The following is a 55,670-nucleotide window of genomic DNA, read 5'->3' on the forward strand; positions in this document are numbered from 1 at the left end:
ATGCAAACTGTATTCGAGGCCCTGGGAGGGGCGACGAGAGGGCGACGACCGGGCCGTCAGACCGGCCAGCGGGTCCATCGCTACAGCCGCACCGAGGAGGGCCGGGAAGGGCGGTTCTGGCAGCCGTTCAATCCCAAGAATGTCGCCCGGTTCATGCAGGCGGCCGAGAAGTATGATCGGGTGAAACGGCTTGCCCACCGGCGCGAGCGCAACAACCGCGAGAACGGGGCGATCGGCCATGTCGGGCTTGAGGTATTGCGCGAGCTGCTACGCCTGATCGACTACAAGACAGGCCGGCTCGATCCGGCGATAGCGACGCTGGCGCTTCGCATCGGCCGCTCGATCGCGGCCGTGGTGGACGCGCTAAAGCGGCTCAAGGCGCATGGCTTCCTCGACTGGTTGCGCCGCTATGTGCCGACCGGCAACGCGGGGCTGCGCGGCCCCCAGGTCAAGCAGACCTCGAATGCCTATCGTTTGATGCTCCCGCCGCAGGTTGAGCGCGGCATGACCGCACCACCGCCAGAGGATGACAGCGATCGGCGACGGGTGGCGGCCGAGGAGGGCAGGGCGATGATCGCCGTGCTCCCCCTTGATGAGCAGCCAGCCCAGCTCATTGACGATCCCGGCCTTGCCGCGATTCTTGCCCGGCTCGGGCGAGGGATTATGGACCAAGAACGTGATTCAGAGAGGCAGAATGAATCCCAGCAGAGTTAGAAATATACAAGCGGAATTGGCCTAACGGCCAATACGTAGTTCGCTTCGTGCCGCCTACGGCGTCACAAGAGCGGCGCAAGCGCCGCTGGCTAGGCGGAAAAGAAGTGGGGCAGGTGGCGACGGAATCACCCGCTACGGCCGCTCAGGAAAGCCGTGAGGGCAGGAGAGGGGCTTTCGACGTGTTATGGGTGGCGATGACGGCAAACTCCACCAGCGAGGCTTAAATCGACCCGGTGGTTTGCGGCCGAACTAGCCGCCCCAATCGCTTACGCCGGATCGAACCGCCCGGCGAACTCGCGATTGTCGTAGTAACGCAGCTTGCCGGCGATGATCGGGCGCTGCCCGGCGAGGAACAGGAGCTGACGGTCGGGGCGGAGTGTGCGGACTTCATCTGGGGTGAGCAGCGCGCGGCTGACGTGCTGCTGCCCGTAGGACAGGCCGCTTTCCTCCGCGTCGAGCGCGCGGCTCATGGTCTCGAACACGACGGTTTCCTGCCCGGCCAGATCGGAGACGAGCTTGGCGCTGTCCTGATCGTTGACCCCGAACACCTGGAGGACGCCGGCGTTCGACAGGAAGGTGCCGGCGCGCTGCCCGTAGAGCGCGCGGAGCTGGTGGACGTCCTGGAGGATCGGCCAGAGCTGGACGCCATAGCCCGCCATCAGCCCCATCGCGCGTTCGACCGGTTCAAGGCGGCCGAGCGCCGCGAACTCGTCGAGCAGGAACAGCACCGGCCAGGGCGGGCGACCGGGCGCGCGCGCCAGCTCGGTCAGGGCTTGCGCCACCATCAGCCGCAGCCAGCGGGCATAGCTGGCGAGCCGATCGGGCGGCAGCACGAGGAACACCGTCGCGGGCGCAGCCTTCAACCCGGCGAACGTGAAATCCGAGTGCCCCAGCACCGTCGCCATGCGGGGTGAATCGAGAAAATGCGTGTGGCGTTGCGCGGCCGACAGCACCCCGGCGGCTTCGCGATCGGATTTACCGAGCTGGCGGTTGGCAGCGCGCGCGACCAGGCCACCTTGCGCTTGCATGGCAGCGAGCTGCGCCGTCAATGCTGCCGGGGCGAGTGTGAGCCGGTCGCGCAGCGTTTCCAAGGTGCGGGTCGCGGGTGGTTCGGTGGTGACGATGTGGAGCAGGATGCCGGCGATCAGCGCCTTGGCTTCCTCGTTCCAATGCGCGTCGCCGGCTTCGCCGGGTGCGTCGTGGACCAGCGCGTCGGCGAGCGTCATGCAATCGTCGGCGAGATCGAGGCCGTGCGGGTCGATGCGATCGAGCGGATTGAAAGCGGCCGAGGACAGGCCGGTGACGCTGAACGGATCAAGGATATGGACCGCGCCGAACTTGCCGCGCTGGCGCGCAGCGATGCGGGCGTTCTCGCCTTTGGGGTCGATGCAGACGACCGCGAACGGATATTCCAGCAGGTTGGGGATGATCGTGCCGACACCCTTGCCGGTGCGGGTGGGTGCGATCGTCAGCAGATGGGCGGGACCTGCGTAGCGCATCGGCTTGCCGGTCTTCACGTCACGACCGATCAGCAGGCCGTGATCGTCGTTAAGCGCCTGGGCTTCCCCGGCTGTGGCAAAGCGGGCCGAACCATGCGTGTCGGCGCTATCACCATAATCGAACCGGCGAAGCAGGGGCAGGACGAACATCCAGACCATGACCAGCACTACGGCACCGCTGATCCCGAACACGCCAAGCTGAGCGACAGCGCCGTTCTTATCGAGGCCGAAGTACCAGATCGCCAGCATCAGCAGCAGGAATAGCGCGACGAACAGCACCATCGTGAACAGGACCACGCCGATGATGTGCCGGGCGAACCGGAAAGGGGCGAGCAGGATGCCGAACAAGGCCCACATGGGGTTGGCACGGGCGGTGCGGGCGAGATTACGGGTGGCGCGCGCAAGGCCCATGCTACTTCCCCAGCGGGAGCGTAATGACCGGGGCGTCGTGACGCTCGGAATATCCCAACATCAGAGTATGATAGCGTTCTGCTGTTGATTGCTGCTGAGAAGTGACCCGGGGTTTTCATCGAGAAGTGACCCACCTTGCGATTATGTTTCGGATGTCAGGGGTGGGTCAAGATGGGGTTTTCTCCTTCCGGGTTTTGGGCTGCTGAGCGGAGCTGTTCTTGAACCTGAAGCTGTCGTTGCCGGTCTCGAGGATGTGGCAGTGATGGGTGAGCCGATCGAGGAGCGCGGTGGTCATCTTGGCATCTCCGAACACGGTGGCCCATTCGCTGAAGCTGAGGTTGGTGGTGATGATGACGCTGGTGCGCTCGTAAAGCTTGCTCAGCAGATGGAACAGCAGGGCGCCGCCTGAGGCGCTGAACGGCAGATAACCAAGCTCGTCGAGGATCACGAGATCGGAGTGGGCAAGCCTTCCGGCGATCTGCCCTGCCTTGCCCTGCGCCTTCTCCTGTTCCAGCGCGTTGACCAGCTCGACCGTGGAGAAGAACCGCACGCGCTTGCGATGATGCTCGATGGCCTGGACGCCTAGGGCGGTGGCGATGTGGGTCTTGCCGGTTCCGGGTCCGCCGACCAGCACGATATTGTCGGCCACGTCCATAAACTCGCAGCGGTGAAGCTGGCGGACCAGCGCCTCGTTGACCTCGCTGCTGGCAAAGTCGAAGCTCGCCAGATCGCGATAGGCCGGGAACCGTGCGATCTTGAGCTGATAGGATACCGACCGCACTTCCCGTTCGGCAGTCTCCGCCTTCAAGGCCCAGTCGGCCCGAAGCTGCGATTTTGGTCATCTTGGAGAACACGTCGGGAACGGGCTGGTTGTTGTTGACGATCGCCCATGCGAGGAACGACGTTCCGCTCCGATAAGGGAGCGGCGTTATGAGCCTTGGCGTTTCGAGTGGGGATCTGATCGGCTCCTGGAGCCTGAGTTTTTCGGACATCGCGTTCGTGACCGGCAAAGCGGAGACGGCACGACTGGGATTGGCGGTTCAGCTTAGATTTTTCGCCGGGCATGGCTTCTTTGTGCCGGATCATGCGTCGATACCCTCCGACGGTGTCTTGTATCTGGCGGAGCAACTTGGTCTCGATGCCAAATCCGTGAACCACTATGATTTTTCCGGGCGCACCGCCCGCCGGCATTGCGCGGAGATTTTGCGGCATCTCGGGTTCCGCCGTATGACGCAGACGGATCGCAGGGCGTTGTCGAGGTGGATTTCCGACGATCTTTGTGCGGGCGGGCAGCCGATCAATGCCATGCTCGAGCATGTTTTCCTGTGGTGCCGCGACCGCCGTATCTATGGGCCGTCGCGCAAGGAGCTGGAACGCCTCGTCCGTTCGCAACGACACCTCTATCTGGAGGCCCTGTTGGCCCGAGTCCGCGATCGGCTTGCGCCGGATGCGGTCGCCTTGCTGGAAGCCTCGCTCGCCGATCCCGATGGCCCGACCGGCTTCAACACGATGAAGGGGGATGCAGGTCAGGCGACGCTCGAAAACATTCTTGGCGTGACCGCCAAACTCGCCTTTATCCAACGGCTTGCTCTTCCCCGAGATTTCCTATCGGTCACGGGCAAGGCATGGGTCGATCAGATCGTTCGCCGGGTTGCCGGCGAGAAAGCCTCGGAGATGCGCCGGCATGTACCGGCGCGCCAGCTCGGGCTCTATGCCGTTTATCTGATGGCGCGGGAAGCTCAGCTTACGGATGCGATGGTCGACCTGCTGATCGAGACGGTCCATAAGATCGGATCGCGCTCGAAACGCAAGGTGGTGGGCGATATCGCGAAAGACATCGAGCGGGTCTATGGCAAGGAGCGACTCCTGGTCGAGATTGCCAGCGCTTCGATCGACGATCCATCCGGGCGCATCTGCGATGTCATTTTCCCAATCGCCGGCAAGGACAAACTGGCGGCGATCATCAAGGAAAGCCAGGCAAAGGGCGCCTTGGATCGGCGGATCTACAAGGTGATGCGGAGGTCATGGGCCAATCATTATCGCCGTATGCTGCCAAGCCTGCTTTCGGCACTGGAGTTCCGGTCGAACAACGCCGTGTGGCGTCCGGTGCTGGCGGCCCTGGACTGGATCAGAAGCAAAGTGGATGATGGATGCCGCTACGTGCCGCCGCACGCAGTGCCGGTCGACGAGGTCATTCCGGCGAGATGGCGCAGTTCCGTCATTGATGAAGAGGGGCGCGTAAACCGGATCAGTTATGAGCTTTGTGTCCTCGCGCAACTGCGCGATCGCATCCGTTCTAAGGAAATCTGGGTTGTCGGGGCGGACCGATACCGCAATCCCGATGACGATCTTCCCAAGGACTTCGATGCGCGGCGAGAAGCATATTACACAGGATTGAACCTGACGGCGGATGCGCGTGCATTTTCAAGCGCCATCCGGGAAGAGCTTGCTCAGGAACTGTTGCTCCTCAATGCCAATATTCCCCGGAACGACAAGGTTCGGCTGCTGTGGCGCGGCGAGAACCGTATATCTCTCACCCCGTTCAAACCCTTGCCCGAACCCAGGGGTCTCGCCTCGATCAAGACCGAGATCGGCCAACGCTGGCCGATGACCGGGCTGCTCGACGTACTGAAGGAGGCTGCCCTTGATACGGGACTTCTCGAAGCGTTCGAAACATCGGCCTCGCGTGTTGCACTGCCGAAAACCGCGCTGGATCAACGTCTCCTGCTATGCCTCTACGGCCTGGGAACGAATGCCGGGCTCAAGCGGATCGCCGGCGCCACCCCCGATGTCAGCTATGAAGAGCTGCTGCATGTCCATCGCCGCTTCGTTCATGCCGCGGCGCTCAAGGAGGCGTGTGCCAGGGTTGCGAATGCGACCCTGGCAATCCGCAATGCTGCAGTCTGGGGGGACGCCGGCACGGCCTGTGCGTCAGATTCCACAAAGTTCGGAGCCTGGGATCGCAACCTGATGACGGAATGGCATGCGCGTTATGGTGGACGGGGCGTCATGATCTACTGGCATGTCGAACGACGCGCGACATGCGTCTATTCCCAGCTCAAGCGCTGCTCTTCCTCCGAGGTCGCCTCCATGATCGAGGGCGTGCTGCGCCATTGCACCGACATGGAAATCCAGCGACAATATGTTGATAGTCATGGCCAAAGCGCGGTTGGCTTTGCATTTTGCCGGCTTCTCGGATTTGAGCTTGCACCCCGCCTGAAAGCGATCGCTCGCCAGAAGCTGGCTCTTCCCGATGTCGGCATGCGAACGCGGCTTCCCCACTTGCAGCCGATCCTCTCCAGTCCGATCAACTGGGATGAGATCGAGCAGCAATATGACGAGATGGTCAAATATGCAGCCGCGATGCAGACAAAAACCGCCGACCCGGAGGCGATCCTGCGCCGGTTTAGCCGCTCCGAGGTGATGCACCCGACCTACAAGGCGTTGAGTGAGCTGGGCCGCGCGGTCAAGACGATCTTCCTGTGCCGGTATCTGCGCGAGGAGTCCTTCCGCCGCGAAATTCATGAAGGCCTGAATGTCGTTGAAAACTGGAACAGTGCCAATGGGTTCGTTTTCTTCGGCAAGGGCGGCGAGATCGCCACTAACCGCATCGATGAGCAGCAGCTCTCGGTCCTGGCGCTACATTTGCTGCAAGCGTCGCTTGTCTATGTGAACACCCGAATGCTTCAGAGCGTGCTGGTGGAACCGAAATGGACGGGCCGGATGACGCCGGATGATTATCGCGGCCTCACACCGCTGATTTACAGCCACGTCAATCCTTATGGCCGCTTCGACCTCGATCTGAATAGCCGGATCGATTTTGGGCGGCTTGCTGCCTGACCGGGGCCTTTCCGCTCGCACCATTTGGGTGCACCCGAACGTGACGATCGGAAGTGACATATACGACATGTCACAAAAGGGTGGTTCCGTCACCAATGTTACTGTACGAGGGCAAAGCCACCCTAATGTGACGGATTTGCCCATGACCCGCGTCGGCTACGCCCGCGTCAGCACCATCGACCAGGATCTCGACATCCAGGTTGCCCGGTTGAAGGCAGCGGGCTGTGAAATCCTCCGCTCCGAAACAGGCTCGGGCGCATCGCGCACTGGACGCACGGAGCTTGAGACGATCATGCAGTTCCTGCGCGCCGATGACGAACTCGTCGTCCTGCGTCTCGATCGGCTCGGTCGCTCCACACGCGATGTTCTCAATCTGGTTCATGAACTCGACCAGAAGGGAGCCTCATTGCGGGTGCTTGAGCCGGAGGTGACGACGGCCGGAAGCATGGGGCGGATGGTGATCACCATTCTGGGCATGGTCGCGGACATGGAACTGACGTTCATCAAGGACCGGCAGCGCGCCGGGATCGAGGCGGCGCGCGCCGAAGGCGTCTACAAAGGCCGGAAGAAAAACATCGATGACGATGAAATCCGACGCCGGATCACCGCCGGCGCGAGCAAGGCCAGCGTCGCGCGCGACCTCAAGATCTCAAGAATGACCGTCTATCGGGCGCTTGACGTCATTCCTTCAAGGATCGGGCTGCCGGAAAAGCCGCCTTCTGTCACCATCGCCCTGCATCTGACCATCGAGAACTTCAACAAGCATGGTCGTGGCAGAAAGCCCGCTCGCGAGCGCATTGAGGCGATGCTGGAGCGGGATTACCAGATGCAAAAGACCGGGAACTGCGATTACACGCTGACCGTCGCCTATGATCAGGGTGCCGATGGCGTCAGCCTCGATGATGAGATCGCATCTCTCCAGACAGAGATGTTCAACATCGCAGAGAGCTACAGGTGCTCGATCGAGACCGATGTTTACGAGATTGGAGGACAAGAGCGAGCCTGGTAGATCGCCATGTTCAATCTTTGTTCTTCAACATGGCCAAAATCGCAGCTTCGGGCCGACTGGGCCTTCAAAAGCTGGGACAGGATCGGGACGGCCGCGTCGAACGCGGGCGCGCCTTGCTCCATGAGATCGGTGACGGCCTGCGCCATGCCATGCATCTTGAGGCTGCGCAGCATGACGATGATGGCGCCGCTGGCGGGATCATGACGCATGGCGGTTCTCCCCGCGCAGCGCATCATAGCGTTCCACATTGGCAAGGGGCTCGCTGACCAGCCTCAGCGCCTGGGGCGCCGTGATCGGCGGTGTCGTCAGCGGCTTGCCGTCGATCAGCCGGTGCAGCAAGTTGAGGATATGGGTTTTGGTCGGAACACCGGACTCCAGCGCCATGGTAACCGCGCGCAGTACGACCTGCTCGTCATGATGCAGCACCAGGGCAAGGATCTCGACCATCTCTCTGTCGCCGCCGGGAGCGCGCAACAGATGGCGCTGTAACCGCTGGAAGGCATCGGGCATCTCTAGGAACGGCGCGCCATTGCGCAGGGCGCCAGGCTTGCGCTGGACCACTGCCAGATAATGGCGCCAGTCATAAACAGTGCGTCCTGGCCCATCATGGGATCGTTCGATGATGCGCTGGTGTTCGCACAGCAACTGCCCCTCGGCCACCACGAGGAAGCGGTCGGGATAGAGCCGCACGCTGACAGGGCGGTTGGCAAAGGATGCCGGCACGCTGTAGCGGTTGCGCTCCAGATGGACGAGGCAGGTCGGTGAGACCCGCTTGCCATATTCGACAAAGCCGTCGAACGGCCTGCCCATCGGCATCAGGCTTGCCACCTCCTCGGCCCAGGCATCAGCGACAGAGCCCGGTTCGATCCCGTGCGGGATATCCTGCCACAGCGCCTTGCAGCGATCCTCCAGCCAGCTGTTCAGGGCGTCGAGCGTCTCGGTCTGGGGAACGGGCTGCCACAGGCGATGCCGCGCATCCTGGACGTTCTTCTCGACCTGCCCCTTCTCCCAACCCGCTGCCGGATTACAGAACTCTGCCTCGAACAGATAATGGCTCACCATCGTGAGGAAGCGGGCGTTGACGGTCCGATCCTTGCCGCGCCCGACCTTGTCGACGGCAGTGCGCATGTTGTCATAGATGCCGCGGCGCGGCACCCCGCCCAGCACGCGGAACGCGTGATTATGGGCGTCGAACAGCATCTCGTGGGTCTGGAGCAGATAGGCTCGAACGAAGAAGGCCCGGCTGTAGCTGAGCTTGAAGTGTGCAACCTGCAGCTTGGTGCGGACACCATCGATGATCGCCCAGTCCTCGCTCCAGTCAAACTGGAATGCTTCACCCGGTGCGAACGACAACGGCACGAAGGTGCCCTTGCCGCTCATCTGCTGCTGGCGGCGATAATCATCGCGCCAGGCACGAGCAAAGGCCGCGACACGGCCATAGGACCCGTCAAAGCCCAGGCTCACCAGATCGGCATGCAACTGCTTGATCGTGCGCTTCTGCTTGCGCGATCGGCCCATCTCTCGCCTGAGCCAGACCGTCAGCCGATCGACGAACGGATCCAGCTTGCTCGGCCGCTCGGGCACTTTGAACTGCGGCTCGACTGTGTCTGACCGCAGATATTTACGGACCGTGTTGCGGGATAGACCGGTACGCTTGGCTATCTCCCGGATCGACAGATGATCGCGGTAATGCCAGCGCCGGATGACGCTCAATAATGCCATGTCCAACACTCCATGGTCCCCCGCTCAAAGCCAGGGACGTGTTCAAACATGGGTCACTTCTCAGTGAAAATTACTGGCTTCCCCGGGTCACTTCTCAGCGGCAATCAACAGATGGCATCATCGACGCCTGCTGCCCCGGAGTGAAGAAGCCGCCGCTGGTATCGGCTACGCTTTTTGTGATAGCATCGGCCGACGGGGGGCGCGATCCACGAATATCGGCAATTCTGAATGACTTCCCGGCATTCAGGTCGTGCGACGCTTTCATTCCGAGTCATAGATAAAAACTTAGGATTGGGGAGACAAAGGTGAGTGCTAGCCAAGAAATCAAGTCGTGGGACACCGACTATGAGTGGAAGGTGGTGCTCCTGCTCGCCTTGGGGTTCGGTCTGGTTGGGCTGGATAGATGGATCCTGGCACCCTTATATCCCTTCATCGCAGCCGATTTGGGTCTCGCAGAGGGCGATATTGGCTACCTCGCCGGCGTCCTCGGCATCGTGTGGGGGCTTTTCGCGATATTCGCCGGGCGTTTGTCAGACCGCATAGGACATCGAAAAGTTCTCATTCCATCGATCATCCTGTTCTCGCTGATGTCGGGATTTTCCGGGCTAGCCCACAGTCTGACTTTCCTGGTGGTTATCCGGTCGCTGATGGGAGCGACGGAAGGTGCCTTTTGTCCAACAAGTTTCGCAGCGACGGCTGCCGCCTCGAAACCGGAGCGGCGCGGCTTCAACCTGGGCCTGCAACAAAGCGGCTTTGCCTTGTTCGGCTTTGCCTTGGCGCCGATGGTCGCGACACAGTTGCTCACCGTTGTTCCGTCATGGCGAGAGGTTTTCTGGGTCGTCGCGATACCGGGCTTCCTGGTCGCACTTCTTTTGTATTTCGTCCTGCGCGATCCTGGAAATGCACCTGCTGCCGGTCTGGTGGGGATTGAGGAAGCAGCACCCGTCAAATGGATGGAAGCTCTGAAAAGCCGTAACATCATTGTCTGTATGATGGCGCTGATATGCGCAATGGCATGCGTCTTCGTTCTTGGCGCAATGGTACCGATCTACCTGATGAACGTCATCCGACTGTCTCCGCAGGAAATGGGCATCGTGACGTCGGCCATGGGTTTCGGCGGGTTTATCGGGCAGTTTAGCTGGCCGGGACTCTCGGACAAGTTCGGCCGCAAACCGCTCGCCATCATCGGTTTTCTGGCTGCAGCGGTCTCGGTATATTGGTTTTCGCAGATCGGTGCCGACACAACCTTGCTGTTCGTCGCCCTGTTCATAACTTCCTTCTTCTGCCTCGGAAACGTCGCCTTGATAACCGGTCCCATTGCCACTGAATCGGCTCCAGCAGGGTTGGTAGCCGCATCGATCGGCATTGTGGTTGGCGCAGGTGAGATATTCGGCGGCGGTGTTGCGCCTGCTATTGCCGGGTTTGTGGCCAATAATTTCGGGCTACCGAGCGTCCTCACCGTCGCTCTGACAGGCGTTTCCATTGGGGTGTTCGTCTGCTTGCTCCTCAAGGAAACGGCGCCTCTGAGGGTCGGCAACCGCCCCGCGACGACTTGACCTACTAAAGCCGAACGTGGTGCTTGGTGCTGGGTGAGCGCATCGGCTCGGTCGGAATGGTTCAGCAGGTTCCGGCGGCTGCAGATCTCGCGAAATCGTCTTGAGGTGCGAGGCCGGCGCCGTCGGCGAATGAATAATCCAGGCGACGGGCGAGTGTCCGTCGCCTGGATATTGCGCCTTATAGCGGCATCAGGTGCCCCGCCCGGAGAAGCCGAGGCTGCGACGCTTGCGCCCATGGAATGCATTTGCGTCTTCGCTGAGCGCCCACGCCGGACCGAGCCTTTACCCCACTCCGATCAGGGTCTTTCCACAAGGTGTTGACCTTGTTCGACCCGCTCCGAAACGATCGAGCCAGAGAAGGGGAGCTAAGCTATTCGGCCAGTCCCAAGCGTTTGGCTATATTGTTCTTCTGCATGTTTGATGATCCGCCAATGATCGGCATTCCGATCAAATCGATCACGATCTGTGGCATATCGAATTCGTCGGACAAGCCGTAAGCGCCAAGGACCCTCTGGCACGCGAGACCGATTTGAACTGAGACGTCGGCAACGAACAATTTGGCCATGCTCGTCTCAACGGAAGCCGGGCGGCCCTGGCTGACAAGCCATGCCGCATGGTAGAGCATATGACGACAGGCCTGCAATCGCGTACGCGCGTCCACCAGTTCATGGCGCACTGCCTGGTGCCCGCTGATCGGCCTGCCGAACTGTTGCCGTTCCTGGGCATACTGCCAAGCTTCTTCCACCGCGGCCTGCGCCAGGCCGTAAGTGATTGCGGCGACTTCAACCTTCTCGACATCGAGCGACTGTCCCGCCAGCACGCGCCAGCCTTCGTTCCAGGCCTGAGGACCGCCCAAGATGTTCTCCGCGGAAACCCGCACATCGTCAAAATGCACATCAAAGCTGTGGGTGTAGACCATGTTGCGATGGCTCAAGGCCGCCCGGGTGATGCCGACCGCATCTGTCGGAACGAGCACGGCGTCACCTCAAGGTTTGTGCGCCAAACAACGATTTGGCGGACATAAGCGGAACATTCGGCGTAGTCGGCCTTGTTTGCTTATCAGATCAGCGCGAGCTCGACCCTACGCCCCACGACGGCGGCAGCGCGCTGCAGGGTTTCGATGGTGACATTGCCATCGGCGGGATCAAGCATGCGGTCTACTTGTGTCCTGCTGGTATGCATCAATAGCGCCAGTCGCTTCTTGCTGAGCTTGCGTTCGCGCATCGCCTCGGAAAGCTGCCAAGCGATGACTTCCTTGATGGCCTTGGCCTGGAATTCCGCGAGCACACCTTCTTCCTCGAGGAAGCTGTCCAGCGTCGGGCCGCGATGTTTGTTCTCAGCCATTTTCAACCTCTTTCTGGCGCTTGCGTGCCAATTCCAAATCTGCGGCTGGCGTCGTCTGTGACTTCTTGATAAATCCATGCAGCGCGTAGAGTTCGCCTTGGTGGAAACAGAACAGCACACGCGCGATCGTTCCGTCAGGCAGGGATGTACGCACTTCGAACAGCCCCTTTCCCATAGGGCGAACCAGCGGCATGCCAACCGGCCAGCGGAACTGGACCCGCTGTAAGTCCTGGCCAATCTCGCGGCGATTGGCTTCAGGGAGACCGAGTAGCCAGTCGCGAACGGGGACATTGCCTGCATCGGTCTGGTAGAACACCAGCTCGATGCGTTGTGCGGTCCCCGATCCCATGGCTACCATATGCACTATATAAGGTGCATAGTCAAGCTGGTTCCGCCGTCACGGCAGTGACCGTGGGCTGCCGGCCAAGGGTGCGATAAACTGTCGGACGCGAAATCGAGAACAGTTCGGCCAGGTCGCTGATCGAATAATCGCCGGTGTCATACATCCGGCGCAACTCCTTCTGCTGCCGATCAGATAGCTTTGGCTTCTTGCCGCGCAGCTTTCCCCGGGCGCGGGCGACGGCCATACCTTCCCGGGTCCGCATCCTGATCAGATCGGCTTCGAATTCCGCGAAGGTGGCAAGGATGTTGAAGAACAGCTTGCCCATGGGGTCGCCGGGATCGTGGACGCTGGCACTGAGTTGCAATCTCACGCCGCGTGCCGTCAGCTGGTCGCCGATCGCCCGTGCGTCGGGAACGGAGCGCGCAAGTCGGTCGAGCTTGGGCACCACCAGCGTGTCGCCATTGCGAACTGCGGCCAAGGCCTGATCCAAACCTGGTCGCGCACGATTGGTCCCGGTGAAACCGTGGTCGGTATAAATTCGATCCGGTGCCACCCCAAGCTGGACCAGAGCGTCGCGCTGTGCGGCAAGATCCTGCTTGTCCGTTGAGCAGCGGGCATAGCCGATCAGGGTGTTGGTCATCCGGGACTTGTATCGCAGAAGGGGCCTTCAACGCAAAACAAATCGGACCAGTCAAACGAGACAGGCGGAACACAGGTTTTCGGTGCGATGGCGGCGCTGCCGACACATGTTCGCTAAGGGATCGTCTATCGGACAGTGCACCTCTTCGCATTGGCAGACCCTCGCGTTAATCTGACGCGACGAATCGGTGGGAGGGCAAATTGGCGAGACGACGGCTCCTGACTGATCACGAGCGCCGATGCCTATTCGAGCCGCCGACCGACGACATCGCGATCATCGCCAACTACACGTTGTCCGCCGAAGACATCGAAGTGATCGGCAGGCGCTACGGCGCGCCGAACAGGCTTGGCCTCGCAAGCCATATTGCCTTGATGCGTCATCTTGGATTCGGCTTGCCGGGAAACAATGCCGTCCCGACCCCCGTTTTGCATTACCTCGCCGCCCAACTGCACGTCGATCCGGCAGCGCTCACCAGCTATGGTCAGCGCTCACAGACCCGAAACGACCATGCCGAGATCGTCGCCCGATACCTGGGGCTTCATCCCTTCCGGCGCATGGACATTCCTTTCGCGCTGGAACTGGCGGAAGCCGCCGCGCGACACACAGATCGCGGCGAACCCATCGTTCGCGCACTGATCGAGGGGCTGAAGGACAAGCGCTTCATCTTGCCCGCCTCGGATACCTTGGAGCGGGCCGGACTTGCCGGACGGGCTCGCGCGCGCAAAGCGGCCGCAGCCGCACTCATCGAGACGCTAGATTCCTCCGAGATGGCGCATCTCGACGACCTGCTCGTCAACAATTCCGATTTCGGGATGACGCCCTTGGCCTGGCTCCGCGCCTACGATGAAGCGCCGAATACAGCGAACATCAATGGCCTCTTGGAGCGGTTGCGGTTTGTGCGCAATATTGGCATCGATCCCGCAGTCAGCTCCGAGATCCCCGAATTCCGCTTCGCCCAATTTGTTCGCGAAGGCGGCGTGGCCCCGGCCTTTCTCCTCTCTGACTACAGCCTTAATCGCCGCCGCGCGACGCTTGTGGCAGCCGTCATCGATCTTGAAGCCCGGCTTGCCGATGGTGCGATCCAGATGTTCGATCGTCTGATCGGCGGCATGTTCACCCGCGCACGGCGCGGCCGGGAGAGGCGCTATCAGGACAGCATCCAGTCCGTCGGCCAGCTGATGCGACTGTTCGGCGCGACGATTTCGGCCCTTGATGAAGCGATCCAGCACGGCGGCGATCCGCTCGAGCTGATCGATGAAATGGTGGGTTGGCACAAGCTGGTGGCCGCAAAGGCGCAGGTCGACGCGCTGGCCAACCTCGCCGGCGAGGATGCCTTGGTCATGGCGACCGAACGCTATGCGACGCTGCGCCGGTTCGGCCCCGCCTTCTTCGAGGCATTCTCGTTCAAGGCGTCCGGCAGCCGATTGCAGTTGATCAAGGCCATCGATGTCATCAGGGATGCCAACCAGCGCAAAGCACGCCATCTCCCCGACAGTGTTCCACTGCCGTTCCCGAACCGCAAATGGAAGCAGATCATCACCAGCGGCGGGCGCATCAACCGTCGGCTCTACGAAATTGCGGTTGCTGCGACTTTGCGCGACGGGTTGCGTGCTGGCGATGTGTGGGTCGAGGGCAGCCGTAGCTATCAGCGCTTCGACGCCTATCTGCTCAGCCGTCGCGACACAGCGAAAGCCCTGGAGCAGCTTGCCTTCGAGACCGATGCTCAAGCCTACCTTGCCGGGCGCGGTAGAACGCTCGATTGGCGGTTGCGCCGCTTTGCCAAGCAGCTGAAAGGCGGAAACCTTGAAGGCGTGTCTTTGGACCGCGACCGATTGAAAATCCAGCAAATGCCGCCAATCAGCCCGCCCGAAGCCGAAGCGCTCGACCGGCGGCTCGATGGTCTGCTCCCGCGCGTCAGGATAACCGAGCTTTTGCTCGAAGTGGCCGAACGCACGGGTTTTCTATCAGCCTTTCGCGAGCTGCGATCCGGCAAGGAACACGACAACCCCAATGCCGTGCTCGCGGCGATCCTGGCGGACGGCACCAATCTGGGCTTGGAGCGCATGGCCAATGCCAGCGAAGGCGTGACCTATGCTCAGATCGCGTGGACGCACAATTGGTACCTGTCGCCCGAAAATTACAGCCACGCACTCCAGACGATAGTCGCGGCCCATCATCAGCTTCCGTTCGCGCGCCACTGGGGCGCGGGAACCAGCTCGTCGTCCGACGGCCAGTTTTTCCGCTCCGGAAGAAGCCGGTCGGGCGCCGCCGAGGTCAATGCCAAGTACGGTGCAGAGCCAGGGGTGAAGATATATTCGCATGTCTCCGACCATTTTGCATCCTTCGGCTCGCGGATCATGTCCGCAACAGCCGGGGAAGCGCCCTATGTGCTCGATGGTCTGGTTCTGGGCGCCGGGCAACTCCCGTTGCACGAACATTATACCGACACCGGCGGTGCCAGTGACCATGTGTTCGGGTTGTGCCACCTACTGGGCTTCCGATTCGTCCCGCGATTGCGCGACATTGCGGATCGCAAGCTTGGCTCCATTCTGGCACCATCATCCTATCGGGGCATCGAATGTCTGATGGGCCGCACGATCAAGACAGCCGCGATCGAAGCCGATTGGGATGACATCGTCCGGGTCGTGGCGTCGATCAAGGATGGCACTGTCGCGCCCTCGGTCATCATGCGCAAGCTTGCTGCCTACAAGCGGCAAAACAAACTGGATTTTGCGCTTGCCGAACTCGGCCGCATCGAGCGCACGCTGTTCGCGCTCGACTGGCTGGAACAGCCCACGCTTCGGCGGGCATGCCAAGCGGGCCTGAACAAGGGGGAGGCGCGGCATACTTTGGCAGCGGCCATCTACACCAATCGCCAGGGCCGATTTACGGATCGAAGCCTCGAAAACCAGGAATACCGCGCTTCGGGCCTCAATCTGCTGATCGCGGCGATTTCCTATTGGAACACGCTCTATCTTGACCGGGCTGTGCAGCATCTCGGTGCTACCGACATCGAATTTGATCTAGCGCTGCTTGCCCATCTGTCGCCAATGGGCTGGGCGCACATCAGCCTGACCGGCGATTATCTTTGGGACCAGGCCAAGCGAATTTCTGCGGGCGAATTTCGGCCGCTGAACGATCCGCTGGCGCGGCTCAAGCTCGTGGCATGACCGATGTTCCCGAAATGTCCGTCAAATCGTTGTCTGGCGCACAAACCTTGAAGTGACGCCAGCACCAGGGTCAGATTACGATATTTACTCCCCTCAGGATCGGAGTTCACGAGGCAGATGATATAATCTGCCCAATCCGCGCCCGTGCACCAGCGTTTGGAGCCGTTGATGACCACCGTGTCGCCACCATCCTCCAGATGGGCGCGAGTCTGCACCGATGCGAGATCGCCGCCGACGTCGGGTTCGGAGAATCCGTAAGCGAACTGCACCTTGCCTTCCGCTATTTTCGGTAGCAACACCGCTTTCTGTTCCGGCGAACCGCTCTCGGCGACGTTGCCTCCACCATAGAAGGCGCAATGAATATAAGGCCCTGCGAGAAAGGAACCGCACCGGCTTAATTCCTCGATCACGGCCGTTGCCGCGTACCAGTCCGGCCCCTGGCCGCCAAACTCCGCCGGAACCGTCAGAGCGCAGACTCCCAGTTCTGACAGCTTTGCGAAAACGTCGCGCGGCCACGCTTGCGCTCGCCGCCATTCCTCCCTTTTCGGCCGCGGCGCTTCCTTTTCGATGAAGCGGCGCAGGGTTGCGCGCAACATCTGAATGTGATCGGGTTCATCAGAAAAATACATAGTCATTCGCCCCGTCGTCTGTTTGCAGGCTCGCTCGGGCTCTCACCAATAAGCCAACGGCGCACTGGAGCTGCTACCGACCTCGTCACGCCGGCGATAAAAAGGATCTTCTGGTGGCCGAGTTTGCGACCGTTTCAGGCAATCATCTTTGCCGTATACCAGTATATGCCGAAGATCATCACGGAGCAGGTGATCACCCAGCAGTTGAAGAACCATCGAAACCCGGGCGGCACCGTGCCAAGGTCCATGAAGTGGTACAGCACCAAGCGCACCTTGAAGCCGGCGATAGCCATCACGACGGCGACGGCCAACATTCTGGCATGGTGATATTCTGCCATCAGAAAGCTGGCCAGCGAAACCGCGATGAGCAGCGCCCAAATGCCTGTCAGGCGTATAGAGTGTGTCATGTGAGTGAGCCTCTACCAAAGCAGGTAAAGCATTGAGAACAGGAAGATCCATAACAGATCAACGAAGTGCCAGAACAAGCCCCCGGACTCCAGCCAGATGGCAAAACGAGGGTCTGTTGCTTCCCGCGACGAGGTGCCCCAGGCCAGATAGGCCAGAACGACCATGCCAAAGAGATAATGAACGAAGTGAAGGCCGGTGAGCGCGAAATACAGCGTGAAGAAATCATTCGTAACGAGCGTGATGCCCGACCCGAATTTCTCAGCATATTCGGTGATTTTTATCAGGCCGAAGCAGCTGGATACGGCGATCGCCGCTACCAGCAGCCGTCGGGTTACACGTTCGCCCTGGCCCCTACGATGTGCGTTCACAGCAAGCGCTACCAGCAGGCTGCCACTGATCAATATCAACGTATTGACGAAGCCGAGCCACGGATCCAGGTGCTTGGCGGAAGCCGAAAAAAGGCCCGGCTGCGCCAGCCGCTCGACCATGAATACAAGAAAGAAAACCCCGAAAATGACGCTGTCAAGGACGATAAACGCCCAGATCGAGGGGTAGGTCTGGAGGGCAGACTTGCCCTCCGAACCTTGTAAAGTTGTCTCAGACAACGAACGTTCCCTTCTTCGAACCAAATGTCCCTAGGCGCGCCGCGGCTCAAGTCCGGATGCTGCTGGACTCGCGATGCTCCCGAACCAGGCGCCCGCTTGCTCGTACGATCGCAATCGACACGACAAGCCAGTAGAAGAAAAACACCGAGAACTGAGCATAATAGTTCAGCGAACCGCTGCGTGACAGAGGCCCTTCGTAGACGAAAGGCATCAGCGAGAGGAGCAGGAACGCGACTCCATCGGCGATGGAAACCCAGCACACCCAGCGCGGAACCAGCGGCTTTTCGCGCCGGTCGGACATCAAGCACACGCCCATGGCGACCATGCCAAGGGTTGTGAGAGAATAGGACGTGTCGAACAATATCCATGACCAGTCATACAAGAGCATGAGGGTTTGAGGTTCCATGACCTCCGGTCGATACGAAATGGTCAGCCACATGCTGCAGGGCATGATGAAGATCATGACGGTGAGCGCCCAGCTGAAATACGCCATGGTGGATAGGACGTTGTTGTCCTTGTTTTCCCGCTCCACGACCTCCATGACCTTCGCGACCGCCACGCCCCAGACGAAATATAGGATTGCCAGCAGCATCATGATTGCCATGCCGATGCGAACTTCGGTCGCGTTGGCGATTATCTTTTGTGCCACTTCGTCGGCGCTCAGACCTGCCGAATAGGGCGGTATATTGTGGCCCAGCACACCCCAGAACAGGACGGTCGCCGCGAGCATGAAGGGGCCGCCGGCCCAAGCGCTCGCACGCACATATCGATAAGGATTGTTCATTTCGCCTCCCCGTTTGTTTTTTGAACGATCACGAAGCCAGTCGGGCGATCATGCAGATTGTCGAACGTTCGCCGTCTCCACGATGATAGACGCCGCCGCCAAAAAAGTATCCGTCATCCCAGACCCACGTGGCGTAGATGGCCATGAGCTTTGAGTGTCCCGCGTGCATATCGCGTAATTTGATTCGGCGGGGTGACTGTGGAGCAAGAGATCGACGGCAGTGGCGGCGTGGAGAACGGGCGCCGACGGCGCTGGACGCTGGAAGAGAAGCGCGCGGTGGTGGAGCTGTCGCTCGATCCGGCGTGCAGCATGGCGGAGGTGGCCGCGTGTTTCGATGTCCTTCCGGCCCAGATATATGCCTGGCGCCGCGAGTTGCGCGAGATGGCGGAGGACGCGGCGCGCGAGGACAGGGCGATGTTCCTGCCGGCGGTCATCGAGCCGACATCGGTGCCGGCGGTGCTGCTCGAACCGGAGGCCGCGAACGCGCGGCTGCTGCCGGACGCGGTGGTGCAGGTCGCAATGGAAGTGCGCGGCGTGCCAGTGATGGTCGCCCACGGCGCAAGTTCGACGCTGGTCGCCTCGGTAATCGCAGCGCTGCTGAGGGCGCGATGATCGGGCCGGGCAGCGACGCCAAGGTGCTGATCTACACCAAGCCGATCGATTTCCGCTGCGGCATCGACACGCTGGTGGCCAAGGTCCAGCACGAGTTGAGCCAGGATCCGTGGCGCGGAGTCGCCTATATTTTTCGTTCCAAGAGGAAGGACAGGCTGAAGATTCTGTGGTTCGACGGCACCGGCATCTGGCTGATGACCAAGCGCGCCGAGGCCGCCGAAGGATTCGCCTGGCCGCCGGCGGTCGATGGCAGTTTTTCGATCACGGCGGCGCAGATGGCAGCACTCACCTCGGGCATGGACTGGCGTCGGCACCGCGCGCCAAGGCGCGTAAATCCGCCTAAAATCGAGGGTTTCGCTGATGCGTGAGATAGTCGCGACAGGCCGAGTCAACTGCGCTGGACGCGTCGTTACGCATGTGATTCGATGCCTGCCATGGACCCGCTGACGGCCTCCTGCAAAGACCCAGTTGCGCTGCTCGCGACCATCGCGAAGCTGACCGCCGAGGCGGCCGAACGCGACCAGCAGATCGTTCGCATCAACGCCGAGAACGAGGCGCTCGCCCGCGCTGCGGCCCAAGCTGAGGCGCGCGAGATCATCGCGCTCGCCACCGCGAAAGCGGCCGAACACGCCGCCGTCATCGCCGAGGCGAAGGCCGCCGAGATGGAGGACGCGCTCGCGGCCGCCCGCGATGAGGTCAAGCGCCTCAACGACATTCTCGACCAGTTCAAGCGCCACCGTTTCGGCCAGAGCGCCGAGCGGCTCGATCCCGACCAGTACCAGCTCGTGCTCGAAGAGCTCGAAGCTGCCTTGTCGCGCGCCGAGGCCGGGCTCGAAGCGCTGATCGACCAGGCTGACGCGACCGGCGAGACAAAGCGCCGCCGCCGCAACAACCGTGGAGCGCTGCCCGCCCATCTCGAGCGTATCGAGCAGGTCGTCGACATCGAAGACAAGCAGTGTGCCTGCTGCGGCAACGATCTTCATGTCATCGGCGAGGACGTCACCGAGCGCCTCGACGTCGTGCCCACCATCTTCCGCGTGCTGGTCACCCGCCGTCCGCGCTATGGCTGCCGCGGCTGCGACGAGGGCGGCGTCACCCAGGCGCCGGCGCCAAGCTTCATCGTCGATCAGGGCCTGCCCACCGACGCGCTCGTCGCCCAGGTCATCGTCGCGCGCTACGCCGATCACCTTCCGCTTTACCGGCAAGCCCAGATCTACGCCCGCCAGGGGATCGATCTCGACCGGGCAACGCTCGCCGACTGGGTCGGGCGCGTCGGATGGTGGCTGACTCCGCTCAGGCAGCATCTGCTCGCCGAGCTGCGAAGTTCGGTGAAGCTGTTCGCCGACGAGACGCGCATGCCCGTGCTGGCGCCCGGGACCGGCAAGACCAAGAGCGGCCAGCTGTGGGCCTATGCCCGCGACGATCGGCCATGGGGCGGACTCGCGCCGCCCGCCGTCGTCTACATGTACGCCGCCGGCCGCGGCGGCATGCATCCGATCGACCATCTCGGCGACTTCGCCGGGGTGCTCCAGGTGGACGGCTATGCCGGCTACAATGAGATCAAGCGCCGCAATGGCGTCACCCTCGCATTCTGCCTGCTTCACGCGCGGCGCAAGTTCTACGATTTCCGCGAAAAGGAGCCCGTTGCCGACGAGGTGCTCCGTCGCTTCTCGGCGATCTACAAGATCGAGGCGACGCTCAGGGACACCTCGCCCGAGGCGCGGTTCGAAGGGCGGCAGCTGATACTGAAGCCGCTGTTCGATAACCTGCGCGACTATCTCTCGAAGAACCTCGGCCGGTTCAGCGCCAAGGGCAAGATGGCCGAAGCGATCAACTATATGCTCAACCACTGGCAGCAGCTCACCTATTGCCTGCTCGACGGCCGCGTCGAGCTCGATACCAACACGGTCGAAAGAAGCATCCGCCCGATTGCCCTGTCGCGCCGCAACTCGTTGTTCGCCGGCAGCGATGCCGGGGCAGACAATTGGGCGGTGCTCGCCAGCCTTCTCGAAACGTGCAAACTCTCGGACGTCGATCCGCTCGCCTGGCTCACCGCCACCCTCACCAAGCTTGCCAACGGTCATAGCAACAAGGACCTCGATTCCCTCATGCCCTGGCACTTCCCCAAGATCGCCGGGCGCAACGCCCCCTCTTAAGACGCTTGACCGGCACGTTTCCGCCACGTGGGTCTGGGATGACGGATACGCCGACCTTAAGCGAGGTAGCAGACAAGCTTCACATCGCGCAGCGAACCCTCATAAGGCGCCTGGGACGGCTCGGCACGACCTATCAGGAGATTACCGATCGTTTTCTGTTTTGTCGCGCCCGCGAAATGCTCGAGAACGATCAGCTGGCGATCAAGGAGATTGCTGCGGCGATCGGCTTCGACGATCCGGCAAACTTCGGCAAAGCCTTCAAGCGCTGGTGCGGGATGTCGCCGGGCAGCTACCGCAAGCAACGGCAGGATATGGGCGGCACTGGCCCAGCACTCTCCGCCGAGACGCATTAGCTGCCCACCACGTGGTGACAGCTCCACAAGCCCGCGGGCTTGTGGAGCCGGAGTACGTCTCAGAATCGATAGGTGAATTGCAAGGTCAGCTGTCTTCCGAGCGAGGTTGCGACGGTCTGGTCCAGAGCGACCTGTTTGGGGGCCGGATTGCAGGGCAACATCCCGCCGGGATCGGGGGCGCAAGCAAAGGGGCGCGCTTGGGCTCTGTTGCAAACTGTGATGACGGGCGCAGTTCGTCTCATGGCTGTTCGAGCGGTGCCCATTAGGCTGCTTCAAGTTCCATCCGTTTGCCGATGAGTTGAATGGCTTCGGTGAGGGCGCAAGCGCCGAGGCCGAAGGCACGCTCGACCAGCCGCGCCTCGCCGCAAATGTCGCGGGTGAGATTGAAGGCAGCTGCCTGTCCCTTGCGCAGGGCCCGCATCACCTCGAAGCCTTTGATCGTCGCATACGCCGTCTTCAGTGTCTTGAAACCCCGCACCGGCCGGATCAGCTGCTTCAGCTTGCCATGGTCAGCCTCAACGACGTTGTTCAGATACTTCACCTGGCGATGCTGGGTATCCTTGGGACATTTGCCTTCCGCTTTCAGTTCAGCAATGGCGGCGGTGTAGGTCGGCGCCTTATCGGTATTGATGATCTCGGGTTTCTCCCAGTCCTTCAACCCGCCCAGCGCCTTGCCCAGGAAACGCTTCGCAGCCTTCGTATTCCGCGTTGGCGAGAGATAAAAATCGATCGTGTTCCCGTCCTTGTCGACCGCGCGATACAGATACGTCCAGGCACCACGAACCTTGATATAGGTCTCATCGACCCGCCAACTCGTCGAGGCAGGGCGGCGCCATTGCCAGCGCAGCCGCTTCTCGATCTCCGGGGCGTATCTCTGAACCCAGCGGTAGATCGTGGAATGGTCAACATTCACGCCACGTTCGCCCATCATCTGCTCAAGATCCCGGTAGCTGATGCCATACCGGCAGTACCATCGCACCGCCCAAAGCACGATCTCACCCTCAAAATGCCGCCCTTTGAACCCTGACATCGCGCCACCCTCACTCTCGGCAAGACAGATCACCGAAAATCGGATCAGTTTGCAACAGAGCCGCTGCGATGTTTCTTGGCAGCCTCTCCGATCGGATCGGCCGTCGCAAGGTCCTGATCCCATCATTGATCTTCTTTTCTTTGGCATCGGGTGTGTCTGGTCTTGCTGGCGGCTTCATGAGCCTGCTGCTGATCCGCGGGGTCATGGGCGTGGCCGAAGGCGCCTTCTGCCCCACCAGCTTTGCTGCGGTCGCCGAAGCTTCCAAACCCTCGCGCATCGGCTTCAACCAAGGTCTGCAACAGAGCATGTTCGCCCTGTTCGGGCTCGGGTTCGGGCCTTTCATTGCCGCATGGCTACTGAGCTTCACGACGTGGCGCGGGGTGTTCCTGCTCGTCACCGTGCCTGGCCTTATTCTGAGCGCGTTGATCTGGATGTGCATTCGTGATCGCACGCCAGCTGCGACGCAGTCGGACAGCGTGTCCCATCGGCCCAGCGAGCCCAGCGCCTCGATCGGTCAGGTACTCAAAGTGCGTAACGTCCGCATCGGTATGCTGGGTCTGCTGTGCGCCATGTGCGGGATCTTCACCCTGGCTGCGTTCGCACCGCTCTACCTGACCGAACACCTGCATCTCGACGCATGGGCCGCTGCTTCGGCCGCTTCTGCTATCGGCTTCGGCGGCTTTGCCGGTCAGTGGATTCTTCCCACGCTCTCGGACATCTACGGCCGTCGCCCGATGGCGATCCTCGGCTTCCTCGGCGGCGCGATCTTCGTCTTCGCGTTCATCAACACCGGGGCGTCAATTCTGCCCCTGTTCGGCACCCTGTTCGGCGCTACCGTCTGCAGTTTCGGCCTTCTCTCGCTGATTTCTGGCCCAATCGCTGCGGAATCTGCGCCTCCAGGCATGGTCTCGACCGCTGCCGGCCTCATCATCGGCGTCGGCGAAGTCTTCGGTGGTGGCCTTGCTCTCGTCGTAGCCGGTTACCTGATCGCGACGTACGGCATCCAGTCGATGCTCTACCTGGCCCTTGGCGGACTGGCGATCGGCGTGCTGCTGATGTTCTTCCTGAAGGAGACCGCCCCGAGGAAGCTGGCGATCACGGATTAATCCATCAACTTTCCAGATACCCGTTTCAGGTATAGCGCGACGATCTGGGTGAGAGGTCAGCGACTATCAGGATGAGAACAGATTGTCGCGGCGGGTTCATGGTGCCGGGTTAGATTGTCGCTGGCAAGGGCGATTCTTCGCTCTGATTGTCGCTGATCGACATTTTCTCGATGGATTTGATTGTCGCGTATTTTGGGGTCCTTCCAGCCCCTGTCTGTCGCTGGAGGGCGGCCCTGCGACGATAGCTCTCGACATTCATCTCGAAGATGGTGGCGTGATGAACGAGACGGTCGACGGCCGCGAGCGTCATGGCGGGATCCGGGAAGACCCGGTTCCATTCGCCGAAGGGCTGGTTGGCCGTGATGAGCATGGATCGGCGCTCATAGCGTGCGCTGATCAACTCGAAGAGCACGGAGGTTTCAGCCTGATCCTTGGCGACATAGGCGAGGTCGTCCAGGATGAGCAGGTGGTATTTGTCGAGCTTGGCGATGGCGGATTCGAGCGCCAGTTCGCGGCGCGCGAGCTGAAGCTTCTGGACCAGCTCGGACGTGCGGGTGAACAGCACGCGCCAACCATTCTGGACAAGTTGCAGGCCGATGGCTGCCGCCAAGTGGCTCTTTCCTCCGCCCGGCGGGCCGAACAGGATGAGATTGGCGCCCTTTTCCAGCCATCCGTCGCCCGAGGTCATGGCCGTGACCTGCGCCCGCGAGACCATCGGCACGGCGTCGAAGGCGAAGCTGTCGAGCGTTTTGCCCGGTGGTAATCGTGCGTCGCTCAGATGACGTTCGATCCTACGCCGGTCACGTTCGGCCATTTCATGCTCGGTAAGTGCAGCGAGCAGTCGGGTGGCGGGCCAGCCCTCCTTGTCGGCACGTTCGGTAAACTCGGGCCAGATCACCTTGATGGCAGGAAGCCTCAACTCGTTGAGGATGAAGCTCAGGCGCTGGGCATCGACGTTATGGGCCTTGGTCATGCGGCCTCTCCCAGCAGCAGGGCATCGTAGTCGGTCAGGGGGCCAAGCTCGACCACCACCTCGGGCAGCGCGGCCGGATCGGGCGAGAAGCGCGTTCGCAACGCGGCGATGTCAGGCAGCCGGCCTTCGTCAAGGTCCTGGGCGAGAAGATCGGCAAGCTCGGCCTCGCAGGCCCGTTCATGGGCCATGGACAGCAACTCGACCATCTTACGGCAAGCGTCACGCTCGGACATGGCTTCGAGCAGCCGTTCGAACATGAGCCTGTACGCCTCGCGCGGGAACAACTGGTCGCGATAGGTCAGCTGCAGCAGGGCCATCGGCTTACGCCTGAGGCTATGGATCACGTGACGGTAATCCACCACATAGCCATGTTCGGTAGCGCTTTTCGGGCGACCGCGTGGCCGGGTCATGAGATAACTGCCGCCCAGGAACAGATCGAGCCGATCATCGTAGAGGCGCACACGCAGTCGATGCCCGATCAACCGTGACGGCACCGTGTAGAACACCTTGCGCAGAACGAAGGTGCTGGACGAGGTGACGGGAAGGATATGTTCCTCGTAGTCGCTGGTGCGACGATCAGGTAGCGGTTTGAGCGTTGCCCTTTCGGTGTCGATGCGGGCGGCACTGCGCCGGTTCTTTCGGGCAACGATCTCGTCGATGAACCTGCGATAGGCCGCGAGGTCCTCGAAGTCGGTCGATCCACGCATCGCCAGCGCATCCTCCACCGCCGCCTTGAGATGGCCGTGGGAGCTTTCGACGCTGCCATTCTCATGTGCGATGCCGCGGTTGTTGCGGGTCGGCGTCATGCCATAATGTTCGCACAAGGCGTCGTAGCGTGTGGTCAAGTCCGCACGGGCATCGGCATCAAGGTTGCGAAACGCGGCCGACAGACTGTCGCTGCGGTGTTCGCCCGGCGCGCCGCCCAGCATCCAAAGCGCGTTCTGCAGCCCCTCAGCCAATGCGACATAGCTCTCGCCGCCCAGGATGACATGGGCATGTTCGAAGCCTGACCACACCAGGCGGAAGTGGTAAAGCAGGTGATCGAGGGGCGCACCCGCGATCGTGACTTTGAGGCTCCTCATGTCGGTGAAGTCCGAAAGGCCCATTCGCCCCGGCTCATGAGTCTGGCGGAAGATCACTTCCTGTTCCGGGCCATGAACGGCCCGCCAGGCACGGATACGACGCTCCATCGTGCGGCGAACCCCAAAATCGAGATCGGGATGGCGACGGCGCATCTCCTCGAAGATCGCCACCGCCCGCAAGCCAGGTGCCGCCTTCAGCATTGGTACGATCTCGCTCTCGAAGATCGATTCCAACGGATCAGGTCGCCGTCGGCCGCGGGGCGCTTTACGGTGTGAAGGAAGCACCGGATCGCTCGCGATCCGGTAGCCCGTCGCGGTGCTGAACCCGGCCTTCGCCGCAGCCACCGGGACCGGGTTGGTCTGTCGCAATTTCATGAAAAGCCTCATTTGATGATCGTTGACTTGGCAACCCGGCACTCACGGCATCTCCCTCCAATCTGGATATGCCAATGAATATTGGGTCGGCCCCGACGATCTGCGGCTCCTCCATTAAAGGGCCATCGGTTGTTGGGGTCTCGGCTACGGGCTTCGGGCTACGCCCTCCGCCCTTCACCGACACCCCAACAACCGATTCTCATCTTGATTGTCGCTACGCTCGCATCCTGTCAGTCGCCGCGCATTTCAGGGGAGTGGATGTCTCCGCTCCCCTTTCTCGTGAACGATTGGCGGGCCGTCGATTGGGTTTTTCAGGCGATAGTTTGGCTTACTGGTTTCCGGTCCCCACCCTGACTGCCCCAGCGACCGTCAGGACCGTCAGGCCATACCGTTAGTCGAGATCGAGCACGAGGACACCGATCCTATGGGCTACGCGAACAACGCCACCTCATCTGATCCGGGCTCACGCCCTGGGCAGCGAAGTCCTGGCAATTGCACGTCTTGAGACGATCGCAGGTTCACGGGTATGGTACGTCACGATCATTCGTCGAGGCGGAGGCGTGATTGCGACTGTATGGGCGAGTGCGCTGCCTCTGCGCTATAGCGCAAAGATCCGCATGATTGGCACGTGAGGTAGCCCAGACGTTCTTCGGCCTGCCCGTTACCCCGAAAGGTGAGCCTGGCGGCCCAGTGACGATGCTGCTCTGGTCAGTGCAGGCAGTATGGTCTTTTCCAGGTCCTGGAGGCTGCGCTCCAGCGCATTGGTACCGACGTTCAGGGCGCCAATCGTGCAGCCCGCTTCGTTGCATACCGGCACTGCGATTGAACGCAGGCCGATTTCCAGCTCCTGGTCGACGATGGCATAACCGTTGCCGACGACGCCTTCCAAGACCTTCTCCAGTGCAGCTCGGTCCACGAGCGTTAGGGGGGTCAGACGTGGAAGAGGTTCTTGCGGCAGCAGGGTATCGCGTTCAGCCGGCGCGAGCGATGCCAGAAGCACGCGGCCCATCGATGTAACCCACGCTGGAAGCCTTGAGCCCACATGCAGGCCGATAGACATGATCCGGCTTCGTGACGCACGCGCGACGTAAAGGATCTCCGCGCCGTCGAGGACGGCGAGAGAACAGGATTCATCAAGCTCGTCGCGCAACCCCTCCAGCACCGGTTGCGCCAATGCCGAGAGGGATCGATCTGAAAGAAATGCATCGGCGAGACGCAAGACGCCGGGAAGAACGTGATAGAGCCGTTCTCTCCTTCCGACGTAGCCAAGCTCTGATAGCGTATATAGGCATCGCGCAATCACGCCGCGCGGTAGGTCGGTATGCGTCGACAAACTAGCGATCGATTGCCCCGCGCCCAACTCCCGGAACGCTTCGAGTACCTGCAGTCCCCGGGCAAGGGACTGCATGAAGTCGGGATGTGGTTCGCTCATTCGTGCTCCTGTCCCCGCTTTTGGGACATCGGCGGACATGGAGCGCGAATCAGTCGATGTCCAGATCATCAGGCACGTTCGAGCGCCAGCGCCAGCCCCTGACCGACGCCGATGCACATTGTCACCAGGGCGCGTTTCCCGCCCGATTGCTGCAGCGAATGCGCAGCCGTCAGGGCAAGGCGCGCGCCGGACATACCTAATGGATGGCCTAGTGCGATCGCGCCGCCGTTCGGGTTCAGACGCTCATCCCCAGGATCAACGCCAAGTTCGCGCATCGAAGCGATGACCTGGCTGGCGAACGCCTCGTTGATCTCGATAAGATCGAAGTCGTCAATCGTCAGGCCTAACCGAGCAAGTAGCTTCCTGCTGGCGGGAACCGGGCCGATACCCATCACACGCGGTTCGACGCCAGCGGTCGCCATGCCGAGTACCCGTGCGCGCGGCGTTAGGCCGTGCGCCTTCAACGCCGCCTCACTAGCGATGAGCATCGCAGCCGCACCGTCATTCACGCCTGAGGCATTGCCTGCCGTGACAGTCCCATCGGTATGTACAATCGGCTTAAGCTTCGCCAGCGCTTCCGCGGTAGTTTCGGGACGCGGATGCTCATCGCGATCGACGATAACATTGCCCTTCCGACCGGTGATCGTGACCGGAACGATCTCTTCCGCGAAGAAGCCGTTTGCCTGTGACACCGCCGCGCGCTGCTGGCTGCGGAGGGCAAAGAAGTCCTGATCGGCGCGGCTGACGCCATAGTCTCGTGCTACGTTCTCGCCTGTTTCCGGCATGGAATCAACGCCGTAGAGCGCCTTCATGGCCGGATTGACAAAGCGCCAGCCAATCGTCGTATCCTCAATACTTGGTGTACGGGACCAGGCCTTCTCGGCCTTGCCCATGACGAGCGGCGCGCGGGTCATGCTTTCGACTCCGCCCGCGATGGCCAGGTCGATCTGGCCTGAGACGACGGCGCGTGCCGCGGTGCCCACCGCGTCGGCACCGCTGGCGCAGAGGCGGTTGAGCGTGGTGCCGGGCACGTTGGTGGGCAAGCCCGACAGCAACGCCGCCATACGCGCGACATTGCGGTTGTCCTCGCCCGCCTGGTTGGCCGAGCCCAAAAACACCTCCTCGATGGCGGCAGGATCAAGCCCGGAATTGCGCTCCAGCAAGGCCTTGATCGGAATTGCCGCCAGATCGTCCGCTCGCACCGGAGCAAGTGCCCCGCCGAACCGTCCGATCGGTGTGCGGACCGCGTCGCATAGGAAAGCGTGTGCCATTAGGCCGCCTCCGCTTCAAAGGCCGAGATATCGACGGCTGCTGCGGTGCTGGAGACGACCTGCTCCGCGGTAATGCCTGGCGCCAGTTCCACCAGCGTCAGGCCGCCTGCTACTTTGTCGCAGGCCAACACGCACAAGTCGGTGACGATCAGGTCCACTACGTTCTGGCCGGTAAGCGGCAGCGAGCACTCCTCCAGGATCTTGGGAGCACCGTGCTTGTTGCAGTGCTCCATCACCACGACCACACGCTTGACGCCGGCGACCAGGTCCATTGCGCCTCCCATTCCCTTCACCATCTTGCCCGGGATCGTCCAGTTGGCGATGTCACCGCTGGCAGAGACTTCCATGGCGCCAAGAACGGTAAGATCGATATGGCCTCCCCGGATCATCGCGAAGCTGTCTGCGGAGGAAAAGAAGCTGGAGGTGGGCAATTGCGTGATGGTCTGTTTGCCGGCATTGATGAGGTCCGGATCAACTTCGTCGGCATAAGGGAAGGGGCCCATGCCCAACATGCCGTTCTCCGACTGCAAGGTGACTTCGATGTCATGGGGCACATAGTTGGCGACCAGAGTGGGTATGCCGATGCCTAGATTGACGTAGTAACCATCCTCAAGCTCTCGCGCAGCGCGCTCGGCCATCTGTTCACGGCTCCAGCCACTCGTGTTCTGCGTCATCATGCGCTCTCCCGCTCGCGCGTCGTCAGCTTTTCGATGCGCTTTTCGTTGATGGTGGATAGAACGATCCGATCGACGTAGATGCCGGGCGTGTGGATCGTATCGGGATCGAACGTGCCGGGCTCGACGATCTCCTCCACTTCAACCACCGTCACTTTCGCAGCGGTCGCCATGTTCGGATTGAAATTGCGCGCGGTCTTGCGGAACATAAGGTTGCCGGACGGGTCCGCGCGCCAGGCTTTGATGATCGCCAGATCAGCGCGCAGCCAGGTTTCACGCACGTAAGCCTTGCCGTCAAATTCCTCGACTGGCTTGCCCTCCGCCACGACGGTGCCGACGCCGGTTGCAGTGTAGAACGCCGGAATTCCGGCACCGCCCGCGCGGATGCGCTCTGCAAGCGTACCTTGAGGATTGAGCTCCAGCTCAAGCTCGCCCGAAAGATACTGCTGCTCGAACAGTTTGTTCTCTCCGACGTACGATGAGATCATCTTACGCACCTGGCGGCTTTCCAGCAGCGCCCACAAGCCAAAGCCATCGGCGCCGGCGTTGTTGGATATGACTGTGAGACCCTTAACCCCCGCGCTCCTGATCTCCGGAATCAGGCTTTCCGGGTTACCCGATAGCCCAAAGCCTCCTGACATGATTGTCATGCCATCGAACAGCAGACCTTCCAGCGCCGCTCTGGGGTCGTCGAATATCTTTCTCGGCATACATCGCCTCCGTTGAACGATTATCGTGTATTGAGTATGTTTATCGTTCAATTTATAAAGGGTGCTATAGGCCGTCAACTGAGTCGTGCAATCCTGCCCGATCTAGTGGTAAGACGAAGAAACGCCGAAGCAGGCGTCTGGGAGAGTTTTCAATGCGAGCTGGTTCCGCAGACGCCTTCAAGGTCACGGAAACACATGGAATTCTGATGCGCCCTGAGCATCAGATTGTGCAGTCGAGCGATACGCTGGGCTGGCGCTCTCTTTACGCCTCGCATCAATTCGAACGGCCCTACAGCGATCGCTTCGAAGGCCGCGACGACCATCTGATTATCGTGCACTTGTCTGGTCCAGTGCGTGTCGAACGCAATCTCAGCGGCGAACAGGAGAAGCAAAGGATAGCTCCAGGCGGCCTGTTCGTGCTTCCTCCCAATCAGGATTTCGGGGTATCGCTGACGGCGCCTCTGGAAACCATACACCTCTACATCCGTCGGAGCCTTATTCGGGCGGCCGCGCAGGAATTGTGCAAGGGCGATCCGGAGAAGGTCGAGTTTCTTCCCCGGTTCGGCGAGCGCGATCCGCTGATCGAGCAGATGGGCCGCATGGTCTGCGGCATGATGGCCGATAACCAATCCGATTTCTTTGCCGACGGCGTTGCTCGACTGCTGGCGGCCCAGATCGTGCGGCACCATTCTTGCGGTCTTCAGGCAGAGTTGCCCCGGATCACCGGCCTGAACCAGCGGCAGCTTGAAGCGGTTCACGACGTGATCGAGGAGCGCATGGAAGAGTCGCTGAGCATCGACGATCTGGCCGAAGCAGTGGGCCTCAGCCCGATTCATTTCGCCCGTCAGTTCAAGCGATCCACGGGCAAGGCACCGCACCAGTACCTCATCGAGATGAGAGTATCACGCGCACGCCATCTGCTGGCCGGCGATCTGCCGATCGCAGAAATCGCATATCGCTGCGGCTTCAGCCATCAGGAACATCTGACCCGCCTGTTTGGCCGCCAGCAGGGCACAACCCCGGCCGCATACCGGCGCGCGCTGCGCCTCTGAGCGTCTCCTTGCGCATTCCAGTCTAGGCTTTAGCCAGGACCTGCCGGCTCGTGACGGCAGCCGGCTCGATCGCGTCATGGCGCCGTCTAATACCGGCGGCGCTGCGCAGTACCTGAACGTCCGACCGGTTCGTCGCAGCGCTCCTGAAACGTGCAGAACAACGCTACCTTTGTGCAGGGCGTGACCCGGTTGCTCACCTACCTATCGTCGTATCGAAGGAACCTAGGGTTTCCGACAATTCACGAGAGGAAGAGATAGATGGCCGACGTGGTCACCGAATTCGGCGCTTTGACCGACTATCGCAAGGGCGGTGTCGAGATCATCGATGACGATCCCCGCAACTACGTTTTCTCCAACGTCTTTGAAGTCGCTGCCAATGCCGCGCCCTACGAGAGGGTCGCCGTAGGCAAGAATTTTGAATACGTTATCGAATCCGCTCGTGCGGAAGGCACGTCGGGCTGGTTCAGCTGCGCTCACGACGAATTCGTACTCGCCATGGACGGGCAGATCGAAGTCCATCTGCTCAAGCTCGACAATTCCGACGCTTATGTCGATCCCGATAGCGAAGGCGCCGTAGCGATCGGTGAGGCACTTCCCGAAGGTCGCAAGATGGGCCGTATCGTTCTTCGGCGCGGGCACATGGCACTGCTGCCGGTCGGCGCGGCTTACCGTTTCTACGCCGAGCAGCCTGCAGCGATGCTGTTCCAGTCCATCGAGGGCGCAGTGACAGTCCAGAAGTGGGGCGAGATCTGCCAGACCGAGGCGGCCTGAGCCCCTCTGTCCTTCCCAATCACGAGAAAGTTGGAGAGACCAATCATGGCTATGTCCGAAGCACTTGAGATCATCGATTTCGGTGATAGCAAAGCACGCACCGATACCGAGCATCTGGCTATCAACAATGAGACGGGCTACCGCTCGTTTCGCGCCGGTGGTTTCACGTTCACGCGTGACGAATACTTCGCGCGTCTGACCTGGCCCGGCGGATCGCACATCATCCCGATCGACGCCTTCCTGCGTGCGATGATGCGCGACGTGGCCTGGGGCTTCTTCTACGGTGTCGTGAACTTCGACCACGTCTTCGGCACCATCAATCACTACGGTGAAGTGACGATGTTCGCTGGCCGCTTCAACGATGCGTATCGCAACGCCGGTCGCGACCATGAAGAACGCTTCAAGTCGAGCGCCCTGATGGCCGTGTTCAAGGACATTCTCTCGGACTGGACCGTCGAAGGCTACGATCCCTTTGCCGCGCCGATGGAAACTGGCCTGCCCTGGGGCATCAAGAACGGCAACAACGATGAAGCGATCAGTCGTCAGCGCGTTACTGCGCGGCGCATGGTCGGTCTGCCGGGCGATACCCCGGTCCGCACCGACGCCAATGGCTTTCCCGTCAATCGCCAGTTTGCCGACGTTCCGCAAGAGCAGCCGGTGGTCGAGGCCGAGCCAGGCTTCGAAGCTGAAGTGAGCGCGTACAACCTGTTCGGCTATCTGTCGCGTTCTGACGTAACCTGGAACCCCAGCGTCTGCTCGGTGGTGGGTGACAGTCTGTTCTGCCCCACCTCTGAGGAATTCATTCTGCCGGTCGAGCATGGCAATGATCGATGCGAATGGTTCCTGCAGCTTTCGGACGAGATCGTCTGGGACGTGAAGGACAAGGAAAGCGGCAAGCCGCGCGCCCGCGTCACCGCCCGGGCCGGTGATATCTGCTGCATGCCGGCCGATATCCGGCACCAGGGCTATTCGACCAAGCGCTCGATGTTGCTGGTCTGGGAAAATGGTTCGCCAAAGATCCCGCAGATGATCGCCGACGGCACCGCACCGGTGGTCCCGGTCACTTTCTGAACTTTTGAAAACACACGGACGGACCCGGCCAGTTGAGCCGGGCCGTTCCCGAGGGGGGATGGATATGAAGAAAGGTGTTTCGCTCGCGCTCATCGGTGCGGGCCTTGGAGTATTGATGGCTTTTCCTGCCACCGCACAAGAGGCCTCTGCGCCGCAGAAAGTGGGCCCACCCGCTCCTGCCGCCGCTGATGAGTCCCCGCCAAATGCGGGCTCGGCTGTAGCATCCAATCCGGCTGGTGCTCTGGCGCGCGCCGTGCTGGGTGACGGCCTGGAAAGCCATAAGATAATGCTGCTGGGATGGGGAGAGGCTTCGGCCGTCACCTCCACCAACGACAGCAAGGACGTGTCGCCCGCAGCTTTCTTCAACACCGAGCGCGGCCTCAATCTCAACCAGCTGGGCGTCATGCTATGTAGCGGCCGGGCTTGCCCACCGTTCTCGTTCGGGCCGGGGGCTGGCGTTCACAACCGTGTCGGACCATTTCCTGGTCCCACGCCCGAACACGTCACCGTCGATTTCAACGTGACCGCGATCTATGGGCAGGACGTGCAGTTCCTCAAGCTGTCTGGGCTCGACGGCGATTTCCACTTCGATCGCAACAAGGATCTCAAGCTCGGGGTAACGCAGGCCTATGCCGACATCTACCTGCCGTTCCTGAAAGGAACGAGCGTGATGATCGGCAGTTTCCAGACCCCGCTCGAAAACGCTTTCAATCCGCCCAACTGGTTCGCCACCCACACGTATGGCTTCCAGCACGGTCCTGCCAAGCACGTCGGCGCGCTGGCGCAGACACGCGTAGCGAGTGGGCCAGCAGGCCATTTCTCAGTCGATTATGGTGTCGTGCTGGGTTGGAACGACTGGGACAACCGCAACAAGAATCTCGATTTCATCGGTGGCCTGCGCTGGCGCAGCGCGGACATGCGCACCTGGGTTGATCTCGAAGCTATCTATGGCAATGGCGAGAACGACTTCGGCCCCGCACCGGGCCGAGGCGGTTCCCCCTATTTCGCGCTCAGCTCCACCGGCAAGTACCTTGGCCGCCTTTCCAGCTTCCTGACCGTCAGTCACAGCCTCAGCCCGAAGTTTCAGGTGGCGATGGAAGCCAGCTATGGTCAGCAGGAGGCCGGTGACATCGCATTCGTGCCTTGGGCGATCACCCAAGGCACGGTGGTACGGCGCCAACCTGGGCGCGCGCTATAGCCTGAGCGACAAAGTTAGCGTCAATGGCCGCGCCGAATGGTTCACCGACGAACAGGGCGCTCATGCGCTCTGGGCCGGGGTGCGCGGTGACGTCTACGCGGCCACCGGCAATGTCGAGTACCAACTGACCCCGGCCATCCGCCTCCGCGCCGAGGCCCGCTACGACATCCACGATGGCCCTGGCCGTCTGTTCGACAACTACTCCAAGGACCAGCAGCTCACCGGCCTGCTGAATGCCTTCTTCCTCTTCTAAAGGAGCGATCCCCATGGCCCTCGACGACCCGAAGACTCTCAAGACCATCCAGACCAAGCTGCTGATCGGCGGTGAATGGGTGGATGGCTCGGCAGGCACCACGATCCCGGTAGAGAACCCCTACGATGGCAGCATAATCGCCCACATCGCAGAGGCCACGGCGGAAGATGTCGATCGGGCCGTCGCGGCCGCAGAAGCGGCACTGCCAGCATGGCGAGCGCTGCCCGCACACGAGCGCGGCCGCCTGCTGCTTAAGCTCGCCGACCGCATCGAGGAGGAAACCGCCGATCTCGCCCGTCTGGAGGCGACCGACACCGGCCATCCGATCCGCGACTGCCTCTCGCTCGACGTTCCGCGCACAGCGCTGTGCTTCCGTTATTTCGGCGGCATGGCCGACAAGCTCGAAGGTTCGGTGGTACCGGTCGATGCCGGGTTCCTGAACTATGTCGAGCGTGAGCCGATCGGTGTAGTCGGTGCCATCGTGCCTTGGAACTTCCCGCTGATGTTCACCAGCTGGAAGATGGGCCCGGCCCTGGCTGCCGGCAACACGATGGTCATCAAGCCTTCGGAAATCACTCCGCTGTCCACGCTGCGCATTGGCGAGTTGATGATGGAAGTCGGTATTCCCGCCGGCGTCATCAACATCGTCACCGGCTATGGCCACACCGCGGGGCAGCGCATCGCCGAACACCCCCGCATTGGCAAGGTCGCCTTCACCGGCTCCACCGCCACGGGGCGCCGGATCGTCGAGGCCTCGGTTTCGAACCTCAAGAAGATCCAGCTCGAACTCGGCGGCAAGGGTCCGAACATCATCTTCGCGGACGCCAACATCCCCGCCGCTATTGGCGGTTCGGCCTTCGCGATCTTCCACAACCAGGGCCAGGCCTGCATCGCAGGCTCGCGCATGATCGTGCATGAATCCATTGCCGATGAGGTCATCGAGCGCTTTACCGCTCTGGCCAAGTCGATCCGCATTGGCGACCCGCTCGACCCGGAGACCGAGATGGGCCCGCTAACCTCGCGACTGCACCAGCAGCGCGTGTTGTCCTTCGTCGAGGTCGCCAAAGAAGAAGGCGGCGCGGTCCTGGCCGGAGGAAAGGTTCCCGAGGGCGAGGCATACGCGAAGGGTTGCTTCGTGGAGCCGACCATCGTGCGCGCCAAGGCTACCGATCGCGTCGCGCAGGAAGAAGTCTTCGGCCCCTTCGTCACCATCCTGACCTTCAAGGATGATGAGGAGGCGCTCGCTATCGCCAACGGCACCGACTACGGCCTGGGCGCCGGCCTGTGGACCAACGATCTTACCCGCGCGCATCTCTTCGCGAAGAAGCTGCACGCCGGCATGGTCTGGATCAACTGCTACAAGCGCGTCCACCCCGCCTCGCCGTTCGGCGGCGTCGGCATGTCTGGGTATGGCCGTGAAATGGGCTTCGAGGCGATGCGCGAGTACACTCAGCCCAAATCGGTCTGGGTCAACGTCGACGCCAATCTCCCGCCGTTCTACAAGCGCTGAAGACCATGCAGGATTTCATTTACTGCGGTCAGACCGCGCACGTCTTCTTTGGCCAGGGATCGATCTCCCGGCTGGAAGAGGCCATCGCAACCGTCGGAGGCACGCGCGCGCTACTGCTTTCCACGCCCAACCAGGCAGAGCAGGCGCAAGCGCTGACCCGAGGGGTGGAGAGCATCATCGGTGTCTTCGATGGGGCGACCATGCACACTCCCGTCGAAGTGACGGACACGGCGCTGAAGCACATCGAGGCGAGCGAGGCGGATTGCCTGGTCGCCTTCGGCGGCGGCTCCACCATCGGTCTGGCCAAGGCGATCGCGCTGCGCACTGATCTGCCACAGGTAGCTGTTCCCACCACGTATGCCGGATCGGAAATGACCCCGATCCTGGGCCAGACGGAGAATGGGCGCAAGACCACGCTCAAGAGCCCCAAAGTGCTGCCCGAACTCGTCATCTACGACGTCGACCTGACGCTTGGTCTGCCGGTCGGAATGTCGGGCACCAGCGGTATCAACGCCATCGCGCACGCGGTGGAAGGCCTCTACGCGAAGGATACCAACCCGGTCATGCGGATGCTCGCCGCAGCAGGGATCGAGGCTCTGGCCGAGGCCCTGCCGACAATCGCGCGTAAGGCCGACGACGTCGATGCCCGCAGCCAGGCGCTTTACGGAGCATGGCTGTGCGGCACCGTACTTGGGTCCGTGGGCATGGCTCTGCATCACAAACTTTGCCACACGCTGGGCGGCACTTTCGATCTGCCCCACGCCGAAACGCACACGGTAGTGCTGCCTCATGCGCTGGCCTACAACGCCCCCGCGATCCCGGACTCCATTGACGTGCTGCGCAAGGCGTTGAAGAATGACGATCCGGCGCAGGCGCTATTCGTTCTTGGTCGTGCGGTCAACGCGCCGGCATCGTTGCGCGAACTTGGCATGCCGGAAGACGGCATCGACAAGGCGGCGGACCAGGCGGTCGAGAACGCCTACTGGAATCCCAGGTCGCTCGAACGCGACGATCTGCGAAATTTGATCGCCCGTGCGTGGGCCGGCGAGCGTCCGGCATCATGAAAGGTGCGATCTTCCCAGAGCTTACCGAGGCCGTCATCGATGCCATGGCTGCGGCTCCCAACCCGCGCCTGCGTGAAATCATGACTGTCCTTGTCCGCCATCTCCACGCGGCCGTACGCGAAACGCGTCTGACTGAAGAGGAATGGCTGGCAGCGGTAGAATTCCTGACGGCGACGGGGCAGATCTGCTCCGGCAGCCGTCAGGAATTCATCCTGCTCTCGGATACGTTGGGCGTGTCCATGCTGGTGGATGCGATCAACCATAACGACGGTGACGTGGTCACGCCTTCGACCGTGTTTGGGCCTTTCTATTCCGGCATCCAACGTGAGTTGGCAACCGGTGCCTCGATCCTGCTGCGCCCGGAAGACGGGGATGCAACGCTCGTCTCGGGCAGTATCGCCGACCAGGACGGAAATCCGATCGAAGGCGCCCTCATCGAAGTCTGGCAGACCGCGCCCTGCGGCCTCTACGACGTGCAGGACCAGGGCCAGCCAGAAGGCCATCTGAGGGCCAGCTTCCGTTCGACCCCGGATGGCAGCTACAGCTTCCAGACGGTGCTGCCAGTCAGCTATCCGATCCCTGCCGATGGGCCTGTCGGCAGGATGCTCGGCGCGCTGGGCCGCCATCCGAACCGGCCCGCCCACATTCACTTCATGATAAGCGCACCGGGCTATCGCCGCCTCGTCACGCATATCTTCGTTGCAGGCGATGACTATCTGAAAAGCGACGCAGTGTTCGGCGTCAAACCCGACCTTGTCGTTCACCCCCGGCCTGACGGGGATAGGCTGGCCATCGATTATGACTTCCGCTTGGCTGGAGCATAAGAAGGGATGGAGGCCGAGACCATCCGCGACTACTGGCGGCTGCGCCCCCATGCACCTGCCATTGGCACCGAACTTTGCCCCGCTGTCGAGATCGAGGAAGGTCGGGCAAGGGAGTTTCATTTCGGACGTGGCCGCAATATGTTCCGCATGTTCGTCATTCGCCACGAAGGCGTTCTGCGCGGCTACCTGAACCTGTGCCCACACTTCTCGCTACCGCTCAATCACGAGCTGGATCAGTTCATGGTCGATGGCGTGATCGTTTGCGTGCAGCACTTCGCTCGGTTTCGCCCTGACGACGGCACGTGCATCGATGGTGCATGCGATGACAGCCGCCTCGACGCAGTACCTGTCTATGAAGATGTGGACCGTCTCGTGCGCGTCGGGGAAGCGAAACCGGCCTAGGTAACCGCCATCGCAGGAGTGCAGGAGCGCGCCTCGCAGGCCTCGGGGCTTGCCAGGCGCGCTCCTTCGACTTTGTCGATGACAACCGCGCGATCTTTCAAGCGCCTCCAGTCCGCCTTTAGTGACCTAGCCCTCTTTAGCATTCAATGATTTCGGGAAGGGCCAGCGCTTTACGCTTGGCCTCGGTCAGCGGCCTGCCCTGCTACTGAGTTAGCAGGCGGACAATGTCCTGCGCTCGCTGCCGTCGTATAGTCGCACCGGGCTCCGGACCTGCGCTGCATCATGTGCGCAGGCAAGATCGGTCGTGCCGGCATGAGCCGGGCCCAGATCTAGGCGCCGGTCGCCGGGTTCTCAACGAGAAGCGTGCGGCCGTCGGAGCGTCCTGCCAGGCGCCGTCGATGGAATGCTGAGTGTCGAGATAGCGGTGCAATGTGCATCCGTATTTCAACCTGCAGATATCCCCAACCTTCCAGCGGCAGGGCCACTGAAAGGTTGGGGATATCTGCATGTATCAAACTCACCGAGCTTTGCTGGAGCCACACCGTCAGGCCGCACAGTGGTCGGGGAACGGTAGCTCGGTGAGCCGTACCGTCTATTTCGCGCGAGCGGCCTGAATAGTCACATTTACGCGAACATTGGCAGCCACTGCGTCAGTGGAGGCGAACTGTCCCCGTCCAACCCCGAACCAGCGGCGGTCGATCACGAGCGATCCCTGCATCCTGGCCTCCCCTCTATTGATGTTCAGCTGGAATGGCAGGACGACCGGACGATTAACACCGCGGATATTGAGCGTGCCCGCTGCCTGATAGCGATTGCCGCCCAGGCTCTTGAACGACTTGGAGGTGAAGGTAGCGCGGGGAAAGACCTTGGTATTGAACCAGTCAGGCGTTGGCAGCGATTCGTCGCGCGTGGCATCGCCGGTGGCAGCCGAACCTGTATCGATCACTGCAACTACGCTGGAGCCAGAAAGGTTGGCGGGATCGAACGCGATACGCGCATCAAAGCGCCGGAATGCCCCGCTGATGGCCTGGCCGTTCATGCTGGCCTGGAAGCCCAATCGCGATTGGGCCTTGTTGACCGTCCAAGTCGGCGCAGGGGCTGCCACAGCGGGAGCGTTGAGAAGCGATGCCGCCAGTGCGGTTGCGGCGATGGGATAGAGAAAGATGGCGCGCATGATCTTATGCCTCGGATGAAGTATGGGGGGTGGACCGCAGGCCCGGGACCATCCGTCCCAAAACGCCGTCGCGGGAGATGAACTGGTGCTTCAACGCGGCGCCGATGTGCATCACAATCAGGGCAGTGCCGCCAAAGGCGAAATACATGTGAATGCTCCCGCCGACCTTCTCGACAGCCTGCTTGGCGTTGATCGGAAGGTCATGGAGAAGGCCGATGTGTGGCCACGGGATCGTGTGCCAAAGCAGTGTTGGAATATTCCAAGGGCTGACAGACACGACAGCCCATCCCGTCAGGGGCAGACCGATCATCAAACCGTAAAACGCCCAGTGCGTCACATGGGCGGCTGCCACTTCCCAGCCCTTCATTCCCGCCGGCAGCGGCGGGACCGGATTGAGCATCCGCCAAACCAGACGAACGATGCTGAGAACCAGCACGGTAATACCCACGGACTTGTGGAGCTGGAACATGTCGAACTGCGCAAGGCCCTTCAGGAAGCCCATGCGCCAACCCAGGAACAGGTTCGCAATGATGAGGGCGGCAATGCTCCAATGCAGAAGCATCGCTACCGCAGAATAGCGGGTGCGTTGACGCATGATAATGTCCTGAAAAAGTGTGATGCCCGCTCCGGAGAGACGGGCATCACACGGGCCGACACGCTCAGCTGAGAGGGGGCGCGAAGAGTGCCGACCTAGAGAATTAATTTGCCTTCTTTTCAAAGGCCGAAGTAATCGTAATCGTCGTTTCGGCTCTGTTGCAAAAATCGTGAAGCTTGAGCATGCTTGGCGGAGATTGGACGGACGGAACGATGACGGATTTCAAGTGGCGCCATTTCCAGGGTGATGTGATCCTGTGGGCGGTGCGCTGGTATTGTCGCTATCCGATCAGCTATCGCGACCTTGAGGAAATGCTGGCGGAACGCGGCATTTCGGTCGACCATACGACGATCTATCGCTGGGTCCAGTGCTACGCCCCGGAGATGGAGAAGCGGCTGCGCTGGTTCTGGCGGCGTGGCTTTGATCCGAGCTGGCGCCTGGATGAAACCTACGTCAAGGTGCGGGGCAAGTGGACCTACCTGTACCGGGCAGTCGACAAGCGGGGCGACACGATCGATTTCTACCTGTCGCCGACCCGCAGCGCCAAGGCAGCGAAGCGGTTCCTGGGCAAGGCCCTGCGAGGCCTGAAGCACTGGGAAAAGCCTGCCACGCTCAATACCGACAAAGCGCCGAGCTATGGTGCAGCGATCACCGAATTGAAGCGCGAAGGAAAGCTGGACCGGGAGACGGCCCACCGGCAGGTGAAGTATCTCAATAACGTGATCGAGGCCGATCACGGAAAGCTCAAGATACTGATCAAGCCGGTGCGCGGTTTCAAATCGATCCCCACGGCCTATGCCACGATCAAGGGATTCGAAGTCATGCGAGCCCTGCGCAAAGGACAGGCTCGCCCCTGGTGCCTGCAGCCCGGCATCAGGGGCGAGGTGCGCCTTGTGGAGAGAGCTTTTGGCATTGGGCCCTCGGCGCTGACGGAGGCCATGGGCATGCTCAACCACCATTTCGCAGCAGCCGCCTGATCGGCGCAGAGCGACAGCCTACCTCTGACTGCCGCCAATCTTTGCAACAGAGCCCTTCGCGCAAGGCGGCGTCCTGGGCGCATCGGCGTTTTACAAGGATATCGTCTCGCTGATCCGCAGCGAGATCGTGGTGCAGAGCCTGCCCGTGCAGATCATCCGCGCCAGCGGAGAAACGTCCACCTCGAACCTCAACTTCAACGTCAGCCGCATCGTCAACGGCAGCGGCGTGACGGTGAAGGGGTTCGAACTGTTCTACCAGCAGGCGTTCACGTTCCTCCCCGCACCGTTCGACGGACTGGGGGCGTCCGCCAACTACACCTTCATCGACAATTCCGACCCCGAGCAGCTGACGGCTGCCTCACGCAACAACTTCAACCTGACCGCCTATTACGAGAAGGGGCCGGCCGGCGTCCGGCTGTCCTATGCATGGCGCGGCGGCTTCCTGCTGTCGCCCTCGTCCGCGCAGGCGATGGGCACCCGCTCGCTCGCCTATGGAACGCTGGACGGCAGCGCGAGCCTGAAGATCACCGACAATGCATCGCTTACCCTCGAAGGGGTTAACCTGCTCAATGCGGCGCAATTGACGCAGTTCACCAGCGGATTGCCGTCAGCCTATGTCGATGCCGGACGACGCATCCTTTTTGGGGCGCGCTTCTCGTTCTAACTCGGACCTATGAGCCTCGCAACCCTGACACGCTACGAGGCTCATCGTCGTGTGCCAGAAGCCCATCAGACCAGCTCTCCTCCTGAGGGCAAGCTTCCGGCATACGACTTAGGATCTTGGTTTTTATTTCAAAACTACATCGTTTCTTGAGAGACTAATCTACTCGCGTTGGGTCGATCACGTGTCCATGCGGGCCAAACCTTTTGCCACAGGCTCCGTAAATCGTTGATCAGCGTAGGTCTGAAAGACGCTCTTCCATATCGCTGAAGATTAATAACCGCAGCTGGCGGGGTGCCAAATGGCGGATTTAGCCCGGCCTATTCATGAGACTGCTCCTCGGGGGCGGTCCGCCTAGATCTGTCGGTGGCCGCGTGACCTGGGCGAGCGGCTTGGCCGGCGTTTTTCAGCGCGGCAGGAGCAATGGGCTTTTCGAGGTTGATGGACTGGGGCTCGGGGATTCGGCGGCACAGCCGCGCTGGCTATGTGGGTGCTGGTCTGAGGCTGATGGCGATGGCTCTGAACACGCTGGCATCCGGGCAGGCTGACGCGAAGGCGACGCGGATGCGAGTGGCGGTTTCTATGACGCGGGCAGCGACCTTGAGCAGCCGCAGGCGCAGCGTTGCGAACTCGGCGGCGGCGAGTGCGGTGGCTTTTGGGATTTCCTGCTGGATGCGCCACAGGAGCCAGTAGGCGGCGGTGTGCAGGATGAGGCGCATCTGATTGGCGTTTGCAGAGCGGCACGAGGTGCGATCGCTGGCGAGCTGAGTTTTGTGGCGCTTGATCAGGTTCTCGGCGTTGCCGCGAGCGCAGTAGAGCGTGTCGTAGATGTGCTCGGCCGAGCCTTTGGCCAGCGAGGTGACGACATAGCGGATGTCCATGCCCATTGTGCTGGCCTCGATCCGGGCGACGACGCGGCGCTGGCAGTTCCAGCTCTTCGCGCCGTAGCTGGTCTCAGCATAGGTGCGCAGGACCGGATATTGGCGCTGAGCTCGCTTGACCGCGCAGGCATCGGCGACAGCGACGATGACCGGATCGCCACGCAGCGCGGCGTTGGTCGGCAGGCCGAAGACGTAATCGACGCTGGCCGCCTCGCAGAAGGCCATGACCTCGGGCCGGCCATAGTGCCCGTCGCCGCGGATGGTGATGTGCGTTTCCGGCCAGTTTCGGCGGATGTGACGCACCAGGCGCCGGATGTGGCCAGCAGCTTCGACACCCGACGGTGTCTTGCCGGTGCGCAGCAGCATCGCCACCGGCCGGCCGGTGGCGGTGTCGTAGACATGGATCGGCAGGAAACAGCGCTCGCCATGATGCCCGTTCCAGAACGACAACTGCTGATAACCGTGCACGACATCGCAGGTATCATCGATATCCAGCGTCACCGCCGCGGGCGGGGCGGGATAGCTGGCGCAGTAGATGTCGATCATCGCGGCCATCATTCTGGCCAGTTCGCGCGTAGTCGGTGCGTTCTCCCACCGGCTCATCGTCGGCTGACTGGCCAGCCCCGCACCCGATCCCGGCAGCTTGCCCAGCGCCAGCCGGAAGCCCGGATCGTCGCGCAGGGCGTCGAGGTCATCGGCGTCCTCGTAGCCGCAGGCGATCGCGAACACGCGGGCGCGCAGGATATCGTCGAGGCGATGAACCACCCGCGCAGGATCGCGCCAGTCGGCAATGCAAGCCGCAAGCCGCTGGCAAATCCCCATCGTGCGCTCGGCCTGCGCCAGGAGTAGGACACCGCCGTCCGATGTCAGCCGGCCACCGTCGAAAGCGGCTGTGACTTTCTTGCGCCCGGCCGCTGGGAATCGGAATGTGCTTGCGATATCGTCATTCATGGCGGGTGTGGCCTGTGGCATTTTCTGCCCTGCGGCAGGTTCGGCTTCGACACCCAGTTCCTAATTCAGATCAGAGGCTTATGCCACTCCCGCCAAACCACCAGATCCCGTCTGGTGAATAGGACGGGTTAGGAGCGGACCAAGACTGCAGGGACGGCCGAACTGGGCGCGTCACCGACCGGCAGCTGTCAAACTTGCGAGGGACCGGTTTCGGCGCAAGCCGTCATTCCGGCGCCCGTGCTGGAATGACTTAAACTGGTCGGCAAAAGCCTCAAAGCCTTTCGTCCACATCCTCGGCGGCTAGCGTTCTTCAAATGGCCAATTTGGCCATAGGAGAAAGACCATGGAGATGCCTGAAACCGAACTCACCGCCGCCAAGCGTCCGGTCTGGAATGCCGGAAGGACCGTAGGTGCAAAGCGGGCTCTGAAGCCAAAGCAGATCTGGGAGATCCGCTTCTACCTTAATCAGCGCCGCCGCCTGCGAGATCGGGCGCTGTTCGATCTGGCGATCGATAGCAAGCTTCGCGGCTGCGACCTGGTGCAGATGAAGATCGGCGACATTGTCAGCGGCGGACAGATCCGGACGCGAGCAATCGTGATGCAGCAGAAAACGGGAAGACCCGTTCAGTTCGAGTTACTGCCGGACGCTCGGGCGAGCCTGTTGGCCTGGCTGGATCGGCGCGGGGGCACGGTAGATGATTATGTCTTTCCCAGCAGGGTTGATCATAATGGGCATCTCAGCACTCGCCAGTATGCGCGGCTTGTCGACGAATGGGTAACAGGTGTTGGTCTCATGCGAAATGAATATGGCACGCATTCACTTCGCCGAACGAAGGCATCGATAATCTATAGGGCCACCGGCAACCTTCGCGCCGTTCAGATCCTGCTCGGCCATAGCAAGATCGAAAATACGGTACGCTACCTCGGAATCGACGTGGAGGATGCTCTTGCCCTCGCCGAAAATACGGAGATCTGAACCCGATGGCGCCCGTTTCCGGTAGAGAGCCGGACACGGGCGCCTGGGACATATCCGCCATCCCCGCATACTTCGACGAACGGCAGGTTCATCCGAAAGCTGTCATTCCACACCGAGTTTGGCGACCGAGGGGGCTCGGTACTCGCATTGTCGTCTAGTCGGCCGTTTCACAACCAATGGATTTCCTGAAAAGGCTGACCATTGAGCCAGAGCTGATAAATCGGTCATTATCGAACCGGCGCACGAGGTCGTACTCAAGGCAATGACGGTTGTCGTGTTTTAAGCCCATGGCATGCACGCGGCGGTGACCGCAATCGGTACCGAGCTCCGCGTTAACCGGCAGGCGCACGGGATGCTTACGCAGGAGCGTCTCGGCTCGGGCCCAGTATTGACCGGCTTTTGTCAGTACCCTTGTGTGCATGCTGCGCGAGCCAAGCAGGTGCAACTCAACCATCCGTTCTTCATATGGAAGACGGGCCTGCGAGGATGGCTACACCATAAACAAGGTCTTTTCAGACATAGCTTTGAGCAAATTATACAGGACGCGTCCCTGTGCTTCCTTCAGGCGCCAGATGAAATCCGATCGGCGACCTGTACCCTTTTCAAAGTGAGGTTTGTAACTATGGGAACTTTTGTGTTCGAAGCACTTGATCGCCCCGGGATGGAAGCACGACGCCTGCAAGCGCGCGACCTTCATCGTGCTTATATCCGAAACACTCCGACGGGTATGCGGTGCGTTCTGGGTGGCCCGCTACGAGAAAGGGCTGACGGTCCGATGCACGGAACGCTATTGGTCTTCGAAGCCGACAACGCCGATGATGTGCGTACCTTCATGGCCAACGATCCGTATCAGCTGGCCGACCTGTTCGAGATGGTCACTGTTTGGGAATGGTCATTGGGTCTGGGGCATATCGTCGTCGGATAAAGTTCCCACGAAGGCAGGTACATGATGCCTGCCTTCGTGGTGAGATTGATGTTTCGTGGGCGCGTCAAACGGATGGGAGCGGGATGAAATCTGTCTCGTCGGGAACCCGTGCGAAGCGATCGTGTCGCCAGTCTTCTTTCGCCTGTTCAATACGGTCCGGTCGGGAGGAAACCAGGTTCCAGTAGACATGACGCTCCTCCGGGAAGGGCTCTCCGCCGATCAGCATGACTCCGGTCTGCCCCGAAGCCCGAATGATGACCTCGGCATGCGGCTTCAAGACCACGAGTTGCCCTGCCCCGAACGATCCGGTCTGCCCCACCACTTCAATTGCCCCGCTTACGACGTAGAATGCCCGCTCGATGTGCTCATCGTTGGCCTTGTAACGGGCGCCGTGCTGTAGCTGTATTTCGGCATAGACAAGGTCTGAGAACGTCTTCACCGGGGACTGAAGACCTTCAGACTGACCCGCTATCAGCGTGAAGCGGACGCCGCCCTCGTCCTCGATCGGGATTTCCTGCGCCTTGAAATGATCGAAAGACGGGGCGGTTTCCTCGTCTGCGGTCGGCAGCGCTATCCAGACCTGCAAACCGGACAACACGCTGTCGCTCTTACGGGTGTCGAGATCGGTGCGCTCTGAGTGAACGATGCCGCGCCCTGCCGTCATCCAGTTGATTTCGCCGGGGCGGATCGTTTGGTGAATGCCAAGGCTGTCGCGATGAACTATCTCACCTTCGAGCAGGTACGTGAGCGTGGAGAGACCGATGTGTGGGTGCGGTCGGACATCCAGACCTTGTCCGCCGCGAAACGCCACAGGCCCCATCTCGTCGAAAAAAATAAACGGCCCGACCATCTGGCGTTGCGGTGAGGGAAGCGCTCGGCGGACGAAGAAGCCATCTCCCAAATCGCGAGAATTCGGCACGACAACCGTGTCGACGCCTTCGGACGGGTGAGTGAGAGTGGACATAACGCATCTTCCTGAGATCTGATTGTACACGCCTCGGATCGACCGATCCCTCGAGCTGTGCGGGTCTTTTTTATCGCCACGCCAGCATCCTGTTTAGAAGGATAAATCCATAGCGTTCATTCGACAAAATCGAAAAGAGGCAGAACGATCGTCCGGATCCACGATAGCCCACATCGAGCGAAGTGCGAGCCGGACATTTCGACTTTCTCGAACAAAAGCTTCCAACTTATGCGGGTGCCTGAACAAGCCAATCACTGCCAAAACGGCATTACCAACTCATCACAGCTTGCAGGAGCGTAGATATGGCGAAGGTTCTTGTTCTCTACTACTCGACGTACGGACACATCGAGACGATGGCGCAGGCCGTTGCCGAAGGTGCGCGATCCGCAGGAGCAGAAGTCGACATCAAGCGCGTTCCTGAAACTGTGCCAGACGGTGTTGCCCGCGACAATCACTTTAAGCTCGACCAGACTGCGCCCATCGCAAGTGTTGCCGATCTCGAGAACTACGATGCCATCATCATCGGCACCGGCACCCGTTTCGGGCGCCTTTCCTCGCAGATGGCGGCATTCCTTGACCAGGCCGGCGGTCTGTGGGCACGCGGCGCACTGAATGGAAAGGTCGGCGCAGCGTTCACCTCGACCGCGACGCAGCATGGCGGCCAGGAAACAACTCTTTTCTCGCTGATCACCAACCTGCTGCACTTCGGCATGGTTGTCGTCGGGCTACCTTACAGCCACCAGGGCCAAATGTCGCTTGACGAGATCGTCGGCGGCGCTCCGTATGGCGCCACCACCATCGCCGGGGGCGACGGCAGCCGGCAACCCAGCAAAATCGAGCTGGATGGTGCACGCCACCAGGGCGAGATCGTCGCAAAGACTGCCGCGAAACTCTTCGCGTAATACGAAAAGCGCCGGTCAAGGGGGCCGGCGCACTTTTCCAACATCGGAGAATACAAAATGAACCGCGTCCTTACGATCGCGGCGAGCGTTGCTGCGTTCGCGATTTCCCTTCCGGCCGTCGGGCAGGCCAACCAGGACGCTACTGCGGTCCAAGCAGGTGACTATACCGTCGAGAGCACGCACACGCAGGTGCAGTTCTCGGTGAACCATTTCGGCATCAATGACTTCTACGGCACTTTCCCGGGCGCCAGCGGCAGCCTGTCGATCAACCCGAAGAATCTGGCGGCGGCCAGGCTGGACGTCACCGTCCCGGTCTCGTCGGTGTCCACTACCAACAAGACGCTCGATGAAGAGCTGGTAAGCGCCGACTGGTTCGATGCTGCCAAGTTCCCGACGATGCATTTCGTCTCGACCAAGGTCGTCAAGACCGGTCCAAAGACAGCAACCATTTCCGGCAACCTGACGCTGCATGGCGTGACCAAGCCGGTTACTCTCAACGCGAGCTTCAACGCCGCGGCGGTCAATCCTCTGAGCAAAGCCTATACACTCGGCTTCAAGGCCTCCGGCAGAATCAAGCGCACGGATTTCGGTGTCAGCAAGTACGCACCGCTCGTGAGCGATGAAACGACGGCTCTGTTGCAAAGATTGGCGGCAGTCAGAGGTAGGCTGTCGCTCTGCGCCGATCAGGCGGCTGCTGCGAAATGGTGGTTGAGCATGCCCATGGCCTCCGTCAGCGCCGAGGGCCCAATGCCAAAAGCTCTCTCCACAAGGCGCACCTCGCCCCTGATGCCGGGCTGCAGGCACCAGGGGCGAGCCTGTCCTTTGCGCAGGGCTCGCATGACTTCGAATCCCTTGATCGTGGCATAGGCCGTGGGGATCGATTTGAAACCGCGCACCGGCTTGATCAGTATCTTGAGCTTTCCGTGATCGGCCTCGATCACGTTATTGAGATACTTCACCTGCCGGTGGGCCGTCTCCCGGTCCAGCTTTCCTTCGCGCTTCAATTCGGTGATCGCTGCACCATAGCTCGGCGCTTTGTCGGTATTGAGCGTGGCAGGCTTTTCCCAGTGCTTCAGGCCTCGCAGGGCCTTGCCCAGGAACCGCTTCGCTGCCTTGGCGCTGCGGGTCGGCGACAGGTAGAAATCGATCGTGTCGCCCCGCTTGTCGACTGCCCGGTACAGGTAGGTCCACTTGCCCCGCACCTTGACGTAGGTTTCATCCAGGCGCCAGCTCGGATCAAAGCCACGCCGCCAGAACCAGCGCAGCCGCTTCTCCATCTCCGGGGCGTAGCACTGGACCCAGCGATAGATCGTCGTATGGTCGACCGAAATGCCGCGTTCCGCCAGCATTTCCTCAAGGTCGCGATAGCTGATCGGATAGCGACAATACCAGCGCACCGCCCACAGGATCACATCACCCTGGAAATGGCGCCACTTGAAATCCGTCATCGTTCCGTCCGTCCAATCTCCGCCAAGCATGCTCAAGCTTCACGATTTTTGCAACAGAGCCCGCGCTCGATCCCGAGTTCCTTGCAGAGGTCGGAAACGGACGTGTCGCGTTGGGCCATAGCAGCCTGAGCGAGCCGCACCTGGGCCTTGGAGAGGGCGAACTTGCGGCCACCCTTGCGTCCCCGCGCGCGGGCAGCGGCCAGGCCAGCCATGGTGCGCTCGCGGATCATATCCCGCTCAAACTCCGCCAGTGTGGCAAAAATGCCGAACACCATCCGGCCCGATGGCGTCGTGGTGTCGATCTGCGCGCCCTTGCCGGTGAGCACCCGCAGACCGATACCGCGATCCGACAGATTCTGCACCGTGCTGACCAGGTGGGTGAGCGTTCGGCCGAGCCGGTCGAGCTTCCAAACGATGAGGACATCGCCGTCGCGCAACGATTTCAGGCAGGCGGCAAGACCGGGGCGATCATCACGGCTACCGGATGCACGATCATCATAGATATTGCCTGGCTCGACACCGGCAGCGCGAAGGGCATCGTGCTGCAGGTCGAGCGACTGCGAGCCGTCGGCTTTGGACACGCGGGCGTAGCCGATCAGCATGGATCACAAACGAAGGTTTGAGGCGGTGACGAACATGAGCACATAAGATTGGGCTATTGTGTATCTTAACCAGCATCTCAATCAAGCTATCTCAAACCGTAGCTCGGAAAGAATAAGGAGCATGTATGCCGCGTCGCGTGACCCTGACCGATCGACAGCGCGAGGCGCTGCTTCACTTGCCGGTCGATCAAGGTGAGCTGCTGCGGCACTATACCCTCAGCGATGAGGATCTCGGGCATATCCGCCAGCGCCGGCGCGCCCACAATCGTTTTGGCTTCGCGCTGCAACTGTGCGTCCTGCGCTACCCGGGCCGGGTGCTCGCTCCTGGCGAGTTGATCCCGGCGCAGGTATCGGATTTCATCGCGGCCCAGCTCGGCCTGACCAGCGACGATCTACTCCTCTATGCCGCGCGCGAGGAGACCCGGCACGAGCATCTGGCGGACCTTCGCCGAATCTACGGCTATCGCTCCTTTTCGGGGCGGGGCGCACGGGATTTGCGCGAATGGATCGCTCGGGAAGCCGAGGCGGCGACATCGAATGAGGATCTTGCCCGTCGCTTCGTTGCGGAGTGTCGCCGCACCCGCACGATCCTTCCCGGCTCCTCGACGATCGAGCGCCTTTGCGCCGATGCGCTGGTTGAGGCCGAGCGCCGGATCGAGGATCTTATCGCCCATCGCATCACGCCAACCCTGAGCGAGAATTTGGCTCACCTGTTGGAGGATACGGTGGATGGTCGCGTCACGCGCTTCGTATGGCTGCGACAGTTCGAGGTTGGCGCAAATTCAGCAGCCGCTAACCGGCTGATGGATCGACTGGAATATCTTCAAAGGTTCGATCTTCCGGCGGATTTGCTGGACGGCGTGCCGGCGCATCGTGTGACCCGGCTTCGCCGGCAGGGCGAGCGCTATTACGCCGACGGCATGCGTGATCTGCCCGAAGACAGGCGGCTTGCGATCCTCGCTGTCTGCACCCTGGAATGGCGGTCATCGCTGGCCGATGTCATCGTGGAGACCCACGATCGCATCGTAGGCCGTCTCTATCGGGCCTCCGAACGCCTTTGCAACACCAGGATCGCCGACGAAAAGGCGGCCGTTCGGGACACGCTGAAGTCCTTTGCCGAAATCGGTGGTGCTTTGCTTGGAGCGCAGGACGATGGCACGGCCCTGGACGGGATAATCGCCACCGGGCCTGGCTGGGAACGGTTCAGAACCCTTGTCGCCACGGCCTCCGCGCTGACCAACGTGCTCGCGGCCGACCCGCTCAGCCGTGTGCTGGACGGCTATCACCGTTTCCGCCTCTACGCGCCCAGGATGCTGCGCCTGCTCGACATGCAGGCGGCGCCGATCGCCACGCCTCTTCTGGCGGCCGTTGCGATGCTGCGTAACGGGATCAAGGTCGATCCGCCGGTGGATTTTCTACGTCCCAACTCGAAATGGCATCGTCATCTTCGCGCTGAGCCCAGCGGCGACCACCGGCTTTGGGAAATCGCGGTGCTGTTCCACATCCGCGACGCCTTCCGGTCCGGTGACATATGGTTGGCGGGATCGCGCCGCTATGGCGACCTCAAGCAGCTTCTGGTCCCGCCACAGGCGATAGAGCAGACCGCGCGGCTCGCCGTGCCGCTGCGACCCGGCGAATGGCTGGCCGAGCGCAGGGCTCGACTGGATACACGGCTGAAGGAGTTTGGCCGCGCGGCGCGAACCGGCACGATCCCAGGCGGCATCATCGAGAACGGCAAGCTGCACATCGACAAGCTGAGGGCCGACACGCCCGAAGGGGCCGAGGATCTCGTGCTCGATCTCTATCAACAGCTCCCGCCCGCGAGGATCACCGATCTGTTGCTGGAAGTCGATGAGCGAACCGGATTTTCCGAGGCGTTCACGCATCTGCGCACCGGCGCGCCCTGCAGCGACCGGATCGGCCTGATGAACGTGTTGCTGGCGGAAGGCGTCAATCTCGGTTTGCGCAAGATGGCGGCGGCGACCAACACGCACAGCTTCTGGGAATTGCTGCGGATCGCGCGCTGGCATGTCGAAGGCAGCGCCTATGATCGGGCGCTCGCCATGATCGTGGAGGCCCACGCCGCCCTGCCCATGGCCGCCTTCTGGGGACAAGGGCAATCGGCATCCAGCGACGGGCAGTTCTTCCTTGCTACCGAGCAGGGCGAGGCGATGAATCTGATCAACGCGAAATATGGCAACGTCCCGGGCCTCAAGGGATACAGCCATGTGTCCGATCAATATGCGCCGTTCGCAACCCAGGTGATCCCGGCAACGGTCAGCGAGGCTCCCTATATCCTGGACGGGCTGCTCATGAATGACGCGGGCCGCCGCGTTCGCCAGCATTTTGCCGACACGGGCGGCTTCACCGATCATGTGTTCGCCGCCTGCGCCTTGCTCGGCTACAGGTTCGCCCCCCGTATCCGCGATCTCCCTCAGAAAAGACTCTATGCCTTCACGCCCAACGCGACGCCGGCCAATGTGCGAGCGCTGGTCGGAGGTAAGATCAATGAACCGCTCATCGAGCGCAACTGGCCCGACATCCTGCGCATCATGGCGACGATCGCAGCGGGGATCGTCGCCCCCAGCCAGATTCTTCGCAAGCTCGCCTCTTACCCGCGCCAGAATGAGCTGGCCCTCGCATTGCGAGAGGTGGGCCGCATCGAGCGAACCCTGTTCATGATCGACTGGATTCTTGATGCCGGCCTCCAGCGCCAGGCTCAGATCGGCCTCAACAAGGGTGAGGCCCACCACGCCCTAAAGCGCGCCATCAGCTTCCACCGCCGAGGTGAAATCCGGGATCGATCCGGCGAAGGCCAGCACTATCGCATCGCCGGAATGAACCTGCTCGCCGCCATCATCATATTCTGGAACACCATGAAGCTCGGCGAGGTCGTCAATACCCGGGCCGCCAGCGGTACCCATATCGCGCCTGATCTACTCGCCCACGTCTCGCCGTTGGGATGGGAACACATCAATCTAACCGGGGAATATCGCTGGCCCAAATCCTTAGCGTAGGATTCCGCCCCCTCCCGCAAACGCCCCCATGCTGGCAGACCCGACCATCACCGTCGAGGAGGTGGCAGCGCAGCTCGGGGTGCAGCCATCGACGCTCTACCGGCACATTCCGGGCGGGCGCAGCTCGTTAAGCCTGCCGGCGTAGCGGAGGCCGCCCCGAGCGGGGCGGCCGCGTTGTTTGTCCCACCCACCCAGCTCTTGGGGCCGGGCATTGCGGCCCGGCCGGGCGCGAAAGCGCGTTCAGGCGAGGTCGTTGTTGCTTGCGCGTGAGCGTGTTCACACGTTCACGTGTTCATAGGTTCACATGAAACCATTGTCAGAGAGCGATGCATCCCCCCTTGACCATGTTGTGAGAAATAGCTACATTCGCGCCAATGCATCGGAAAGCCCTGCGTAACATCTCTTGGATCAAGGGCGCGCTTAAAGAGTTCGGCCGCTTTCCCGAGGACGCGCAGGACCAGGCGACCGACGCCCTCACGGCAATTGCCGAGGGTGACACGCCAGACATCGCTAAGCCCATGACCGGTTTGGGTTCGGGTATATGGGAACTGGCGATCAAGGAACGGGGAGACGCCTTCCGGGTGATCTACGCCCTCCAGCTCGACGACGACATTTGGGTGGTTCACGCCTTCCAGAAGAAGTCTAAGAGCGGGATCGCCACCCCGAAGCAGGAAATCGACCTGGTGCGCGAGCGCATCAAGCGTTTGAAGGAGGCGCTGCAATGACCGACGATGACGACTTCGAGATGATCCGAGGCACCGGCAACGTCTATGCCGACCTTGGTATGAAAGAACCCGAACAGCGCCAGCTCCGCGCGATCCTGGCGGCCGAGATCAGCAAGACGCTGGCGACCGACAATCTGACGGTGCGTGCGGCCGAGAAGATCACCGGCGTCGCCGCAGCCGATTTTTCGCGCATCCGTCAGTCCAAGCTCAAGGGCTTCACCATCGACCGGTTGATGACGATCCTCGATCGGCTTAATCGCGATGTGCAGGTGTCTGTATCCGTGCTGCCGCGCAAGGCGGACGGGCAAGCAGGGTTTCACCTTCTCCCGGCCTGAAATGCTCGACTAGGCCATCGAGGCGGTGTGTTCCAAGTTCGACGACCTGCCGCCGCTAGTCTGGAAGCCCCTTATCGACGAGGCTGTTGTGGCGACGCGGCGAGCGCCGAAATCCGCGAACAGCAAATAGGGTCTGGCGCCTGCCGCTGCGCGGTACCGCCGCTCTCAGTCGCTTCGCTCCCCAAGCCCGCAAGCGGTCTTGGCCCTGCCGGGTTCCGATCGGCTGGCGGGGAGAGGATCCGCGCAGCGGATCGCCGCCTTGACGTGGGCGCATGATTCGTCCACACGTGAACGTGTTCACAAGTCCACACGTTCACGTGTTCAGGGGTTCACATGAAGGTCATTACCGTCATCAGCCAGAAAGGCGGCGCGGGCAAGACGACTCTGGCGATCCACCTAGCCGCAGCCGGTGCGGGTGCGGGGCTTACCGCGTTGATCCTCGACACCGACCCGCAGGCGACCGCGAGCCACTGGAGCGAGTGGCGCGGATCGTCGGACCTAGAGGTGGTCGATTGTGCCTCCCCTCCCCTCTTGCCCCGCAAGCTTCAGCAGGCCGCCGAACTGGGGGCCGACCTGGTGGTGATCGACACCCCGCCCCATGCCGACATCATGGCGCGGGAAGCCTGCAAGGTCGCTGACCTGGTGCTGATTCCGTGTCGTCCGCAAGCCTTCGACCTCAAAGCCGTCGAGATGACGGCCGAGCTGGTGCAGGCGAGCGGCAAACCCGCGTTCGTGTTGTTCATGGGCGGCCCCCAGCGCGCGCCGACAACCTACCGGGATGCCCGCGAGCTGATCGAGGGTAGCGATGGCGTCGCCGGCATGGGCGTGGACGTTGCGCCCGTCATGCTCACCCAGCGGGCGATCTATCATCACAGCACGGCGCAGGGGAAAACCGCGATCGAGCTGGAACCCGAAGGCAAAGCGGCGGAGGAAGTTGCCGCGCTATGGGAGTGGACAAGTAAACAGGTGAACGTGTCCACACGTTCACGAGTGAACAACGAGCGGGGCGCGGCATGAGCAAGTTCGGCGCAATGAAGCAGCAGCGGGCGGAGAAGGCTGGCGCGATCGGCGACAGCCCAGACCAGGCGACGGCGACGGTCGCCACCCGCGCCCAGACCCGGCAGGGCAAGAAGGCGGTGAGCGCCTATTTCAGCCCTGAGGTCAGTCGCGGCCTCAATATGCTGGCGGCCGAGCAGGGGACGACGTTGCAGGCGCTCCTTGGCGAAGCCATCGACCTTCTTATGCGGCAGCATGGCAAGCATCCGTTTGGCGAGCGGTAGCTGTCCACGCGTGAATATGTGAATGTGTGAACACAGAAATTAGGAGCTTGGGGGTGGCACGATCGACAAACGCCAGAAAGCCGGCCGGGACGGCAGCGCAGGCCGACGAACCGATGCTGCCGATCGAAGCGCCGCGCCGTCAGCGCAACCGCATCGGCAAGAAATCGATCGCTGGCCGGTTTGATCCGGCGGTTGCCCGAGCGTTCGCGATCCTTGCTGTCAAGGAGGACAGCACGATCGAGGCGATGTTGACCGAGGCCGTCCTCGACATTCTCCAAAAATACAATCAGCCAATCGAGAAGTGAACAGGCTCACGTGTGAATGTGTGGACACGTGGACAATAGACCTATTGCACCAGCCTTATAGAGCACACTTCCCAACGCTATAGGAATCTGACAGGCTTTGGTGTCGGCGAACTCGTTCGCCGATTCGTCGTGGCGATCATAGCGGGTGGCACCGCTAGGGCCAAAACGACGAAAGCCCGGCTTGGCGGCCGGGCTCTCGGAAAGTCTGATGGGCGGGAAGCCCGTGTTCTGTCGCAGGAACAGCCTCCCGCAGATCGGACGTGAAGTCAACTCGAAAACGCTGTTTTCGAGAACGGGAGAGCTATGTCCATGTGGGATTGCCGCCAGCAGCCGGGCCGACCGATCGACGGGAGGTTCCC

General features: G+C 61.4%; 53 protein-coding genes and 4 pseudogenes. 31 read left to right on the forward strand and 26 right to left on the reverse strand.

Features of this window, described 5'->3' with window-relative positions; translation table 11 throughout:
* On the forward strand, window positions 1-714 hold the full coding sequence (locus SAMIE_RS23595) for a replication protein A (RefSeq protein ID WP_179955656.1): 714 nt from the start codon (window positions 1-3) through the stop codon (window positions 712-714).
* A 266-nt stretch (window positions 715-980) separates the two neighbouring features.
* Here SAMIE_RS23595 and SAMIE_RS22475 read toward each other — a convergent pair whose 3' ends face one another.
* Together SAMIE_RS22475 and istB (SAMIE_RS22480) are read right to left on the reverse strand one after the other, a co-directional pair.
* Window positions 981-2,624, reverse strand: coding sequence for a type IV secretory system conjugative DNA transfer family protein (locus SAMIE_RS22475; RefSeq protein WP_066704221.1), 1,644 nt, complete (start codon window positions 2,622-2,624; stop codon window positions 981-983).
* 166 nt (window positions 2,625-2,790) lie between these two features.
* Window positions 2,791-3,432: pseudogene (gene istB / locus SAMIE_RS22480) on the reverse strand (IS21-like element helper ATPase IstB); the annotation flags it as partial.
* Window positions 3,433-3,554: 122 nt separating this feature from the next.
* Here istB (SAMIE_RS22480) and SAMIE_RS22485 point away from each other — a divergent pair.
* Both SAMIE_RS22485 and SAMIE_RS22490 read left to right on the forward strand, forming a co-directional pair.
* Window positions 3,555-6,464 carry a Tn3 family transposase gene (locus SAMIE_RS22485; protein WP_006961814.1) on the forward strand — a complete coding sequence of 970 codons (2,910 nt, stop codon included), beginning with the start codon at window positions 3,555-3,557 and terminating at the stop codon, window positions 6,462-6,464.
* 142 nt (window positions 6,465-6,606) lie between these two features.
* Complete coding sequence (locus tag SAMIE_RS22490) at window positions 6,607-7,473, forward strand: recombinase family protein (RefSeq protein ID WP_006961816.1); 867 nt, start codon at window positions 6,607-6,609, stop codon at window positions 7,471-7,473.
* Window positions 7,474-7,523: 50 nt separating this feature from the next.
* Here SAMIE_RS22490 and SAMIE_RS22495 read toward each other — a convergent pair.
* A pseudogene (locus tag SAMIE_RS22495) lies at window positions 7,524-7,682 on the reverse strand (ATP-binding protein); the annotation flags it as partial.
* On the reverse strand, window positions 7,672-9,195 hold the full coding sequence (gene istA / locus SAMIE_RS22500) for an IS21 family transposase (protein ID WP_126516717.1): 1,524 nt from the start codon (window positions 9,193-9,195) through the stop codon (window positions 7,672-7,674). The gene istA (SAMIE_RS22500) and the pseudogene SAMIE_RS22495, both read right to left, overlap by 11 nt.
* 305 nt (window positions 9,196-9,500) lie before the next feature.
* Between istA (SAMIE_RS22500) and SAMIE_RS22505 the strand changes: the two genes are divergently transcribed.
* Entirely contained in the window at window positions 9,501-10,751 is a 1,251-nt protein-coding gene (locus SAMIE_RS22505) for an MFS transporter (RefSeq protein ID WP_096362255.1), read from the forward strand.
* 370 nt (window positions 10,752-11,121) lie between these two features.
* On the opposite strand, the gene SAMIE_RS22510 is transcribed toward SAMIE_RS22505, so the two are convergent.
* From SAMIE_RS22510 to SAMIE_RS22525, 4 genes are all read right to left on the reverse strand, one after another.
* The gene (locus SAMIE_RS22510) at window positions 11,122-11,727 is read right to left on the reverse strand and encodes an acyl-CoA dehydrogenase family protein (protein ID WP_232037500.1); all 606 of its coding nucleotides are present in this window, start codon (window positions 11,725-11,727) and stop codon (window positions 11,122-11,124) included.
* Window positions 11,728-11,810: 83 nt separating this feature from the next.
* Window positions 11,811-12,095 (reverse strand): XRE family transcriptional regulator, encoded by a 285-nt coding sequence (locus SAMIE_RS22515; RefSeq protein ID WP_066520978.1) that lies wholly within the window; start codon window positions 12,093-12,095, stop codon window positions 11,811-11,813.
* A complete protein-coding gene (locus tag SAMIE_RS22520; RefSeq protein WP_066520988.1) occupies window positions 12,088-12,444 on the reverse strand; it encodes a type II toxin-antitoxin system RelE/ParE family toxin in 357 nt (118 codons plus the stop codon). The genes SAMIE_RS22515 and SAMIE_RS22520 overlap by 8 nt, the downstream gene beginning before the upstream one ends.
* Window positions 12,445-12,475: 31 nt before the next feature.
* Entirely contained in the window at window positions 12,476-13,078 is a 603-nt protein-coding gene (locus SAMIE_RS22525; protein ID WP_066520976.1) for a recombinase family protein, read from the reverse strand.
* A gap of 200 nt (window positions 13,079-13,278) precedes the next feature.
* Here SAMIE_RS22525 and SAMIE_RS22530 point away from each other — a divergent pair, with 200 nt between their 5' ends.
* Window positions 13,279-16,248 (forward strand): Tn3 family transposase, encoded by a 2,970-nt coding sequence (locus SAMIE_RS22530; RefSeq protein ID WP_066704273.1) that lies wholly within the window; start codon window positions 13,279-13,281, stop codon window positions 16,246-16,248.
* Here the strand turns inward: SAMIE_RS22530 and SAMIE_RS22535 are convergent.
* From SAMIE_RS22535 to SAMIE_RS22550, 4 genes are all read right to left on the reverse strand, one after another.
* Window positions 16,161-16,877, reverse strand: coding sequence for an acyl-CoA dehydrogenase family protein (locus SAMIE_RS22535; protein WP_232037501.1), 717 nt, complete (start codon window positions 16,875-16,877; stop codon window positions 16,161-16,163). The two genes, SAMIE_RS22530 and SAMIE_RS22535, sit on opposite strands and share 88 nt — an antisense overlap.
* A 134-nt stretch (window positions 16,878-17,011) precedes the next feature.
* Window positions 17,012-17,284: a cytochrome C oxidase subunit IV family protein gene (locus tag SAMIE_RS22540; protein ID WP_066522072.1), complete on the reverse strand. Its 273-nt coding sequence runs from the start codon at window positions 17,282-17,284 to the stop codon at window positions 17,012-17,014.
* A gap of 12 nt (window positions 17,285-17,296) precedes the next feature.
* Window positions 17,297-17,890: a cytochrome c oxidase subunit 3 gene (locus SAMIE_RS22545; protein WP_066522074.1), complete on the reverse strand. Its 594-nt coding sequence runs from the start codon at window positions 17,888-17,890 to the stop codon at window positions 17,297-17,299.
* Between the two features lie 46 nt (window positions 17,891-17,936).
* Entirely contained in the window at window positions 17,937-18,620 is a 684-nt protein-coding gene (locus SAMIE_RS22550) for a hypothetical protein (RefSeq protein ID WP_126516953.1), read from the reverse strand.
* 252 nt (window positions 18,621-18,872) lie between these two features.
* Between SAMIE_RS22550 and SAMIE_RS22555 the strand changes: the two genes are divergently transcribed.
* The 4 genes from SAMIE_RS22555 (at window position 18,873) to SAMIE_RS22570 (ending at window position 21,795) form a co-directional block, all read left to right on the forward strand.
* A complete protein-coding gene (locus SAMIE_RS22555) occupies window positions 18,873-19,286 on the forward strand; it encodes a transposase (protein ID WP_062346444.1) in 414 nt (137 codons plus the stop codon).
* Window positions 19,283-19,654, forward strand: coding sequence for an IS66 family insertion sequence element accessory protein TnpB (gene tnpB / locus SAMIE_RS22560; RefSeq protein WP_062346440.1), 372 nt, complete (start codon window positions 19,283-19,285; stop codon window positions 19,652-19,654). The genes SAMIE_RS22555 and tnpB overlap by 4 nt, the downstream gene beginning before the upstream one ends.
* Window positions 19,655-19,948: 294 nt before the next feature.
* Window positions 19,949-21,442, forward strand: a complete 1,494-nt coding sequence (gene tnpC / locus SAMIE_RS22565; RefSeq protein ID WP_066522435.1) for an IS66 family transposase — start codon at window positions 19,949-19,951, stop codon at window positions 21,440-21,442.
* A 38-nt stretch (window positions 21,443-21,480) separates the two neighbouring features.
* Entirely contained in the window at window positions 21,481-21,795 is a 315-nt protein-coding gene (locus tag SAMIE_RS22570) for a helix-turn-helix domain-containing protein (protein WP_096362254.1), read from the forward strand.
* 262 nt (window positions 21,796-22,057) lie between these two features.
* Here SAMIE_RS22570 and SAMIE_RS22575 read toward each other — a convergent pair whose 3' ends face one another.
* Window positions 22,058-22,825, reverse strand: a complete 768-nt coding sequence (locus SAMIE_RS22575) for an IS6 family transposase (protein ID WP_066521070.1) — start codon at window positions 22,823-22,825, stop codon at window positions 22,058-22,060.
* A gap of 68 nt (window positions 22,826-22,893) precedes the next feature.
* Here SAMIE_RS22575 and SAMIE_RS22580 point away from each other — a divergent pair, with 68 nt between their 5' ends.
* Complete coding sequence (locus SAMIE_RS22580; RefSeq protein ID WP_066521073.1) at window positions 22,894-23,931, forward strand: MFS transporter; 1,038 nt, start codon at window positions 22,894-22,896, stop codon at window positions 23,929-23,931.
* A gap of 109 nt (window positions 23,932-24,040) precedes the next feature.
* Here SAMIE_RS22580 and istB (SAMIE_RS22585) read toward each other — a convergent pair whose 3' ends face one another.
* The 6 genes from istB (SAMIE_RS22585) to SAMIE_RS22610 all read right to left on the reverse strand — a co-directional run bounded on the left by istB (SAMIE_RS22585) (window position 24,041) and on the right by SAMIE_RS22610 (window position 30,448).
* Window positions 24,041-24,904, reverse strand: coding sequence for an IS21-like element helper ATPase IstB (istB, locus tag SAMIE_RS22585; RefSeq protein WP_004211466.1), 864 nt, complete (start codon window positions 24,902-24,904; stop codon window positions 24,041-24,043).
* Window positions 24,901-26,403 carry an IS21 family transposase gene (istA, locus tag SAMIE_RS22590; protein WP_011950689.1) on the reverse strand — a complete coding sequence of 501 codons (1,503 nt, stop codon included), beginning with the start codon at window positions 26,401-26,403 and terminating at the stop codon, window positions 24,901-24,903. The genes istB (SAMIE_RS22585) and istA (SAMIE_RS22590) overlap by 4 nt, the downstream gene beginning before the upstream one ends.
* A 619-nt stretch (window positions 26,404-27,022) precedes the next feature.
* Entirely contained in the window at window positions 27,023-27,793 is a 771-nt protein-coding gene (locus SAMIE_RS22595; protein ID WP_066521082.1) for an IclR family transcriptional regulator domain-containing protein, read from the reverse strand.
* A gap of 68 nt (window positions 27,794-27,861) precedes the next feature.
* Complete coding sequence (gene pcaF / locus SAMIE_RS22600; protein ID WP_066521085.1) at window positions 27,862-29,064, reverse strand: 3-oxoadipyl-CoA thiolase; 1,203 nt, start codon at window positions 29,062-29,064, stop codon at window positions 27,862-27,864.
* Window positions 29,064-29,741 (reverse strand): 3-oxoacid CoA-transferase subunit B, encoded by a 678-nt coding sequence (locus tag SAMIE_RS22605; protein ID WP_217998389.1) that lies wholly within the window; start codon window positions 29,739-29,741, stop codon window positions 29,064-29,066. Before SAMIE_RS22605 ends, pcaF begins: the two co-directional genes overlap by 1 nt.
* Window positions 29,738-30,448 (reverse strand): CoA transferase subunit A, encoded by a 711-nt coding sequence (locus tag SAMIE_RS22610; RefSeq protein WP_066521087.1) that lies wholly within the window; start codon window positions 30,446-30,448, stop codon window positions 29,738-29,740. Before SAMIE_RS22610 ends, SAMIE_RS22605 begins: the two co-directional genes overlap by 4 nt.
* 152 nt (window positions 30,449-30,600) lie before the next feature.
* Here SAMIE_RS22610 and SAMIE_RS22615 point away from each other — a divergent pair, with 152 nt between their 5' ends.
* The 9 genes from SAMIE_RS22615 (at window position 30,601) to SAMIE_RS22655 (ending at window position 38,593) form a co-directional block, all read left to right on the forward strand.
* The gene (locus SAMIE_RS22615; RefSeq protein ID WP_066521089.1) at window positions 30,601-31,500 is read left to right on the forward strand and encodes a helix-turn-helix domain-containing protein; all 900 of its coding nucleotides are present in this window, start codon (window positions 30,601-30,603) and stop codon (window positions 31,498-31,500) included.
* Between the two features lie 258 nt (window positions 31,501-31,758).
* Window positions 31,759-32,271 carry a cupin domain-containing protein gene (locus tag SAMIE_RS22620; RefSeq protein WP_066703981.1) on the forward strand — a complete coding sequence of 171 codons (513 nt, stop codon included), beginning with the start codon at window positions 31,759-31,761 and terminating at the stop codon, window positions 32,269-32,271.
* Between the two features lie 45 nt (window positions 32,272-32,316).
* Complete coding sequence (locus tag SAMIE_RS22625; RefSeq protein WP_066521100.1) at window positions 32,317-33,342, forward strand: hydroxyquinol 1,2-dioxygenase; 1,026 nt, start codon at window positions 32,317-32,319, stop codon at window positions 33,340-33,342.
* Between the two features lie 64 nt (window positions 33,343-33,406).
* Window positions 33,407-34,540, forward strand: coding sequence for an outer membrane beta-barrel protein (locus SAMIE_RS24025; protein ID WP_162849118.1), 1,134 nt, complete (start codon window positions 33,407-33,409; stop codon window positions 34,538-34,540).
* A complete protein-coding gene (locus SAMIE_RS24030; RefSeq protein ID WP_083949188.1) occupies window positions 34,449-34,793 on the forward strand; it encodes an outer membrane beta-barrel protein in 345 nt (114 codons plus the stop codon). Before SAMIE_RS24025 ends, SAMIE_RS24030 begins: the two co-directional genes overlap by 92 nt.
* Window positions 34,794-34,839: 46 nt before the next feature.
* Window positions 34,840-36,303: an aldehyde dehydrogenase family protein gene (locus SAMIE_RS22640; protein WP_066521111.1), complete on the forward strand. Its 1,464-nt coding sequence runs from the start codon at window positions 34,840-34,842 to the stop codon at window positions 36,301-36,303.
* Window positions 36,304-36,308: 5 nt separating this feature from the next.
* Window positions 36,309-37,367, forward strand: a complete 1,059-nt coding sequence (locus SAMIE_RS22645; RefSeq protein WP_066521105.1) for a maleylacetate reductase — start codon at window positions 36,309-36,311, stop codon at window positions 37,365-37,367.
* A complete protein-coding gene (locus SAMIE_RS22650) occupies window positions 37,364-38,191 on the forward strand; it encodes a dioxygenase family protein (protein ID WP_066521113.1) in 828 nt (275 codons plus the stop codon). The genes SAMIE_RS22645 and SAMIE_RS22650 overlap by 4 nt, the downstream gene beginning before the upstream one ends.
* Before the next feature lie 6 nt (window positions 38,192-38,197).
* The gene (locus SAMIE_RS22655; RefSeq protein WP_066521108.1) at window positions 38,198-38,593 is read left to right on the forward strand and encodes a Rieske (2Fe-2S) protein; all 396 of its coding nucleotides are present in this window, start codon (window positions 38,198-38,200) and stop codon (window positions 38,591-38,593) included.
* A gap of 592 nt (window positions 38,594-39,185) precedes the next feature.
* Here SAMIE_RS22655 and SAMIE_RS22660 read toward each other — a convergent pair.
* Both SAMIE_RS22660 and SAMIE_RS22665 read right to left on the reverse strand, forming a co-directional pair.
* Window positions 39,186-39,767: a YceI family protein gene (locus tag SAMIE_RS22660; protein WP_066522462.1), complete on the reverse strand. Its 582-nt coding sequence runs from the start codon at window positions 39,765-39,767 to the stop codon at window positions 39,186-39,188.
* A 4-nt stretch (window positions 39,768-39,771) separates the two neighbouring features.
* A complete protein-coding gene (locus tag SAMIE_RS22665; RefSeq protein ID WP_066522461.1) occupies window positions 39,772-40,362 on the reverse strand; it encodes a cytochrome b in 591 nt (196 codons plus the stop codon).
* A gap of 212 nt (window positions 40,363-40,574) precedes the next feature.
* On the opposite strand from SAMIE_RS22665, the gene SAMIE_RS22675 reads away from it, so the two are divergent.
* Both SAMIE_RS22675 and SAMIE_RS22685 read left to right on the forward strand, forming a co-directional pair.
* A complete protein-coding gene (locus SAMIE_RS22675) occupies window positions 40,575-41,339 on the forward strand; it encodes an IS6-like element IS6100 family transposase (RefSeq protein WP_001389365.1) in 765 nt (254 codons plus the stop codon).
* A gap of 127 nt (window positions 41,340-41,466) precedes the next feature.
* On the forward strand, window positions 41,467-42,003 hold the full coding sequence (locus SAMIE_RS22685) for a TonB-dependent receptor domain-containing protein (RefSeq protein ID WP_232037499.1): 537 nt from the start codon (window positions 41,467-41,469) through the stop codon (window positions 42,001-42,003).
* 479 nt (window positions 42,004-42,482) lie between these two features.
* Here the strand turns inward: SAMIE_RS22685 and SAMIE_RS22690 are convergent, their stop codons facing one another.
* Complete coding sequence (locus SAMIE_RS22690) at window positions 42,483-43,832, reverse strand: IS1380 family transposase (protein ID WP_162849047.1); 1,350 nt, start codon at window positions 43,830-43,832, stop codon at window positions 42,483-42,485.
* A gap of 343 nt (window positions 43,833-44,175) precedes the next feature.
* On the opposite strand from SAMIE_RS22690, the gene SAMIE_RS22695 reads away from it, so the two are divergent.
* Window positions 44,176-44,808 (forward strand): tyrosine-type recombinase/integrase, encoded by a 633-nt coding sequence (locus SAMIE_RS22695; RefSeq protein ID WP_066522348.1) that lies wholly within the window; start codon window positions 44,176-44,178, stop codon window positions 44,806-44,808.
* A 154-nt stretch (window positions 44,809-44,962) separates the two neighbouring features.
* Here SAMIE_RS22695 and SAMIE_RS23210 read toward each other — a convergent pair whose 3' ends face one another.
* Window positions 44,963-45,262 (reverse strand): hypothetical protein, encoded by a 300-nt coding sequence (locus SAMIE_RS23210; RefSeq protein ID WP_123905560.1) that lies wholly within the window; start codon window positions 45,260-45,262, stop codon window positions 44,963-44,965.
* Between the two features lie 168 nt (window positions 45,263-45,430).
* On the opposite strand from SAMIE_RS23210, the gene SAMIE_RS22700 reads away from it, so the two are divergent.
* Window positions 45,431-45,733 (forward strand): YciI family protein, encoded by a 303-nt coding sequence (locus tag SAMIE_RS22700; RefSeq protein ID WP_066522351.1) that lies wholly within the window; start codon window positions 45,431-45,433, stop codon window positions 45,731-45,733.
* 64 nt (window positions 45,734-45,797) lie between these two features.
* On the opposite strand, the gene SAMIE_RS22705 is transcribed toward SAMIE_RS22700, so the two are convergent.
* Window positions 45,798-46,697: a pirin family protein gene (locus SAMIE_RS22705; protein WP_066522347.1), complete on the reverse strand. Its 900-nt coding sequence runs from the start codon at window positions 46,695-46,697 to the stop codon at window positions 45,798-45,800.
* 302 nt (window positions 46,698-46,999) lie between these two features.
* Between SAMIE_RS22705 and wrbA the strand changes: the two genes are divergently transcribed.
* The gene (gene wrbA / locus SAMIE_RS22710) at window positions 47,000-47,599 is read left to right on the forward strand and encodes an NAD(P)H:quinone oxidoreductase (RefSeq protein WP_066522345.1); all 600 of its coding nucleotides are present in this window, start codon (window positions 47,000-47,002) and stop codon (window positions 47,597-47,599) included.
* A gap of 57 nt (window positions 47,600-47,656) precedes the next feature.
* Window positions 47,657-48,214, forward strand: a pseudogene (locus SAMIE_RS22715) (YceI family protein); the annotation flags it as partial.
* A 68-nt stretch (window positions 48,215-48,282) separates the two neighbouring features.
* On the opposite strand, the gene SAMIE_RS22720 reads toward SAMIE_RS22715, so the two are convergent.
* Window positions 48,283-49,047, reverse strand: a complete 765-nt coding sequence (locus SAMIE_RS22720) for an IS6-like element IS6100 family transposase (protein ID WP_001389365.1) — start codon at window positions 49,045-49,047, stop codon at window positions 48,283-48,285.
* Window positions 49,048-49,109: 62 nt separating this feature from the next.
* A pseudogene (locus SAMIE_RS22730) lies at window positions 49,110-49,649 on the reverse strand (recombinase family protein); the annotation flags it as partial.
* A 125-nt stretch (window positions 49,650-49,774) separates the two neighbouring features.
* Between SAMIE_RS22730 and SAMIE_RS22735 the strand changes: the two are divergent.
* From SAMIE_RS22735 to SAMIE_RS22765, 6 genes are all read left to right on the forward strand, one after another.
* A complete protein-coding gene (locus SAMIE_RS22735; protein WP_016746447.1) occupies window positions 49,775-52,666 on the forward strand; it encodes a Tn3 family transposase in 2,892 nt (963 codons plus the stop codon).
* A gap of 374 nt (window positions 52,667-53,040) precedes the next feature.
* Window positions 53,041-53,391, forward strand: a complete 351-nt coding sequence (locus SAMIE_RS22745) for a type II toxin-antitoxin system RelE/ParE family toxin (RefSeq protein WP_066704234.1) — start codon at window positions 53,041-53,043, stop codon at window positions 53,389-53,391.
* Window positions 53,388-53,726: a helix-turn-helix domain-containing protein gene (locus SAMIE_RS22750; protein WP_066704232.1), complete on the forward strand. Its 339-nt coding sequence runs from the start codon at window positions 53,388-53,390 to the stop codon at window positions 53,724-53,726. The genes SAMIE_RS22745 and SAMIE_RS22750 overlap by 4 nt, the downstream gene beginning before the upstream one ends.
* Before the next feature lie 333 nt (window positions 53,727-54,059).
* Window positions 54,060-54,743 (forward strand): ParA family partition ATPase, encoded by a 684-nt coding sequence (parA, locus tag SAMIE_RS22755; RefSeq protein WP_066704229.1) that lies wholly within the window; start codon window positions 54,060-54,062, stop codon window positions 54,741-54,743.
* Entirely contained in the window at window positions 54,740-55,006 is a 267-nt protein-coding gene (locus SAMIE_RS22760) for a ribbon-helix-helix domain-containing protein (protein WP_066704224.1), read from the forward strand. Before parA ends, SAMIE_RS22760 begins: the two co-directional genes overlap by 4 nt.
* 113 nt (window positions 55,007-55,119) lie before the next feature.
* Window positions 55,120-55,311, forward strand: a complete 192-nt coding sequence (locus SAMIE_RS22765) for a ribbon-helix-helix domain-containing protein (RefSeq protein WP_010189081.1) — start codon at window positions 55,120-55,122, stop codon at window positions 55,309-55,311.
* The last annotated feature ends 359 nt before the right edge of the window (window positions 55,312-55,670 follow it).

It is taken from the genome of Sphingobium amiense, assembly GCF_003967075.1.
Lineage (GTDB): Bacteria > Pseudomonadota > Alphaproteobacteria > Sphingomonadales > Sphingomonadaceae > Sphingobium > Sphingobium amiense.

Coding starts and splice junctions, on each gene's coding strand:
- SAMIE_RS23595 (WP_179955656.1), top strand. CDS start 1: ATGCAAACTGTATTCGAGGCCCTGGGAGGGGCGACGAGAGGGCGACGA.
- SAMIE_RS22475 (WP_066704221.1), bottom strand. CDS start 2,624: ATGGGCCTTGCGCGCGCCACCCGTAATCTCGCCCGCACCGCCCGTGCC.
- SAMIE_RS22485 (WP_006961814.1), top strand. CDS start 3,555: ATGAGCCTTGGCGTTTCGAGTGGGGATCTGATCGGCTCCTGGAGCCTG.
- SAMIE_RS22490 (WP_006961816.1), top strand. CDS start 6,607: ATGACCCGCGTCGGCTACGCCCGCGTCAGCACCATCGACCAGGATCTC.
- istA (WP_126516717.1), bottom strand. CDS start 9,195: ATGGCATTATTGAGCGTCATCCGGCGCTGGCATTACCGCGATCATCTG.
- SAMIE_RS22515 (WP_066520978.1), bottom strand. CDS start 12,095: ATGGCTGAGAACAAACATCGCGGCCCGACGCTGGACAGCTTCCTCGAG.
- SAMIE_RS22520 (WP_066520988.1), bottom strand. CDS start 12,444: ATGGGATCGGGGACCGCACAACGCATCGAGCTGGTGTTCTACCAGACC.
- SAMIE_RS22525 (WP_066520976.1), bottom strand. CDS start 13,078: ATGACCAACACCCTGATCGGCTATGCCCGCTGCTCAACGGACAAGCAG.
- SAMIE_RS22535 (WP_232037501.1), bottom strand. CDS start 16,877: ATGTATTTTTCTGATGAACCCGATCACATTCAGATGTTGCGCGCAACC.
- SAMIE_RS22540 (WP_066522072.1), bottom strand. CDS start 17,284: ATGACACACTCTATACGCCTGACAGGCATTTGGGCGCTGCTCATCGCG.
- SAMIE_RS22550 (WP_126516953.1), bottom strand. CDS start 18,620: ATGCTCGCGGCGACCGTCCTGTTCTGGGGTGTGCTGGGCCACAATATA.
- tnpB (WP_062346440.1), top strand. CDS start 19,283: ATGATCGGGCCGGGCAGCGACGCCAAGGTGCTGATCTACACCAAGCCG.
- tnpC (WP_066522435.1), top strand. CDS start 19,949: ATGGAGGACGCGCTCGCGGCCGCCCGCGATGAGGTCAAGCGCCTCAAC.
- SAMIE_RS22570 (WP_096362254.1), top strand. CDS start 21,481: ATGACGGATACGCCGACCTTAAGCGAGGTAGCAGACAAGCTTCACATC.
- SAMIE_RS22575 (WP_066521070.1), bottom strand. CDS start 22,825: ATGTCAGGGTTCAAAGGGCGGCATTTTGAGGGTGAGATCGTGCTTTGG.
- SAMIE_RS22580 (WP_066521073.1), top strand. CDS start 22,894: ATGTTTCTTGGCAGCCTCTCCGATCGGATCGGCCGTCGCAAGGTCCTG.
- istB (WP_004211466.1), bottom strand. CDS start 24,904: ATGACCAAGGCCCATAACGTCGATGCCCAGCGCCTGAGCTTCATCCTC.
- SAMIE_RS22595 (WP_066521082.1), bottom strand. CDS start 27,793: ATGAGCGAACCACATCCCGACTTCATGCAGTCCCTTGCCCGGGGACTG.
- pcaF (WP_066521085.1), bottom strand. CDS start 29,064: ATGGCACACGCTTTCCTATGCGACGCGGTCCGCACACCGATCGGACGG.
- SAMIE_RS22605 (WP_217998389.1), bottom strand. CDS start 29,741: ATGATGACGCAGAACACGAGTGGCTGGAGCCGTGAACAGATGGCCGAG.
- SAMIE_RS22610 (WP_066521087.1), bottom strand. CDS start 30,448: ATGCCGAGAAAGATATTCGACGACCCCAGAGCGGCGCTGGAAGGTCTG.
- SAMIE_RS22615 (WP_066521089.1), top strand. CDS start 30,601: ATGCGAGCTGGTTCCGCAGACGCCTTCAAGGTCACGGAAACACATGGA.
- SAMIE_RS22620 (WP_066703981.1), top strand. CDS start 31,759: ATGGCCGACGTGGTCACCGAATTCGGCGCTTTGACCGACTATCGCAAG.
- SAMIE_RS22625 (WP_066521100.1), top strand. CDS start 32,317: ATGGCTATGTCCGAAGCACTTGAGATCATCGATTTCGGTGATAGCAAA.
- SAMIE_RS24025 (WP_162849118.1), top strand. CDS start 33,407: ATGAAGAAAGGTGTTTCGCTCGCGCTCATCGGTGCGGGCCTTGGAGTA.
- SAMIE_RS24030 (WP_083949188.1), top strand. CDS start 34,449: ATGGTCAGCAGGAGGCCGGTGACATCGCATTCGTGCCTTGGGCGATCA.
- SAMIE_RS22645 (WP_066521105.1), top strand. CDS start 36,309: ATGCAGGATTTCATTTACTGCGGTCAGACCGCGCACGTCTTCTTTGGC.
- SAMIE_RS22650 (WP_066521113.1), top strand. CDS start 37,364: ATGAAAGGTGCGATCTTCCCAGAGCTTACCGAGGCCGTCATCGATGCC.
- SAMIE_RS22655 (WP_066521108.1), top strand. CDS start 38,198: ATGGAGGCCGAGACCATCCGCGACTACTGGCGGCTGCGCCCCCATGCA.
- SAMIE_RS22660 (WP_066522462.1), bottom strand. CDS start 39,767: ATGCGCGCCATCTTTCTCTATCCCATCGCCGCAACCGCACTGGCGGCA.
- SAMIE_RS22665 (WP_066522461.1), bottom strand. CDS start 40,362: ATGCGTCAACGCACCCGCTATTCTGCGGTAGCGATGCTTCTGCATTGG.
- SAMIE_RS22675 (WP_001389365.1), top strand. CDS start 40,575: ATGACGGATTTCAAGTGGCGCCATTTCCAGGGTGATGTGATCCTGTGG.
- SAMIE_RS22690 (WP_162849047.1), bottom strand. CDS start 43,832: ATGAATGACGATATCGCAAGCACATTCCGATTCCCAGCGGCCGGGCGC.
- SAMIE_RS22695 (WP_066522348.1), top strand. CDS start 44,176: ATGGAGATGCCTGAAACCGAACTCACCGCCGCCAAGCGTCCGGTCTGG.
- SAMIE_RS23210 (WP_123905560.1), bottom strand. CDS start 45,262: ATGGTTGAGTTGCACCTGCTTGGCTCGCGCAGCATGCACACAAGGGTA.
- SAMIE_RS22700 (WP_066522351.1), top strand. CDS start 45,431: ATGGGAACTTTTGTGTTCGAAGCACTTGATCGCCCCGGGATGGAAGCA.
- SAMIE_RS22705 (WP_066522347.1), bottom strand. CDS start 46,697: ATGTCCACTCTCACTCACCCGTCCGAAGGCGTCGACACGGTTGTCGTG.
- wrbA (WP_066522345.1), top strand. CDS start 47,000: ATGGCGAAGGTTCTTGTTCTCTACTACTCGACGTACGGACACATCGAG.
- SAMIE_RS22720 (WP_001389365.1), bottom strand. CDS start 49,047: ATGACGGATTTCAAGTGGCGCCATTTCCAGGGTGATGTGATCCTGTGG.
- SAMIE_RS22735 (WP_016746447.1), top strand. CDS start 49,775: ATGCCGCGTCGCGTGACCCTGACCGATCGACAGCGCGAGGCGCTGCTT.
- SAMIE_RS22745 (WP_066704234.1), top strand. CDS start 53,041: ATGCATCGGAAAGCCCTGCGTAACATCTCTTGGATCAAGGGCGCGCTT.
- SAMIE_RS22750 (WP_066704232.1), top strand. CDS start 53,388: ATGACCGACGATGACGACTTCGAGATGATCCGAGGCACCGGCAACGTC.
- parA (WP_066704229.1), top strand. CDS start 54,060: ATGAAGGTCATTACCGTCATCAGCCAGAAAGGCGGCGCGGGCAAGACG.
- SAMIE_RS22760 (WP_066704224.1), top strand. CDS start 54,740: ATGAGCAAGTTCGGCGCAATGAAGCAGCAGCGGGCGGAGAAGGCTGGC.
- SAMIE_RS22765 (WP_010189081.1), top strand. CDS start 55,120: ATGCTGCCGATCGAAGCGCCGCGCCGTCAGCGCAACCGCATCGGCAAG.